The organism is Mycobacterium sp. PS03-16, assembly GCF_004570325.1.
Lineage (GTDB): Bacteria > Actinomycetota > Actinomycetes > Mycobacteriales > Mycobacteriaceae > Mycobacterium.
The window spans coordinates 1-57,671 of record NZ_SPQO01000027.1 but is presented as its reverse complement, the minus strand read 5'-3'; the positions used below and the strand labels follow the sequence as shown (position 1 = coordinate 57,671).

52 protein-coding genes and 1 pseudogene (1 of these 53 running past the window's edge) are annotated in these 57,671 nt (G+C 70.5%); 33 read left to right on the top strand and 20 right to left on the bottom strand.

Annotation, left to right across the window (positions count from 1 at the left end; translation table 11 throughout):
* Together E4P42_RS20220 and E4P42_RS20215 are read left to right on the top strand one after the other, a co-directional pair.
* Positions 1-949: the 3' portion of a diiron oxygenase gene (locus E4P42_RS20220; protein ID WP_135127858.1), read on the top strand. 68 nt of this gene lie to the left of the window's left edge; the window shows 949 of its 1,017 coding nt (coding positions 69-1,017); the start codon falls outside the window, past its left edge; its stop codon occupies positions 947-949.
* Between the two features lie 16 nt (positions 950-965).
* A complete protein-coding gene (locus E4P42_RS20215; RefSeq protein WP_135127857.1) occupies positions 966-2,651 on the top strand; it encodes an FAD-dependent oxidoreductase in 1,686 nt (561 codons plus the stop codon).
* Positions 2,652-2,657: 6 nt separating this feature from the next.
* Here E4P42_RS20215 and E4P42_RS20210 read toward each other — a convergent pair whose 3' ends face one another.
* The 3 genes from E4P42_RS20210 to E4P42_RS20200 form a co-directional block, all read right to left on the bottom strand.
* Complete coding sequence (locus E4P42_RS20210; RefSeq protein ID WP_135127856.1) at positions 2,658-3,113, bottom strand: VOC family protein; 456 nt, start codon at positions 3,111-3,113, stop codon at positions 2,658-2,660.
* Between the two features lie 65 nt (positions 3,114-3,178).
* A complete protein-coding gene (locus E4P42_RS20205; protein WP_135127855.1) occupies positions 3,179-3,796 on the bottom strand; it encodes a maleylpyruvate isomerase family mycothiol-dependent enzyme in 618 nt (205 codons plus the stop codon).
* Complete coding sequence (locus E4P42_RS20200; RefSeq protein WP_135127854.1) at positions 3,793-4,917, bottom strand: citrate synthase 2; 1,125 nt, start codon at positions 4,915-4,917, stop codon at positions 3,793-3,795. The genes E4P42_RS20205 and E4P42_RS20200 overlap by 4 nt, the downstream gene beginning before the upstream one ends.
* A 61-nt stretch (positions 4,918-4,978) precedes the next feature.
* On the opposite strand from E4P42_RS20200, the gene pdxH reads away from it, so the two are divergent.
* The 6 genes from pdxH to E4P42_RS20170 all read left to right on the top strand — a co-directional run bounded on the left by pdxH (position 4,979) and on the right by E4P42_RS20170 (position 10,447).
* The gene (gene pdxH / locus E4P42_RS20195; protein WP_371287056.1) at positions 4,979-5,662 is read left to right on the top strand and encodes a pyridoxamine 5'-phosphate oxidase; all 684 of its coding nucleotides are present in this window, start codon (positions 4,979-4,981) and stop codon (positions 5,660-5,662) included.
* A 112-nt stretch (positions 5,663-5,774) separates the two neighbouring features.
* Positions 5,775-6,419: a TetR family transcriptional regulator gene (locus tag E4P42_RS20190; protein WP_135127852.1), complete on the top strand. Its 645-nt coding sequence runs from the start codon at positions 5,775-5,777 to the stop codon at positions 6,417-6,419.
* 14 nt (positions 6,420-6,433) lie between these two features.
* Entirely contained in the window at positions 6,434-7,087 is a 654-nt protein-coding gene (locus E4P42_RS27225; protein WP_209305825.1) for a TetR family transcriptional regulator, read from the top strand.
* A gap of 110 nt (positions 7,088-7,197) precedes the next feature.
* The gene (locus E4P42_RS20180) at positions 7,198-8,502 is read left to right on the top strand and encodes a citrate synthase (RefSeq protein WP_135127850.1); all 1,305 of its coding nucleotides are present in this window, start codon (positions 7,198-7,200) and stop codon (positions 8,500-8,502) included.
* A 102-nt stretch (positions 8,503-8,604) separates the two neighbouring features.
* Entirely contained in the window at positions 8,605-10,041 is a 1,437-nt protein-coding gene (locus E4P42_RS20175) for an MFS transporter (protein WP_167759558.1), read from the top strand.
* Positions 10,031-10,447 carry a MarR family winged helix-turn-helix transcriptional regulator gene (locus tag E4P42_RS20170; RefSeq protein ID WP_135127848.1) on the top strand — a complete coding sequence of 139 codons (417 nt, stop codon included), beginning with the start codon at positions 10,031-10,033 and terminating at the stop codon, positions 10,445-10,447. Before E4P42_RS20175 ends, E4P42_RS20170 begins: the two co-directional genes overlap by 11 nt.
* A 5-nt stretch (positions 10,448-10,452) precedes the next feature.
* On the opposite strand, the gene E4P42_RS20165 is transcribed toward E4P42_RS20170, so the two are convergent.
* The 3 genes from E4P42_RS20165 to E4P42_RS20155 are packed head-to-tail and all read right to left on the bottom strand — an operon-like array spanning position 10,453 to position 12,621.
* Positions 10,453-10,821, bottom strand: coding sequence for a hypothetical protein (locus E4P42_RS20165; protein WP_371287054.1), 369 nt, complete (start codon positions 10,819-10,821; stop codon positions 10,453-10,455).
* Positions 10,822-10,837: 16 nt separating this feature from the next.
* Positions 10,838-12,376 (bottom strand): NAD(P)/FAD-dependent oxidoreductase, encoded by a 1,539-nt coding sequence (locus E4P42_RS20160; protein ID WP_135127875.1) that lies wholly within the window; start codon positions 12,374-12,376, stop codon positions 10,838-10,840.
* The gene (locus tag E4P42_RS20155; protein WP_135127847.1) at positions 12,373-12,621 is read right to left on the bottom strand and encodes a DUF2630 family protein; all 249 of its coding nucleotides are present in this window, start codon (positions 12,619-12,621) and stop codon (positions 12,373-12,375) included. Before E4P42_RS20155 ends, E4P42_RS20160 begins: the two co-directional genes overlap by 4 nt.
* 37 nt (positions 12,622-12,658) lie before the next feature.
* Between E4P42_RS20155 and E4P42_RS20150 the strand changes: the two genes are divergently transcribed.
* Positions 12,659-13,027, top strand: coding sequence for an FKBP-type peptidyl-prolyl cis-trans isomerase (locus E4P42_RS20150; RefSeq protein ID WP_135127874.1), 369 nt, complete (start codon positions 12,659-12,661; stop codon positions 13,025-13,027).
* A gap of 5 nt (positions 13,028-13,032) precedes the next feature.
* On the opposite strand, the gene E4P42_RS20145 is transcribed toward E4P42_RS20150, so the two are convergent.
* From E4P42_RS20145 to E4P42_RS20135, 3 genes are read right to left on the bottom strand one after another with little or no spacing between them, the layout of a single operon-like run.
* A complete protein-coding gene (locus E4P42_RS20145) occupies positions 13,033-14,382 on the bottom strand; it encodes a HAMP domain-containing sensor histidine kinase (protein ID WP_135127846.1) in 1,350 nt (449 codons plus the stop codon).
* Positions 14,383-14,392: 10 nt separating this feature from the next.
* The gene (gene prrA / locus E4P42_RS20140; RefSeq protein ID WP_209305827.1) at positions 14,393-15,103 is read right to left on the bottom strand and encodes a two-component system response regulator PrrA; all 711 of its coding nucleotides are present in this window, start codon (positions 15,101-15,103) and stop codon (positions 14,393-14,395) included.
* Between the two features lie 17 nt (positions 15,104-15,120).
* Positions 15,121-15,882: a potassium channel family protein gene (locus E4P42_RS20135; RefSeq protein WP_135127844.1), complete on the bottom strand. Its 762-nt coding sequence runs from the start codon at positions 15,880-15,882 to the stop codon at positions 15,121-15,123.
* 90 nt (positions 15,883-15,972) lie between these two features.
* On the opposite strand from E4P42_RS20135, the gene E4P42_RS20130 reads away from it, so the two are divergent.
* The 4 genes and pseudogenes from E4P42_RS20130 to E4P42_RS20115 all read left to right on the top strand — a co-directional run bounded on the left by E4P42_RS20130 (position 15,973) and on the right by E4P42_RS20115 (position 22,733).
* The gene (locus tag E4P42_RS20130; RefSeq protein WP_135127843.1) at positions 15,973-17,868 is read left to right on the top strand and encodes an ABC transporter ATP-binding protein; all 1,896 of its coding nucleotides are present in this window, start codon (positions 15,973-15,975) and stop codon (positions 17,866-17,868) included.
* 36 nt (positions 17,869-17,904) lie between these two features.
* Positions 17,905-19,830, top strand: coding sequence for an ABC transporter ATP-binding protein (locus E4P42_RS20125; protein WP_135127842.1), 1,926 nt, complete (start codon positions 17,905-17,907; stop codon positions 19,828-19,830).
* A complete protein-coding gene (locus E4P42_RS20120) occupies positions 19,827-21,653 on the top strand; it encodes an ABC transporter ATP-binding protein (protein ID WP_135127841.1) in 1,827 nt (608 codons plus the stop codon). Before E4P42_RS20125 ends, E4P42_RS20120 begins: the two co-directional genes overlap by 4 nt.
* 200 nt (positions 21,654-21,853) lie before the next feature.
* Positions 21,854-22,733: pseudogene (locus E4P42_RS20115) on the top strand (hypothetical protein).
* Positions 22,734-22,854: 121 nt separating this feature from the next.
* Here E4P42_RS20115 and E4P42_RS20110 read toward each other — a convergent pair.
* The 3 genes from E4P42_RS20110 to E4P42_RS20100 are packed head-to-tail and all read right to left on the bottom strand — an operon-like array spanning position 22,855 to position 26,281.
* On the bottom strand, positions 22,855-24,231 hold the full coding sequence (locus E4P42_RS20110; RefSeq protein ID WP_135127840.1) for an NAD(P)-binding protein: 1,377 nt from the start codon (positions 24,229-24,231) through the stop codon (positions 22,855-22,857).
* Positions 24,232-25,368 carry an epoxide hydrolase family protein gene (locus tag E4P42_RS20105; RefSeq protein WP_167759556.1) on the bottom strand — a complete coding sequence of 379 codons (1,137 nt, stop codon included), beginning with the start codon at positions 25,366-25,368 and terminating at the stop codon, positions 24,232-24,234.
* 25 nt (positions 25,369-25,393) lie between these two features.
* The gene (locus E4P42_RS20100; protein WP_135127838.1) at positions 25,394-26,281 is read right to left on the bottom strand and encodes a LuxR C-terminal-related transcriptional regulator; all 888 of its coding nucleotides are present in this window, start codon (positions 26,279-26,281) and stop codon (positions 25,394-25,396) included.
* Positions 26,282-26,288: 7 nt separating this feature from the next.
* On the opposite strand from E4P42_RS20100, the gene E4P42_RS20095 reads away from it, so the two are divergent.
* The 3 genes from E4P42_RS20095 (at position 26,289) to E4P42_RS20085 (ending at position 28,511) form a co-directional block, all read left to right on the top strand.
* Positions 26,289-27,989: an AMP-binding protein gene (locus E4P42_RS20095; protein WP_135127837.1), complete on the top strand. Its 1,701-nt coding sequence runs from the start codon at positions 26,289-26,291 to the stop codon at positions 27,987-27,989.
* 61 nt (positions 27,990-28,050) lie between these two features.
* Positions 28,051-28,263 carry a DUF3072 domain-containing protein gene (locus E4P42_RS20090; RefSeq protein WP_135127836.1) on the top strand — a complete coding sequence of 71 codons (213 nt, stop codon included), beginning with the start codon at positions 28,051-28,053 and terminating at the stop codon, positions 28,261-28,263.
* Positions 28,263-28,511, top strand: a complete 249-nt coding sequence (locus tag E4P42_RS20085) for a hypothetical protein (protein WP_135127835.1) — start codon at positions 28,263-28,265, stop codon at positions 28,509-28,511. The genes E4P42_RS20090 and E4P42_RS20085 overlap by 1 nt, the downstream gene beginning before the upstream one ends.
* A gap of 4 nt (positions 28,512-28,515) precedes the next feature.
* Here E4P42_RS20085 and E4P42_RS20080 read toward each other — a convergent pair whose 3' ends face one another.
* Complete coding sequence (locus tag E4P42_RS20080; RefSeq protein ID WP_135127834.1) at positions 28,516-29,985, bottom strand: carboxyl transferase domain-containing protein; 1,470 nt, start codon at positions 29,983-29,985, stop codon at positions 28,516-28,518.
* 26 nt (positions 29,986-30,011) lie between these two features.
* Here E4P42_RS20080 and E4P42_RS20075 point away from each other — a divergent pair, with 26 nt between their 5' ends.
* Genes E4P42_RS20075 through E4P42_RS20050 form a run of 6 tightly spaced genes read left to right on the top strand, consistent with a single transcriptional unit; the run spans position 30,012 to position 36,658 of the window.
* On the top strand, positions 30,012-30,746 hold the full coding sequence (locus E4P42_RS20075) for an enoyl-CoA hydratase (RefSeq protein ID WP_135127833.1): 735 nt from the start codon (positions 30,012-30,014) through the stop codon (positions 30,744-30,746).
* A 1-nt stretch (position 30,747) separates the two neighbouring features.
* Positions 30,748-31,863, top strand: coding sequence for an MBL fold metallo-hydrolase (locus E4P42_RS20070; RefSeq protein WP_135127832.1), 1,116 nt, complete (start codon positions 30,748-30,750; stop codon positions 31,861-31,863).
* 9 nt (positions 31,864-31,872) lie between these two features.
* Positions 31,873-33,483, top strand: a complete 1,611-nt coding sequence (locus tag E4P42_RS20065; RefSeq protein ID WP_135127831.1) for a serine hydrolase — start codon at positions 31,873-31,875, stop codon at positions 33,481-33,483.
* Positions 33,484-33,493: 10 nt separating this feature from the next.
* A complete protein-coding gene (locus tag E4P42_RS20060) occupies positions 33,494-35,875 on the top strand; it encodes a cation-translocating P-type ATPase (protein ID WP_135127830.1) in 2,382 nt (793 codons plus the stop codon).
* Positions 35,876-35,884: 9 nt separating this feature from the next.
* Positions 35,885-36,217 (top strand): antitoxin, encoded by a 333-nt coding sequence (locus E4P42_RS20055; RefSeq protein ID WP_135127829.1) that lies wholly within the window; start codon positions 35,885-35,887, stop codon positions 36,215-36,217.
* A 3-nt stretch (positions 36,218-36,220) separates the two neighbouring features.
* Positions 36,221-36,658: an SRPBCC family protein gene (locus E4P42_RS20050; protein ID WP_135127828.1), complete on the top strand. Its 438-nt coding sequence runs from the start codon at positions 36,221-36,223 to the stop codon at positions 36,656-36,658.
* Between the two features lie 80 nt (positions 36,659-36,738).
* Here E4P42_RS20050 and E4P42_RS20045 read toward each other — a convergent pair whose 3' ends face one another.
* From E4P42_RS20045 to E4P42_RS20020, 6 genes are read right to left on the bottom strand one after another with little or no spacing between them, the layout of a single operon-like run.
* Positions 36,739-37,383, bottom strand: a complete 645-nt coding sequence (locus E4P42_RS20045; protein WP_135127827.1) for an NAD(P)H-binding protein — start codon at positions 37,381-37,383, stop codon at positions 36,739-36,741.
* Positions 37,384-37,413: 30 nt separating this feature from the next.
* Entirely contained in the window at positions 37,414-38,889 is a 1,476-nt protein-coding gene (locus E4P42_RS20040; protein ID WP_135127873.1) for a long-chain fatty acid--CoA ligase, read from the bottom strand.
* Positions 38,886-39,659: an SDR family NAD(P)-dependent oxidoreductase gene (locus tag E4P42_RS20035; RefSeq protein ID WP_135127826.1), complete on the bottom strand. Its 774-nt coding sequence runs from the start codon at positions 39,657-39,659 to the stop codon at positions 38,886-38,888. The genes E4P42_RS20040 and E4P42_RS20035 overlap by 4 nt, the downstream gene beginning before the upstream one ends.
* Positions 39,656-41,155, bottom strand: coding sequence for an AMP-binding protein (locus E4P42_RS20030; protein WP_135127825.1), 1,500 nt, complete (start codon positions 41,153-41,155; stop codon positions 39,656-39,658). Before E4P42_RS20030 ends, E4P42_RS20035 begins: the two co-directional genes overlap by 4 nt.
* Positions 41,156-41,159: 4 nt before the next feature.
* A complete protein-coding gene (locus tag E4P42_RS20025) occupies positions 41,160-41,897 on the bottom strand; it encodes a GntR family transcriptional regulator (RefSeq protein WP_135127824.1) in 738 nt (245 codons plus the stop codon).
* Positions 41,894-43,513 (bottom strand): SMP-30/gluconolactonase/LRE family protein, encoded by a 1,620-nt coding sequence (locus tag E4P42_RS20020; RefSeq protein WP_135127823.1) that lies wholly within the window; start codon positions 43,511-43,513, stop codon positions 41,894-41,896. Before E4P42_RS20020 ends, E4P42_RS20025 begins: the two co-directional genes overlap by 4 nt.
* Before the next feature lie 143 nt (positions 43,514-43,656).
* Here E4P42_RS20020 and E4P42_RS20015 point away from each other — a divergent pair, with 143 nt between their 5' ends.
* From E4P42_RS20015 to E4P42_RS19965, 11 genes are all read left to right on the top strand, one after another.
* Entirely contained in the window at positions 43,657-44,502 is an 846-nt protein-coding gene (locus E4P42_RS20015; protein ID WP_135127822.1) for an SDR family NAD(P)-dependent oxidoreductase, read from the top strand.
* Between the two features lie 12 nt (positions 44,503-44,514).
* Complete coding sequence (locus E4P42_RS20010) at positions 44,515-45,930, top strand: SRPBCC family protein (RefSeq protein WP_135127821.1); 1,416 nt, start codon at positions 44,515-44,517, stop codon at positions 45,928-45,930.
* A 65-nt stretch (positions 45,931-45,995) separates the two neighbouring features.
* Positions 45,996-47,831 carry an NAD(P)/FAD-dependent oxidoreductase gene (locus E4P42_RS20005; protein ID WP_135127820.1) on the top strand — a complete coding sequence of 612 codons (1,836 nt, stop codon included), beginning with the start codon at positions 45,996-45,998 and terminating at the stop codon, positions 47,829-47,831.
* Positions 47,832-48,749, top strand: coding sequence for an SDR family NAD(P)-dependent oxidoreductase (locus E4P42_RS20000; protein ID WP_135127819.1), 918 nt, complete (start codon positions 47,832-47,834; stop codon positions 48,747-48,749). It abuts the gene before it with no gap.
* Entirely contained in the window at positions 48,742-49,944 is a 1,203-nt protein-coding gene (locus tag E4P42_RS19995) for a CaiB/BaiF CoA-transferase family protein (RefSeq protein ID WP_135127818.1), read from the top strand. The genes E4P42_RS20000 and E4P42_RS19995 overlap by 8 nt, the downstream gene beginning before the upstream one ends.
* Entirely contained in the window at positions 49,945-51,117 is a 1,173-nt protein-coding gene (locus E4P42_RS19990) for an acyl-CoA dehydrogenase family protein (protein WP_135127817.1), read from the top strand. It abuts the gene before it with no gap.
* Positions 51,114-52,028, top strand: coding sequence for an acyl-CoA dehydrogenase family protein (locus E4P42_RS19985; RefSeq protein WP_135127816.1), 915 nt, complete (start codon positions 51,114-51,116; stop codon positions 52,026-52,028). The genes E4P42_RS19990 and E4P42_RS19985 overlap by 4 nt, the downstream gene beginning before the upstream one ends.
* Positions 52,025-53,242 carry an acyl-CoA dehydrogenase family protein gene (locus E4P42_RS19980; protein ID WP_135127815.1) on the top strand — a complete coding sequence of 406 codons (1,218 nt, stop codon included), beginning with the start codon at positions 52,025-52,027 and terminating at the stop codon, positions 53,240-53,242. The genes E4P42_RS19985 and E4P42_RS19980 overlap by 4 nt, the downstream gene beginning before the upstream one ends.
* Positions 53,242-54,192 carry an acyl-CoA dehydrogenase family protein gene (locus tag E4P42_RS19975; RefSeq protein WP_135127814.1) on the top strand — a complete coding sequence of 317 codons (951 nt, stop codon included), beginning with the start codon at positions 53,242-53,244 and terminating at the stop codon, positions 54,190-54,192. The genes E4P42_RS19980 and E4P42_RS19975 overlap by 1 nt, the downstream gene beginning before the upstream one ends.
* A gap of 13 nt (positions 54,193-54,205) precedes the next feature.
* Entirely contained in the window at positions 54,206-55,918 is a 1,713-nt protein-coding gene (locus tag E4P42_RS19970; RefSeq protein WP_135127813.1) for a thiamine pyrophosphate-binding protein, read from the top strand.
* 28 nt (positions 55,919-55,946) lie between these two features.
* Entirely contained in the window at positions 55,947-57,368 is a 1,422-nt protein-coding gene (locus tag E4P42_RS19965) for an aldehyde dehydrogenase family protein (protein WP_135127812.1), read from the top strand.
* Between the two features lie 81 nt (positions 57,369-57,449).
* Here the strand turns inward: E4P42_RS19965 and E4P42_RS27220 are convergent.
* Positions 57,450-57,671, bottom strand: a 222-nt coding sequence (locus E4P42_RS27220; protein WP_209305824.1) for a hypothetical protein, incomplete at its 5' end; no start/stop codon positions are given.

Here is a 57,671-nt window from a genome sequence, read left to right as displayed (position 1 = left end):
CGACACGCTGACCACACTGTCCGAGGGGTCGGTGCGGCGCAATTTCAGCCCCTACACCGACATCGACTGGGACTCGCCGGAGTTTGCGGTGATCGACGGCGACGAGCGCTGGATCCTCCCGTCGACCGACCCGATCGGCCGGCACCCCTGGTACCGGTCGCAGCCGAGGGAACGGCAGATCGAGATCGGCATGTGGCGGCAGGCCAACGTCGCGAAGGTGGGCCTGCAGTTCGAGATCATCCTGATCCGCGGCCTGACCAACTACGCGTTCTGGGTGCCCAACGGGTCACCGGAGTACCGCTACTGCATGCACGAGTCGGTCGAAGAGTGCAACCACACCATGATGTTCCAGGAGATGGTGAACCGCATCGGCGCCGACGTGCCCGGCATGCCGCGGATGCTGCGCTGGTTGTCCCCGTTCATCCCGCTGGTCGCCGGGCCGCTGCCCATCCCGTTCTTCTTCGGGGTGCTCGCCGGCGAGGAGCCCATCGACCACACCCAGAAGAACGTGCTGCGCGAGGGCAAGTCCATCCACCCGATCATGGAGCGGGTGATGGCGATCCACGTCGCCGAGGAGGCCCGGCACATCTCCTTCGCCCACGAGTACCTCCGCAAGCGGCTGCCGCACCTGCCGCGCCGGCAGCGCTTCTTCCTGTCGCTGTACGTGCCGCTGGTGATGCGGGTGCTGTGCCAGGCGATCATCGTCCCGCCGAAGTCGTTCTGGCGGGAGTTCGACATCCCGCGTGAGGTCCGCAAGGAGCTGTTCTTCCGCGCCCCCGAGTCGCGCCAGTTCCTGCGCGACATGTTCGGCGATGTACGCATGCTGTGCCGCGAGACCGGCCTGATGAATCCGCTGGCAAAGCTCATGTGGCGGATCTGCAAGATCGACGGCCGGCCCAGCCGCTACCGCAGCGAACCGCACCGCGAGCACGTCGCGACCGCCGCCTAGCAAAGGACGCACGCCGGTGCCCCATGTGATCACCCAGTCGTGCTGTAGCGACGGGTCCTGTGTCTATGCCTGTCCGGTGAACTGCATCCACCCGTCGCCGGACGAGCCGGGCTTCGCCACCGCCGAGATGCTCTACATCGACCCGGCGGCGTGTGTGGACTGCGGCGCGTGCGTCAGTGCATGCCCGGTCGGCGCCATCGCGCCCGACTCGAAACTCACCGACAGTCAGCTGCCGTTCGTCGCGCTCAACGCGGCGTTCTACCCCGAGCGGCGGCCGGACGAGAAGGTGCCGCCGACGTCGAAGCTGGCGCCGGTGCTCGACGCCCCGGTGGTGCGGTCGCGGCCCGGCGGACCGCTGCGGGTGGCGATCGTGGGCTCCGGCCCGGCCGCGATGTACGCCGCCGACGAACTGCTCACCCAGCGCGACGTGCGGGTCACCATGCTCGAGCGGCTGCCCACCCCGTACGGGCTGGTGCGCGCCGGTGTGGCGCCCGATCACCAGAACACCAAGCGGGTCACTGATCTGTTCGACCGGATCGCGGGGCGGCGCTCCCTGCAGATGTACCTCAACGTCGAGGTCGGAACCCACATCAGCCACGACGAACTGTTGGCACACCACCACGCGGTGCTCTACGCCGTCGGCGCCCCCAACGACCGCCGCCTCGATATCGACGGCATGGGTCTGGCCGGTACCGGTACCGCCACCGAGTTCGTCGCCTGGTTCAACGGCCACCCCGACCACGCCGGCCTGCCGGTCGATCTGTCCTCCGAGCGAGCGGTCGTCATCGGCAACGGCAACGTCGCGCTCGACGTGGCGCGCATCCTCACCACGGACCCGGATGTGCTGGCGCGCACCGACATCGCCGATCACGCCCTCGCTGTGCTGCGCACGTCACGGATCGCCGAGGTGGTCATCGCGGCGCGCCGCGGCCCGGCGCAGTCGGCCTTCACGCTGCCCGAGCTGATCGGCCTCACCTCGGCCTGCGACGTGGTGCTCGATGCGGCCGACCACGCTCGCGTCGCCGCCGACCTGGCTGCAGAGACCGACCCGCTGACCCGCAACAAACTCGAGATCCTGGCCGAACTCGGCGACGCCGAGGCGCCGATCACCCGTCCGCGGATCCGGCTGGCCTACCAGCTCACCCCGGCGCGCGTGGTCGGCGACGGCCGCGCGGAGGGCATCGAGTTCGCCCGTACCGGCACCGAGGAGGTGTACCGGCTCGACGCCGGGCTGGTGCTGACCTCGATCGGCTACCGCGGTAGACCCATCGCGGGGTTGCCGTTCGACGACGCCACCGCCACCGTGCCGCACGACGGCGGCCGCGTGGTCGACCCGGAGAGCGGCCGGCCGGTGCGCGGTAGTTACGTCGCCGGCTGGATCAAACGCGGCCCCACCGGGTTCATCGGCACCAACAAGTCGTGTGCGGCCGAGACCGTGCACACGCTGGCGGCCGACTACAACGCCGGTGCCCTGCCCGATCCGACCGGCCGGCCCGCCGACCTCGACCGGCTGCTGCGCACCCGGCGTCCCGGTGTGGTGGATGCCGCCGGCTGGCAGGCCATCGACGCGGCGGAGATCGCCCGCGGCGGGGACGACCGCCCGCGGGTCAAGTTCACCGCGGTCGACGACATGCTCGCCGCCGCCGCGAACGCGCCGGCACCCACACCGGCGCGCCGCCTGCTCGCCGGGCTGCTCCGGTAGCGACGACTACTGGGCCGGCTGGTCCATGGCGGACTGCAGTTCCTCCATGCTGACCTCACGCACCGGCGTGGCCATCGACCACAGGTGGCCGAACGGGTCGCGCAGGACGCCGTAGCGGTCACCCCAGAACTGCTCTTCGACGGGCATCACCGCGGTCGCGCCGGCGTCCAGCGCCTGCTGGAAGCGGGCGTCGACGTCGGTGACCTGCAGGTGGATGGTGACGGGTGAGCCGCCGAGCGCGGTCGGGGTGGACGGCTTGCCGTCGTTGTACTCCGGGAAGTCGTCGTTGAGCATCACCATCGAGCCGTCGATGCTGACGGCGGCGTGCACCAGCTTGCCGTCGGGGCCGGGCAGCCGCACCATCTCGACGGCGCCGAAGGCCTTGACGTAGAAGTCGATTGCCGCCGCGGCGTTGTCGACGACGAGCATCGGGGAGATGAACGGGGTCACTTCGGGGGCCATGAGAGCTCCTTCACGAGTCGGGGTGGACACCCATCTTGACTCCCGCCACCGACAGAATTCATCGCTCAGACGATCGAGAACGAGGAAGGCAACGCGGATCGGCCGGTCAGCGCCAGCAGCACCGTATCGCCCTGCCCCGCCAGTGCCGCGACCTCGGCCGCCAGTCGCACCGCATCGGCCAGCGCCTCGGCCGGCGGGGAGAACGCCACCCCCGCGGCGCGGGCGATGTCGAGTCCGTGCACGGTCAGCTCGAAGGTGCGCGTCGGGAGATAGGCGTGCAGCCGGATGCCCTGTCCGCCGATCACCTCGATCAGCGGGTCACCCGCCGCGGCGACGTCGGCCAGCGCCTGTTCGGCCAGCCGCGCCACCGCCGACGCCGGCTCGGCACCCAGATCCCGGCCGGCCTGCCGGCCGCGTTCGGCCACCGCCGCCGGGTCGATGCCCAGCGCGGCCGGCGTCACCTTCAGGTAGTACTCGGCCGCGCTGGTGATGTCCTCGCGGGCGGCCGTGGTCTGCAGATAGGTGCTGACCGTGATCAGCGAGCGCGCGGTATGGCCCACCAGCGCGCGCAGATCCCACTCACCGAGCCCGGGGCCGGTCCACGCGGTGTCCGGAAGCGCGCGGACCAGCTCGGTGAACGCCGTCGCCGCGGCGGCGAACGTTTCGCCCGGATCGCCGCTCATGCCGGGATGACGCGGTCCCAGCCCTCGACCGACTCGGGGCTGCGCGGTCCGGGCCCGACGTAGACGGCCGACGGCCGCACCAGCTTGCCGAGGCGTTTCTGCTCGAGGATGTGGGCGCACCAGCCGGCGGTGCGTCCGCAGGTGAACATCGCCGGCATCATCGCCGACGGCACCTGCGCGAAGTCGAGGATGACCGCCGCCCAGAACTCGACGTTGGTCTCGATCGCCCGGTCGGGGCGGCGCTCCCGGAGCTCGCCGAGCGCGGCCTGCTCCAGCGCCGCGGCCACCTCGAACCGCGGCGCCTCCAGACGCTTGGCGGTCGCCCGCAGCACCCGGGCGCGGGGGTCCTCGGCGCGGTACACGCGGTGCCCGAACCCCATCAACTTGTCCTTGCGGTCGAGTACGCCGCGGACCACCGCGCGGGCGTCGCCGGTGCGCTCGGCCTCCTCGAGCATCGGCAGCACCCGGGCGGGCGCGCCGCCGTGCAGCGGCCCGCTCATCGCGCCGACCGCCCCGGACAGGGCGGCGGCGACGTCAGCGCCGGTGGAGGCGATCACCCGGGCGGTGAACGTCGAGGCGTTCATGCCGTGCTCGGCCGCCGACACCCAGTACGCATCGATCGCCTCGACGTGCCTGGGGTCGGGGTCACCCTGCCACCGGGTCATGAAACGTGCCGTCACGGTGGGGCATTCGTCGATCAGGCGCTGGGGGATGGCCGGCTGGTGGATGCCGCGCGCGGACTGCGCGACGTAGGACAGCGCCATCACCGAGGCGCGGGCCAACTGGGCGCGCGCGGTGTCGTCGTCGATGTCGAGCATGGGCCGGTAACCCCAGATCGGGGCCAGCATGGCCAGGCCGGCCTGCACGTCGACGCGCACGTCGCCGCTGTGGATCGGCAGCGGGAACGGTTCGGCCGGGACCAGGCCGTCGCCGAAGCGACCGTCGACCAGCAGCCCCCACACGTCACCGAACGTCACCCGCCGCTCGACCAGATCCTCGATGTCCACGCCGCGATACCGCAGCGCCCCACCGTCTTTGTCCGGCTCGGCGATCTCGGTGGTGAAGGCCACCACGCCTTCCAGACCCTGGACGAAGTTCTCCGGCACCGCTGCCTCGGTCATGGCCAGATTGTCGCACCCGGGCGGCCGCCGGGCCGTACCGGCCGGTAACCGGAATGCGAACATGCGGCGTAGCGTTGGCGCGGTGACCCAGGCCGACGATCAGCAACTGGCGAGGATGCGCGTGGAGTACGGATCGGTGGAGAAGGACGGCAGCGCCGACCTGGACGCGGACTGGCTCGCCGGCGGCTGGGTCGCGTTGCTCCGCAGCTGGTTGGCCGACGCGCAGGCCGCGGGGATCAGCGAACCCAACGCGATGGTACTCGGCACCGTCGACGCCGCGGGCCGGCCGGTCACCCGCACCGTGCTGTGCAAGGGCATCGACGACGCCGGCATCACGTTCTTCACCAACTACGACTCGGCCAAGGGCGACGAGCTGGCCGCCACGCCGTACGCGTCGGCGACGTTCCCGTGGTTCGCGCTGGGCCGGCAGGTGCACGTGCGCGGTGCGGTGACGAAGGTGCCCGCCGAGTTCACCGCGGATTACTGGGCCAAACGCCCGCGCGGATCGCAGCTCGGTGCGTGGGCGTCGGCGCAGTCGCGCCCGATCGCCTCCCGCGCGGCGCTGCTCGACCAGCTCACCGAGGTGACCCGGCGCTTCGCCGATCAGGACGAGGTGCCGGTGCCGCCCAACTGGGGCGGGTACCTGATCGCCGCCGAGGTGGTCGAGTTCTGGCAGGGCCGGGAGAACCGCGTGCACAACCGAATTCGGCTGTGCGACGGCCGCGTCGAGCGGCTGCAGCCGTAGGCCGGCGCGTCGCCCGAATGCGTCCGGTGGCGGCGAAATCGGCGAACCGGCATCTTGCACCCGATGTCAAAATCGCCAGCGCGTCGTCGGCGGCCCGCGTTAGCATCCAGCTGTGGCTGAAGTCGACGGCGCACCGGTCCTCGGCTTGCGTGAACGCAAGAAACAGCGAACGCGCACAACCTTGATCAACGTTGCGGTCGATCTGTGCGACCGCAACGGCTTCGACAACACCACGGTCGAGCAGATCGCCGCCGCCGCCGATGTCTCCGCCCGCACGTTCAGCCGCTACTTCGCCTCCAAGGAAGCCGTCCTGCTCACGCTGCTCGACGATTTCACCGATGCGGTGGCGCGCGTCCTCGCCACGGTGCCCGCCGACGTCCCGCCGCTGCAGGCGCTGCGCGACGCGCAGGTGCGCGTGCTGCGCCGGGTCGCCGCGCAGGACGATCCGGAGCTCACGCCTGACCGGATCACGATGATGCTGCGCATCCTCAACGCCAACGAGGCACTGCGGCTGGCGGCCGCCGAATTCCAGTTCCCGGCGGTGGCATCCGTGCTCGCCGGCCGGATGGGGGTGGACCGGGAAGACCGGTCGGTGCGGATCGCGGTGGCGGTGTCGGCCAGCGTGGTCGCCACGGCGTGCTACGACCTCGTCGGCGACGTCGACGGCCGGCCGCTCGGGCCGCATCTGATGGCCGACCGCATCGAGGAGTCGTTCCGCACGTTCGCGGCCGTCACCTCCGGAACCGCGCGGTGGTGATGCCGGTGGTGTCGATGGTTCCCCCCGCGGCCGATGGCGCCGGCCGCCGGCCAGGGTTGCGCGAGCGCAAGAAACAGCGCACCCGCGCCACATTGATCGACGCCGCGGTGACGCTGTGCCTGCAGCAGGGCTACGAGGCCACCACGGTCGACCAGATCGCCGCGCTCGCCGACGTCTCGCCGCGCACCTTCTGCCGCTACTTCGCCACCAAGGACGCCGTGCTGCTCACCCTGCTCGACGGGTTCGTCGATGCGGTGAGCGCCCGCCTGGCGACCATCCCGCCCGAGGTGCCGGCCCTGCAGGCGCTCAAGGACGCCCACGTCGGTGTGCTGCGCGAGGTGTCGGCCGGCAACGTGGCCGGCCTGAGCACCGAGCGCATCGCGGTGATGCTGCAGATCATCAACTCGACACCGGGGCTCAAGGCCGCGGCGTCGGGCTTCCCCGACGCGGCCTCGCTGGCCCCGCTCTCGGCGCGGCTGGGCGTGCCCGCCGAGGACCGCCGGCTGCGTCTGATCTCCGCGGTCTGGTCGGCGGTCATCGTCACCGCGTGCGGTGATCTGGTGACCGACTGCGACGGCGCGCGGCTCGGTCCCGACCTGATGGCAGACCGGATCGACGAGGCGTGGCGGAGTTTCGCGACCCTGACCGAGAACCTGACCTGCGGGTGAACCGCGGTGGCTGATCAGTGCGGTGCACCCCACGCACGCACGGCAGCCACCATGGGACTACCTTTTGTAGGGCAAGGGTCTGCACCTGGAGCGACGATGAAGGGATTCCCGTGGCCGAAAATTCGTCCAGTGCGACAGAGCACGCCAAGCTGAGCTACCCCGGCGGCGAGCTCGACCTGGATATCGTCAAGGCCACCGAGGGCTCCGACGGCATCGCGCTCGGTTCGCTGCTGGCCAAGACCGGCTACACCACGTTCGACGGCGGGTTCGTCAACACGTCGTCGACCAAGAGCGCGATCACCTACATCGACGGTGACGCGGGCATCCTGCGCTACCGCGGCTATCCGATCGAGCAGCTGGCCGAGAAGTCGACGTTCATCGAGGTCAGCTACCTGCTGATCTACGGTGAGCTGCCGACCGCCGACGAGTTGGAGCGGTTCACCACCCAGATCCAGCGGCACACCCTGCTGCACGAGGACCTCAAGCGGTTCTTCGACGGCTTCCCGCGCAACGCGCACCCGATGCCGGTGCTGTCCAGCGCGGTGAACGCGCTGAGCGCGTACTACCAGGATTCGCTGGATCCGTTCGATCCCAAGCAGGTCGAGCTGTCCACGATCCGGCTGCTGGCCAAGCTGCCGACCATCGCCGCCTACGCGTACAAGAAGTCCGAGGGGCAGCCGTTCCTCTACCCGGACAACTCGCTGACCCTCGTCGAGAACTTCCTGCGGATGACGTTCGGGTTCCCGGCGGAGCCCTACGAGGTGGACCCGGAGATCGTGCGGGCCCTCGACATGCTGTTCATCCTGCACGCCGACCACGAGCAGAACTGCTCGACGTCGACGGTGCGCCTGGTCGGCTCGTCACAGGCCAACCTGTTCACCTCGATCTCCGGCGGGATCAACGCGCTGTGGGGCCCGCTGCACGGCGGTGCCAACCAGGCGGTGCTGGAGATGCTGTCGAAGATCCGCGACGGCGACGACGACGTCGCGACCTTCGTCAAGAAGGTCAAGAACCGCGAAGACAACGTCAAGCTCATGGGCTTCGGTCACCGGGTGTACAAGAACTACGATCCCCGCGCTCGCATCGTCAAAGAGCAGGCCGACAAGATCCTCGGCAAGATCGGCGTGCAGGATCCGCTGCTCGACATCGCCAAGGAGCTCGAGGAGATCGCGCTGACCGACGACTTCTTCGTCGAGCGCAAGCTCTACCCGAACGTCGACTACTACACCGGCGTGATCTACCGGGCGATGGGCTTCCCGACGCGGATGTTCACGGTGCTGTTCGCGCTGGGCCGGCTGCCCGGCTGGATCGCGCACTGGCGGGAGATGCACGGGGAGCCGAACAAGATCGGCCGCCCCCGGCAGATCTACACCGGTTACACCGAGCGCGACTACGCCGCCCTCGACGACCGCTGACCGGCGATCCCGCGCGCGTCATTGCGACGAGCGTCACCGGATCGCCCCTTGCCAGCCCGACAGTTGTAGTTTCACAATTGTTGTGTGATTGACACTGTCGGCATGAGCCCGCGGCGCAAGGCCATCATCCTGGTCTCGTGCTGCCTGAGCCTGCTGATCGTGTCGATGGACGCCACCATCGTCAACGTCGCGATCCCGGCCATCCGGCAGGACCTGCACGCCTCGCCGTCGCAGCTGCAGTGGGTGATCGACGTCTACACGCTGGTGCTGGCGTCGCTGCTGATGCTCTCGGGCGCCACCGGCGACCGGTTCGGCCGGCGCCGGGTGTTTCAGCTCGGGCTGACCGTCTTCGCCTTCGGCTCGCTGCTGTGCAGCCTGGCGCCCAACATCGAGACGCTGATCGTGGCGCGCCTGCTGCAGGCGATCGGCGGCTCGATGATGAATCCGGTCGCCCTGTCCATCATCTCGCAGGTCTTCACCGGCCGCGTCGAGCGCGCCCGCGCGCTCGGGCTGTGGGGCGCGGTGGTCGGCATCTCGATGGCGGCCGGCCCGATCGTCGGCGGCCTGCTCATCGAACTGGTCTCCTGGCGCGCGGTGTTCTGGATCAACCTGCCGATCTGCGCGGCGGCGATCCTGCTGACCGCGGTCTTCGTGCCGGAGACCAAGTCGTCGACCATGCGCAACATCGACCCCGTCGGTCAGGCGCTGGCCGTGCTGTTCCTGTTCGGTGTGGTGTTCACGCTGATCGAAGGCCCCGGGCTCGGGTGGACCACCCCACCCACGCTGATCGCGGCGGTGGTCGCGGTCCTCGCGTTGATCGCGTTCCTGCGCTACGAGGCGCGTCGGCAGGACCCGTTCGTCGACCTGCGCTTCTTCCGCAGCATCCCGTTCAGCGCGGCGACGGTCACCGCGGTGTCCGCGTTCGCCGCCTGGGGCGCGTTCCTGTTCATGATGTCGCTGTACCTGCAGGGCGAGCGCGGTTACTCGGCAATGGAGACCGGGCTGATCTACCTGCCGATCGCGATCGGCGCGCTGCTGTTCTCCCCGCTGTCGGGCCGGTTGGTCGGGCGGTTCGGCGCCCGCCCGTCGCTGCTGGCCGCCGGTGTGCTGATCACCACCGCATCGGTGCTGCTGTCGTTCCTGACGGCCACCACGCCGGTGTGGGCGCTGCTGGTGGTGTTCGCCGTGTACGGCATCGGCTTCTCGATGGTCAACGCACCGATCACCAACGCCGCGGTGAGCGGGATGCCGCTGGACCGGGCCGGCGCGGCCTCGGCGGTCACGTCCACCAGCCGCCAGATCGGCGTCAGCATCGGTGTGGCGCTGTGCGGTTCGGTGGCGGGCGGTGCGCTGGCCGGGACGGCGACCGACTTCGCCGCCGCCGCGCGGCCACTGTGGTTCGTGTGCATCGGGCTCGGCGTGGTGATCACCGCGCTCGGCTTCTACTCGACGTCGCCGCGCGCGGTGCGGTCGGCCGACCGGTTGGCGCCGCTGATCGCCGGCGACACCGCCACCGCGGGAGCCGCCCGTGCCGCGTAACCCGAGGGCCGACCAGGTGTGGCGCGCGCTGTCGGCGATGGTCATCGACAACCGCGACAGCTGGAAGCGGGCGGTGGTGGAGGAGTCCGGGCTGCCGTTCAGCCGCATCCGGGTGCTGCGCCGGCTGGCCCGTCAGCCGATGACGGTCAAGGAGGTGGCTCGGGCCGCGACCATGGACGCCCCCGCGGCCACCGTGGCCGTCAACGACCTCGAGCAGCGCGGGCTGGTGGTCCGCGAGACCGACCCCGCCAACCGGCGGTGCAAGACGGTGTCGTTGACCGACGCCGGCCGGGCGATGCTGGCGGCCATCGAGGCGATCGACGATCCGGCCCCGCCGGTGTTCGACGCGCTCGACGACGCCGATCTCGACGCGCTGCGGGCCGTACTGGACAAGCTCCGGAGTTGACGGCCTCAGACCCGGGTCAGCGTCACGTTGTAGAGGCGCACCCCGGCGTCGGTGGGTGAGACGTCGACGAACGTCGGCACGTCTCGGATCGCGTCGCCCTTGGCGATGATGTTGCCGCCCACTTCGATAGCGCACGGGAATGCGCTGCAACGCAACCAGAATCCCGGAGCGCTCTGATAGGGCGGCATGCTCGGCGCCTGGTCGACGCGGTAGCGGCCGGGGATGATGAAGGCGGTGGCCCAGCCCTGGGCGGCCTGCTCGTTCACGCCGAACAGCCCGTTACTGCCGTAGCTGGGGGTGGCCGCGGCGGTGGGGGCCAGCGCGACACCGGCCAGCACGGTGGCGGCCGCGGTCGCCGCGACTCCTGCGTTCACGGGTCTGAGCGTACGCTCAGCCCTCCAGAACAGCCATGGCCGCGTTGTGCCCGCCGATCCCGGACACGCCGCCGCCGCGCCGGGAACCCGCACCGCACAGCAGGATCCGCTCGTGGCGGGTGGCCACGCCCCACCGCTGCGCGGGTGTGTCCAGTGGCTCGCCGGCCTCGGCGAACGGCCACTGCAGCGCACCGTGGAAGATGTGGCCCGCGGTCATGCCGAGGCCGCGTTCCAGGTCGGCGGTGGTCTTGGTCTCGATGCACAGCCGGCCGGCGGCGTCCTCCATCACGACGTCCTGAATCGGTTCGGCCAGAACCGAATTCAGCGAGCTGAGCACTGCCGAGGTCAGGGTGTTGCGCATCCGGTCGTCGTCGTGGCCTGCCATCAGCGTGTGCGGGGTGTGCAACCCGAACACCGTCAGCGTCTGCGCACCGGCCGCGCGCAGCCCGTCGGACAGGATCGACGGATCGGTCAGGGAGTGGCAGTAGATCTCGCACGGCAGCGGAGCGGGCACCTCACCGGCGGCGGCCTGGTCGTAGGCGATGTCGAGCTGGCTCAGCGTCTGGTTGATGTGGAACGTCCCGCCGAACGCGTGCTCGACCGGCACCGACTCGTCGCGCAGTCGCGGCAGCCGGCGCAGCATCAGGTTGACCTTAACCTGGGAGCCGGGCGCGGTCGCCGGGGGCGGATCGCCGACCAGCCGGGCCAGCACGGCGGGGGTGACGTTGGCCAGGACATGGCGGGCGCCGAGCGTGTGCGTGCGGCCACCCGCCCGGTAGGTCACCTCGCCGTCGGGGGTGACGCTCTGCACGTCGGCGCCGGTGGTGATCTCGGCGCCGTGCCCGGCGGCCGCGGCGGCCAGGGCACCGCTGACCGCGCCCATCCCGCCGACCGGCACCTGCCACTCTCCGGTGCCGCCGCCGATCAGGTGGTAGAGCAGGCACACGTTCTGCAGCAGCGCCGGATCGTCGGTGCGGGCGAATGTGCCGATCAGCGCATCGGTCGCCAGCACGCCCCGTACGAGGTCGGAGCCCACCGCGTCGCAGATCGCCCCGGCGATGGGGCGCTCGGTCAGCGCCGACCACGCCTGCTCGTCCCCGACGTGGCGCCGGGCCTGATCGCGGGTCATCAGCGGCGCGGTCAGCGTCGGCCACAGCCGTTCGGCGACGGCGGCGAAGCGGCGGTAGAAGTCGGCGAAGCCGTCCCGGTCGTCGGCCGCGCCGACCGCCTCGAACGTGCTCGTCGGCCCGATCAGCAGGCCGGTGCGGCCGCCGGTCGCCGGATCCGGCGTGTAGGAGGAGTAGCGCCGCCGGGTCAGCCGGATGCGCGCGCCGAGGTCGTCGACGATGCGCCGTGGCAGCAGGCTGACCAGGTAGGAGTACCGCGAGAGCCGTGCGTCCACACCGTCGAACGCGTGCGCCGACACCGCAGCGCCGCCCACGTGGTCGAGCCGTTCGAGGACCCGTACGCGGCGGCCGGCGCGCGCCAGATAGGCGGCGGCGACCAGCCCGTTGTGGCCGCCTCCGACGATGAGCGCGTCGTAGGCGGCGCTCAGTTCAGGTAGCCCTCGACCTCGTCGGCCGGCCGCACCTGCGCCTCCCGCGGGTCCTGACCGCTCTCCCGCAGCGCCCGGCGTTGACGGAGCAGATCCCAGCACTGGTCGAGCGCGACCTCGACCGCCTTGAGTCGCTGGTGTTCTTCGCTCTCGTCGATTTCCCGGTGCTGCAGGGCGTCGCGCAGCTTCTGCTCCTCGGCGACGAGCTTGTTCACCTGTTCGAGAATGTCTTGGTCCTGTGCCACCGGTCCAGTCTGCCCGACTACCGTGGGTGTGGTGAGTGTGAACCCAGGACAGAAGCCCGAGATCGACTTTCCCGACGGTCCGGCGCCGTCCGAACTGCTCATCGAGGACCTCGTCGTCGGCGAGGGGCCGGAGGCCGTGCCCGGCGCCAACGTCGAGGTGCACTACGTCGGCGTCGAGTACGACACCGGCGAGGAGTTCGACAGCTCATGGAACCGCGGGCAGTCGATCGAGTTCCCGCTGCAGGGGCTGATCCAGGGGTGGCAGGACGGGATCCCCGGCATGCGCGTCGGCGGCCGGCGCAAGCTGACCATCCCGCCCGCGCAGGCCTACGGCCCGGCCGGCGGAGGACACCGCCTGTCCGGCAAGACGCTGATCTTCGTCATCGACCTGCTCTCGACCCGCTGAGAGATCTAGCGCGGGGCCGGGCCCGGTAGCCGCAGCAGCAGCCGCGCACCGCCCAGCGGGCTGGCCTCCAGCGTCGCGGTGCCGCCGTGCAGTTCGGCCTGCTGGGCCACCAGCGCCAGCCCGAGACCCGAGCCGGAATGCGACGCCGTCGACCCGCGGGAGAACCGCTCGAACACCCGCGTGCGTTCCTGCTCGGGCACTCCGACTCCGTCGTCGTCGATCGCGATCTCCACACCCTCGCGGGAGCTGACCGCCGACAGCTGCACGCGTGACGCGCCACCGTGTTTGACGGCGTTGGCGATCGCGTTGTCGACGGCCAGCCGCAGGCCGGCGGGCAGCCCGACGATGATCACCGTCGGGGAGGGTGCCAGCGAGACGTCGAGGTCCGGATAGACCCGCATCGCGTCGTGCGCGGCGCGGTCGAGCAGTTCGGTGATGTCGACCGGCACGTGGTCGTCGGACGTCGACAGTTCGCCCTGGGCCAGGCGCTCCAGGGCGCCCAGCGTCGCCTCGATGCGCGACTGGGTCCGGATGACGTCGTTGACCACCTCCTTGCGCTGCTCGTCGGCCAGGTCGAGGGTGGCCAGCACCTCCAGGTTGGTGCGCATCGCGGTCAGCGGCGTGCGCAGTTCGTGCGCCGAGACCGACGCGAAGTCACGCGCCGAGGCCAATGCCTGTTTGGTGCGGTCCTGTTCCGACCAGATCCGCTCGAGCATGCCCTTGACGGCCTCGGCGATCTCGACGGCCTCCGAGGCGCCGCGCACCTCGACGTCGGGCGCCTCGTCGCCGGCGTCGATCGACCGGGTCTGCTGGGCCAGCCGTTTGAGCGGCCGCACCGCGAGCGCGGCCAGCACCCAGCCGAACACCGACGCGGCGCCGACCGCGAACACGCAGATGATGATCACCCGGCGGTGCAGGTTGTTGGTGTCGGCGATGGTGGCGTCGTAGGTGGCGCCGACGGCCACCGACATCGGCTCGGGGAACTGGATGTCGACCGTGCGGACCCGGTAGCGCACCCCGTCGACGTAGGTGTCGGCGTAGCCGACCGGCAGTTGCGGCAGCACCACCTCGGAGTTCGACGTCACCGGCCGGCCCGGCTTGCGCACGGTGATGACGGCGTCCTGGTTGTTCGGCGACTTCGGGATGGTGTCCAGGCCGCGCGGCAGGAACGGGATCGCGAACCCCGCCGCCTCGTCGAGCCGGCGGTCCAGCCGTTCCTTGCGGTCGTTGGTGATGCCGATCCACACCACCGTGCCCACGATGATCACCACGATCGCCGCGCCGATCGCCGTCGCGAACGCCACCCTGGTCCGCAGCGACGGGGTGCGGCGGAAGATGCGCGACAGGGGGCTCACAGCGGACCGCCTACTGGGTGCGCAGCACGAAGCCCACACCGCGCACGGTGTGCAGCAGCCGCGGCGCGCCGCCGGCCTCGAGCTTGCGGCGCAGGTACCCGATGAACACGTCGACGACGTTGGTGTCGGCGGCGAAGTCGTAACCCCAGACCAGCTCGAGCAGCTGGGCGCGCGACAGTACCGCGGTCTTGTGCTCGGCCAGCACGGCCAGCAGGTCGAACTCGCGTTTGGTCAGGTCGACGTCGGCGCCGTTGACCCGGGCGCGCCGGCCGGGGATGTCGACCTCGAGCGGGCCCACCTGAATGGTCTCCGAGGAGAACGTCGCCGACGAGCCGCGGCGGCGCAGCAGCGCCTTGACCCGGGCGACGAGTTCCTGCAGCACGAACGGTTTGACCAGGTAGTCGTCGGCGCCGGCCTCCAGGCCGGCCACCCGGTCGTCGACGCTGCTGCGCGCGGACAGCACGCAGACCGGCACGTCGTTGTCCATGGCGCGCAGCGCGGTGACCACGCTGACGCCGTCGAGCACCGGCATGTTGATGTCGAGCACGATCGCGTCGGGACGGGTCTCGGTCGCGCTGCGCAGCGCCTCGGCGCCGTCGACGGCGGTCGACACGTCGAACCCGGACAGCCGCAGACCGCGTTCCAGCGACGCGAGCACGTCGGGGTCGTCGTCCACCACCAGCACCCGGGGGGATCCCACACCACTGTCCATGCCCGCAATCTTGCCCGATGAGGAGGTCAGGCTGGGGGAGGCTGCCCGTCGCAATCGCGCCGGCCGTCGCGGAGGTGGGCGACCTCACCGCGCAGTGCGGAGATCTCGGCGAGCAGCGCGTCGATGTGCCCGGTGGTGACGGTGCGGCCCTCGGTGTCCTCGTCGGCGACGCGCTGCACGATCCACGACGCCAGCGTCGCGGTGATCGAACCGACCAGGCTGATCCCACCGATCATGAGCAGCACCGCGATCACCCGTCCGGTTGTGGTCACCGGGGTCAGATCGCCGTACCCGACGGTGGTGATCGTGGTGATCGACCACCACAGCGCCCGGCCGAAGTCGGTGATGTGGGCGTCGGGGGCGTAGCGCTCGCTCTCCAGCACGGCCAGCGACGCGACGAACACCAGCAGGATCGCGCCGGAGACCGTGTACATGACCACCCGGCCGCGGATCGCATTGCCGACCGCGCGCTGCATCACCGCGATCAGCGTCACCAGCCGCAGCAGCCGCAGCGGCCGGAACATCGGCAGCACCACGATCGCGAGGTCGAACAGGTGCCGGTAGAACCACTGCCACCGGTTCCGGGCCAAACTCAACCGGATGACGTAGTCGACCGCGAAGATGGACCAGCTCACCGCCGTGATCGCGCCGACGGCGAAGTCGGCGGCGCCCTTCGGTTGGGCCAGCACGTCGATGGCGTACGCGCCGAGGAACAGCAGCGCCACGGCCGCCAGCGGCCATTCGGTGCGCCGCTCCCACGAATCCAGCGTGGTGCGCGGTTCGGTCACGATCGATCAACTTACCCAGGTCACAGTTTGCTGAACCGCCGCCGCGGGAACAATTGACCTCGACATTTGTTGAGGTTCTACGGTGAATTCATGAGTATCGAGACGGTCGCCCGGCAGACCCTGTACCGGCAGGCGCATGCCCGCGGCGGGGATCTGCGGTCCCTGGCCGACCGTGCGCTGCTGCGCCGGATCTGGCGCTTCGCGGGCCGTCACCACCGCCGGCTGGCGGCGTTCGTCGCGGTCAGCGTCGTCAGTGCGACGCTCGCGGTGGCCACGCCCGTGCTGGCCGGCCGGGTGGTCGACGAGATCACCTCCGGCGGCGCGCCTGACGTGGTGATCGGTCTGGCGGCCGTGATCGCGGCGGTGGCGCTCGCCGAGGCCGCGGTGTCTCTGCTGACGCGGTGGTTGTCGTCGACCATCGGCGAGGGTCTGATCCTCGACCTGCGCACCGCCGTGTTCGACCACGTGCAGAAGATGCCGGTGGCGTTCTTCACCAGGACCCGCACCGGCGCGCTGGTCAGCCGGCTGGGCAACGACGTGCTCGGCGCGCAGCGCGCGTTCTCCGACACCCTGTCCGGGGTCGTCGCCAACCTCGTCACGCTGACGTTGACGCTGGCCGTGATGCTGGCGATCTCCTGGCAGATCACGGTGGTCGCGCTGGTGCTGGTGCCGCTGTTCGTGGTTCCCGCGCGGCGGATCGGCGCGCGGATGGCCCACCTGTCCCGGGAAGCGGCCATCCACAACGCGACCATGAACACCCAGATGACCGAGCGGTTCTCCGCGCCCGGCGCCACGCTGGTCAAGCTGTTCGGCCGGCCCGCGCACGAATCGCACGAGTTCGCGGTGCGCGCCGGCCGGGTCCGCGACATCGGGGTGCGTTCGGCGATGCTGCAGTCGACGTTCATGAACTCGCTGACGCTGATGTCGGCGCTGGCGCTGGCGCTGGTGTACGGGCTCGGCGGGGTGCTGGCGATCGGCGGGCACCTGCAGGCCGGCTCGATCGTGTCGCTGGCGCTGCTGCTGACCCGGCTCTACGCGCCGCTGACCGCGCTGGCCAACGCGCGGGTGGAGATCGCCAGCGCGCTGGTGTCGTTCGAGCGGGTCTTCGAGGTGCTCGACCTGCTGCCGCTCATCCGGGAGAAGCCCGACGCGGTGCCGATGCCCGACGGTCCGGTGGCTGTGGAGTTCGATCAGGTGCGCTTCGCCTACCCGTCGGCCGACAAGGTGTCGCTGGCCTCGCTCGAAGAGGTCGCGGTGCTCTCGGAGGCCGATGTACGCGGCGGCGAGGAGGTGCTGCACGGAATCTCGTTCACCGCCGAACCGGGACAGATGGTGGCGCTGGTCGGGTCGTCGGGCGCGGGGAAGTCGACGATCGCGTCGCTGCTGTCCCGGCTGTACGACGTCGACAGTGGCGCGGTCCGGCTGGCCGGCACCGACGTGCGCGACGTGACGTTCGCCTCGCTGCGCGACACCATCGGGATGGTCACCCAGGACGGCCACCTGTTCCACGAGTCGATCCGCGCCAACCTCACATTGGCCGCGCCGGACGCGACGGACGACGACCTGTGGGACGCGCTGCGGCGGGCGCGGCTGGCCGACGTGGTGGCCGCGATGCCCGACGGGCTCGACACGGTTGTCGGTGAGCGTGGCTACCGTCTGTCGGGCGGGCAGCGGCAGCGGCTGACCATCGCCCGCCTGCTGTTGGGGAGGTCGCGCGTGGTGGTGCTCGACGAGGCGACGGCGTCGCTGGACTCGGCGTCGGAGGCGGCCGTGCAGCAGGCGCTCGGCGAGGCGCTGGCCGGCCGCACCTCGCTGGTGATCGCGCACCGGCTCTCCACGGTGCGGGCGGCCGATCTGATCCTGGTGGTCGAGGACGGCCGCATCGTCGAACGCGGCACCCACCAGCAGCTGCTGAGCCGGCGCGGCCGCTACACCGAGCTCTACGAGACCCAGTTCGGCCCTCAGGAATCCGGGGCGGCGGCGTGACGTTATTGGCTTGCCGCCAACGGGAAGATTGACTAAGTGAACGAATCCGACTCTCGCGCCCTGCGTTCGGCGCCCGCGATCGCTTCGGCGCGGGCGCGGCCCCGCGCTGGGTCGGATCTGTGGCGGCTGCTGCCGTACCTGATGCCGTACCGGATGCGCTGGATCTCGATGATCGTGGTCGCGATCGCCAGCCTCGGCGCCACGATCTCCATCCCGCTGATGACCAAGGCCGTCATCGACGGTCCGGTGCGCCACCAGGACCAGCAGGGGTTGTGGCTGCTCGGCGCGGCGGCGATGGGCGTCGGCATCACCGAGGCGGTGCTGTGGTTCATCCGGCGCTGGCTGGTCTCGCGCGCGACCATGGGCGTCGAGGCCGATATCCGCAAGGACCTCTACGCGCGGTTGCAGATCCTGCCGATGAGCTTCCACGGCCGCTGGCAGTCCGGGCAGTTGCTGTCGCGGGTGATGAACGACCTGTCGACCATCCGTCGGTTCATGTCGTTCGGACTGGTGTTCCTGATCCTCAACGGCCTGCAGATCGTCGTCGTCACCGCGATCCTGCTGTCGATGTACTGGCCGCTGGGCGTGGTCGTGCTGGTGTCGATCGTCCCGATCACGTTGACCGTGCTGCACTTCCAGCGCGAGTACACGCGGCTGTCGCGGCTGGCCCAGGACCAGTCCGGCCACGTCGCCACCCACGTCGAGGAGTCGGCGCTGGGGCTGCGGGTGGTGAAGTCGTTCGGCCGGGAGGACTACGTCTACGACCGGTTCGACCGGCAACTCACCGATCTCTACGACACCCAGGTCGCCCGGGTGTCCGTGTCGGCGAAGTTCTGGACGCTGCTCGAGGTGATCCCGAACCTGACGCTGATCGTGGTGCTCGGGTTCGGCGCGTACGCCGCCGGCCACGGCTACGTCACGCTGGGCACGCTGGTCGCGTTCATCACGATGATGCTGTCGCTGGTGTGGCCGATCGCGTCGCTGGGCTTTCTGCTGTCGATGACGCAGGAGTCGTTCACCGCGGCCAACCGCATCGCCGAGATCTTCGACGCCCCGCGCGAGATCACCGACGGCCCGCGCACCGAGACCCCGCGCGGCGGCCGGCTCGAACTCGTCGACGTGGGCTTCCGGTTTCCCGACAGCGAGACCTGGGCCCTGCGCGGTGTGAACCTGGCCGTGGAGCCGGGGGAGACGGTCGCGCTGGTCGGCGCCACCGGATCGGGGAAGTCGGTGCTGGCGGCGCTGCTGTCGCGGCTCTACGACGTGACCGAGGGCTCGATCCGCATCGACGGCGTCGACATCCGGGACCTGTCGCTGCCCGCGCTGCGGGAGGCGGTCGCGACGGCATTCGAGGACCCCACGCTGTTCTCGATGTCGGTCGCGGAGAACCTCCGGCTCGGCCGTCCGGACGCGACGGACGCGCAGATGGCCGAAGCCATCGAGGTGGCTGCCGCGCAGTTCGTCCACGACCTGCCGTTCGGCCTGGACACCCGCATCGGGGAGCAGGGCATGAGCCTGTCCGGCGGGCAGCGGCAGCGGTTGTCGCTGGCCCGGGCGATCCTCGCCGCCCCGAAGATCCTGGTGCTCGACGACACGATGTCGGCGCTGGACGTGCACACCGAGGCGGTCGTCGAGGAGGCGCTGCGCCGCGTGCTGCACCACGTGACCGGCATCGTCGTCGCCCACCGGGCGTCGACGGTGCTGCTGGCCGACAAGGTGGCGCTGCTCGATTCGGGTTCCATCACCCACGTGGGCACCCACGCCCAGCTGCTGGCCGGCGTCCCGCAGTACCGGTATCTGCTGGCCGCCGACGACGAACTCGACGACCGCGCCGAATCCGTGCCCGCATGGGCAGAAGACGACGAGCGCGAACGGCTCGAACACGCCTACCGGGAGCGTGAGGCCGCCGACGAGGCGTGTACCGAGCCGCCGTTCGCGATGACCGAGGCGGAGCGGCGATGACCGCGGAGGCCGAATGGCGCGGGCGTCTCAACGAGACCCGGGACGACGACCTGCCGATCGACGAGAGCCTGCCCCGTCGCCGTGAGGCGCGGGCCCTGCTGGGCTCGCTGCTGCGGCCGTACCGGTTGACGGTGTTCCTCCTCGCGCTCGTCGTGGTGGTGGAGAACGCCGCCCGGCTGTCGGTGCCGCTGCTCGTGCAGCGCGGCATCGACCACGGCATCCCGCCGCTGCTCGACGGCGGCCCGGCGCGGGAGCTGATGCTGATCGTCGGCGCGCTGTGCGCGGTGGTGCTGGTGCAGGCGGGCAGCCGGATGTTCTTTCTGCGCCGGTCGGGCCGCGTCGGGCAGAAGGTGCTGCTCGAGTTGCGCCGCCGCGTGTTCCGGCATTTCCAGCGCCTCGACATCGCGTTCCACGACCGCTATACGTCGGGCCGGGTGGTGAGCCGCTCGACCAACGACGTCGAGGCGATCCAGGACATGTTGGAGACCGGCTTCGACAGCCTGATCACCGCGGTGCTCACGCTGGTCGGCACGGCCATCCTGCTGGTGACGCTCGACGTGAAGCTCGGGCTGATGTGCCTGGCGGCGTTCCCGATCCTGGTGGCGCTGGTGTGGTGGTTCCGCACCGAGTCGGCGAAGACGTACCGCAAGGTGCGGGAGAGCGCCGCGCTGGTGATCGTGCAGTTCGTCGAGACGATGACCGGCATCAAGGCCGTGCAGGCCTACCGCCGCGAACCGCGTAACCAGGAGATCTTCGAAGACATCGCCGACCAGTACCGCGAGATCAACGAGCGGACGTTCCGGCTGCTGGCGATCTTCATGCCCGGGGTGAAGCTGGTCGGCAACATCACCACCGGGGTGGTGCTTCTCTACGGTGGCTACCGGGTGCTGCAGGGCGAGATGACGATCGGCACGCTGACCGCGTTCCTGCTCTACCTGCGGATGTTCTTCGAACCGATGCAGGAGATCTCGCAGTTCTTCAACACCTTCCAGTCGGCGTCCTCAGCGCTGGAGAAGCTGGCCGGCGTGCTGGCCGAGAAGCCGGGCATCGCCGACCCCGCCGACCCGGTGCGGCTGGAGTCGGTGCGCGGCGAGATCGCTTTCCACGACGTCACGTTCGGCTACTCGCCGGACCGGCCGGTGCTGCCGCATCTCGAGCTGGAGGTGCCGGCGGGGCAGACCATCGCGCTGGTCGGCACCACCGGTGCGGGCAAGACGACGATCGCCAAGCTGATCGCCCGGTTCTACGACCCGATATCGGGTGCGGTGACGCTCGACGGGACGGATCTGCGCCGGCTGTCGCAGAGCGAGTTGCGCCGCCATGTGGTGATGGTGACGCAGGAGAACTTCATGTTCGAAGGCACCATCGCCGACAACATCCGGTTCGGCAAGCCCGAGGCGAGCGACGAGGAGGTGCGCGCGGCGGCGGCCGCCGTCGGTGCCGACCGGTTCATCGACGGACTGCCCGAGGGATTCGACACCGACGTCGCCAAACGCGGTGGCCGGTTGTCGGCGGGGCAGCGGCAGCTGATCGCGTTCGCGCGGGCGTTCCTCGCCGACCCGGCGGTGCTGATCCTCGACGAGGCGACGTCGTCGCTGGACATTCCGAGCGAGCGGATGGTCCAGCGGGCGCTGGAGACGGTGCTGGCCGACCGGACCGCGCTGGTCATCGCCCACCGGCTGTCGACGCTTTCGATCGCCGACCGGGTGCTGGTCCTCGAACACGGCCGCATCGTCGAGGACGGGTCGCCGGCGGAACTGATCGGCCGCGACGGCGGCCGCTACGCCGCGCTGCACGAGGCGTGGGAGAAGTCGCTGGCGTGAGGCTTCGATGCGTCGCGACGCGCCGCACGCTCGTCACCTCGTGCCGAGACTGAAGCCACGCCGGCCTTCACTCGCACTTTCGCTGCGCCAGTTCAGTCTCGCGGGCCGTCGCCGCTGATCCTGGTTCATCGAGTGCCGAGACTGAAGCCACGCCGGCCTTCACTCGCACTTTCGCTGCGCGGGTTCAGTCTCGCGGCCGGATGTCGGTGGCCAGTGCCAGCATCCGGCCATGGGGAGGATCTTCATCGGTACGGAGGCACTGGCCAGCGGCGCGGTGACGCGTCACGAGCTGTCGCGCTGGCATCGTCGCATCTACCCGGACGTGTACATCGCCAAGGACATGGTGTTGACGCTGAAGGACCGCATTCACGGCGGATGGCTGTGGTCGGGACGACGCGCTGTCATCGGCGGCCTATCCGCGGCGGCGATGCTGGGGGCGCCGTGGATTGCCGACGACGTTCCCGTCGAGCTGATCTGGAAGAACGAGCATCCGCCGGCCGGGCTCGTCGTCCGTAACGACACGTTGGCCCGTGACGAGGTGGAGCATTTCGGCCGGCTGCCGGTGACGACCTGTGCGCGAACGGCTTTCGACCTCGGGCGGCGCCTCGGCCGGGATGAGGCGGTCGCCCGGTTGGATGCCCTGACCTGGGCCCGCCGCTCCCTGTCCGCCGATGACGTCTGGTCGCTGGTGGACCGCTATCCATCGGCCCGTGGGGTGAAGGCGTTGAGAACCGCCTGCCATTGGTCGACGGGGGCGCCGCTTCGCCGAAGGAGACATGGCTTCGACTCTTACTGATAGATAACGGGTTTCCCAAGCCCGAGACGCAGATACCGGTGTACGACGAGCGCGGCCTGATCGGCGTCGCTGACATGGGGTGGCGTCATCTGCAGATCGCCGTCGAGTACGACGGTGAGTATCACCAGACGAATCGCCGACGGTACGTCATGGACCAGCGCAAACAACGTCGCCTGGAAGCCATCGGCTGGATTCTGGTGCGCGTGATCGCCGAGGACGGCGAGGCCGACATCGTCGCACGCGTGGCCGAGGCCTGGCGGCGGCGTGGAGTGACGCGAGACTGAAACTGCGCAGGCCGCTTCTCGCACTTTGGCTGCGTGGATTCAGTCTCGCGACGACGGTACCTGGCGAGGTGACCCCGCGGGCCGGGCGACGACGGGACCCCGCGAACGCAGCACCACCTTCTCACGCCCCGGCGAGCAGCGCCTCGATCTTGTCGTCGATCGCGGGCAGCTGCGACCTCATCATCGAGACCACCCGCTCCATCGCCCGCGGGCTGATCCCGGCCGAGAGGTGGTGCAGAGCGTTGAGTCGCGAGGCGTCCACCCAGGCCATCATCTCCGGGTCGGCGAACCACGCCAACTGATTGCGGTTGAAGATCAACATCATGCGCAGCCAATCGGCCGGCTCGTACGGATAGGGCACCGGTCGGCACAGCGAATTCCGGGTCTCGTCGTCGTTGTAGGCGGCCTCCACGTGCCCGATCACCGCCGCACTGAACGCGGGCTGGCAGGTGCGCACGGTCTGCAGCGTGATGTGGTCGCCGCTGAAGACCGTCGTCGGCGGTTTGCGACCCAAACCGTCTGCGGTGCAATCGATGTACACGGCGGACTCGGGGACGTCGACGGTCCCGTCGTCCAGCGTGATCCGCCCGGGCTCGACCGACTGCACCCGCCCCAGCCGCACGACGTCTCCGATGCGCCGCAACTCCACCAGCTCCGTTTGCGACAGGATCGCGCACCGGTACATCGTCGGGTCGACGGAGGTGTCGACGCGCTGCAGGCAGCCCTTCTCTTCCAGCCGCACGAACAGATCGGCCAGCGACTCCGCCTCCCGCACCGCGGCGAGCTGACTGGAGTAGTCCGCCAGCGCACGCTTGGCGAACTGCTTACCCGGCTGGATCGCCGCCCGGTCGAGCACCCACGACTCGCGCGGTTTGATCCACGTGAGTCCCCCCGGCGCGACGCCGTGCCGTAGCAGCCATAGGCACGCGTCCATCGCGGTCTTACCCGCACCGACGATGACGTAGTGCTCCCGCCCCTCGCGCAGGCGCGGCAGGTCGTTGGGCGGCACACAGTCGACACCGGGTGCCACCGCGTAGGACGGCGTGCGCATCGACGGCACGATGATCTCGACGTGGCTGGTGACGACACGGCTGGCGTTGATCGGGATCTCGTCACCGGTGTAGGTGCGGATCCGGCCGTCGCCCAGGTACTCGCTCATCGGCAGGTAGGTCACCCGTCGCGACGGCAGCAGCTGTTGGCGCATCACCCCGTCGTAGTACGCACACACCTCGGCGCCGCCGGCCAGTTCGTAGAACCCCGCGTTGAAGCCGTGCTCGTCGATGGCGCCGCTGCCCAGTTCCCGCGAGTTGACGCCGTAGTACGCCGACGGCTGGTGCAGCCGCACATAGGGATACGCGGTCGTCCAGTGTCCGCCCGGCGCGTGGTTGCGGTCGACGATCACAACGGTCGCATCGGACTCGGCGATCAGCGCGTCGGCGAACGCCATCCCCATGGCGCCCGCCCCCACCACGAGGTAGTCGGCCTGCAGGGACCGCACTCAGCGCACCGTCGCGAAGAACGCGGTGACGTCGTCGACGAACAGTTCGGGCTGTTCGAACGCGGCGAAGTGCCCGCCGCGCGGCATGTCGGTCCAGCGGGTGATGCGGTAGTGCGGTTCGCACCAGGACCGAGGTGGCCGGCCGATCTCCTTCGGGAACGACGCGATCCCGGTCGGCAGCGTGACCGGGTCCCCGCCGCCGAACCCGCTCGCGGCGCTCTCCCAGTACAGCCGCGCCGAGGACGCCGCCGAACCGGTGGCCCAGTACAACATCACGTTGTCGAGCATTTCGTCCTTGGTCAGCACGTTCTCCGGGTGACCGTCGCAGTCGGTCCACGACCAGAACTTCTCGACGATCCAGGCCAGCTGACCGACCGGCGAGTCGACCAGCCCGTAGCCCACCGTCTGCGGCCGGGTGGCCTGCTGTTTGAAGTAGCCGGAATCCCAGTGGCGGTAGTACTCCATGCTGGCCAGCGCGGCGCGCTCCTCCTCGCTGGGGTCGGTCAGCTCCTTGGGCGGCCCGCCGATCGGCATGTTGACGTGGATGCCGACGCATCCGCTCATGTCGCCGCCGGAGCGGCTCCGGCGCCCGGCGTTGCGGCCGATCTGCGTGGTGACCGCCCCGCCCCAGTCACCGCCCTGCGCGCCGTAGCGGTCATAGCCGAGCCGCACCATCAGCTCGTCCCACGCCGCGGCGATGCGGCCGATGCCCCACCCGGTGGAGGTCGGCTTCCCGGAGAAGCCGTAGCCGGGCAGCGACGGGCACACCACGTCGTAACCCGCCTCGGCCAGCGGTTCGATCACCTTGCTGAACTCGACGATCGAGCCGGGCCACCCGTGGGTGATGATCAGCGGAAAGGCGTCCGCGTGCGGGGACCGGTGATGGATGAAGTGGATGTCGAGGCCGTCGATCTCGGTGGTGAACTGGTCGAACCGGTTGAGCCTCGCCTCGCGGGCCCGCCAGTCGTACGCGGACGCCCAGTAGTCGGCGAGTTCGCGGGTGTAGGCCAGCGGGATGCCCTGGCTCCAGTCGTCGACGCATTCGGGTTCCGGCCACCGGGTGCGCGCCAACCGGGAGGTCAGGTCGGCGAGGTCGGCGTCGGGCACGGAGATGCGGAACGGCGTGAGCGCGGACACGTCTGCGATCCTCGCACGCCCGGGTTCAGGGCAGCAGGCGCAGCAGCCGGGCCTTCGACACCGACTCGTGGCGACCGCGGGTGCCCAGCTTGGCGGCCGCGCTGCGCAGGTAGCTCTTCACCGTCTCGGCGCCCAGCGAAAGCCGTTGCGCCGCTTCGGCATTGCTGCAGCCGAGCGCGACCTGGGCCAGCACGTCGAGTTCGCGCCGGGTCAGCGGGGAGTCGGCCGCAGCGGGGGCGTCGTCCAGCGCGCGGGCCAGCCGGTCGGCCAGCGAGCGCAGCCGCGCGCCCTGCGGCGACCGGGCGGCCAGGGCGCGCAGCTCGGCGTGCACGTCACGGATGTCCTCGACGCCGGGGACGCCGCCGGTGTTGGCCGCCTGCGCGTCGCGCAGCCGCAGCCGGCGGTCCACCTCGTCGCGCACCCGTAGTTCGACGGCGAGGCGGTGCGCGGCGGCGACCATCAGGTCCGCGGTTCGGTCGGCGATCGGCGCGGCCGACCGGTGCGCGCCGTAGAGCACCGCGCGCGCCCGCCCCCCGACGACCACCGGCACGGCCAGCACCGACTGGATGCCCTCGCCGAGCACGGGTCCGTCGTAGTCGTGGGTGATGGTGACGGCGCGCCGGTAGTCGGCCACCGACAGTGGCCGGCCCGCGATCAGCGTGGCGCCGCCCAGGCCGGACCGGGGACGGACCGCGAGCCCGCGCAGCCCGGCGGTGCGGGTGCCGATGAACTCGCTGAGCACCAGGGTGTCGTCGTGCACCTCGCCGCCGAACGCGACCGGCAGTGCGGTCGTGGCCGCCACGGTCCGCAGCTCTGCGCGCAGCGCGTCGGCGTCGCGTGGTCGCAGCAGCGACGGACCCACGGGAACACCCTCCTTCGGGGGTAGCGCACGGCCGGTTGTGATGTGGAGCATATCGGGCATGGCGAGCAACACCGATGTCTACCGCAACGCCCGCGACCAGCTCGTCGAGGCGATCGGCGACTACGACCGGGCGGTCGAGACCTTCACGTGGCCGCGGCTGACCGGCACCTTCAACTGGGCGACCGACTGGTTCGACGTGATCGCCCGCGACCCGGCCACCGCCGACCGGCTCGCGCTGTGGATCGTCGAGGAGGACGGTGACGAGGAGCGCGTGACGTTCGCCCAGATGGCCGACCGCTCCGACCGGGTGGCGACGTGGCTGCAGCGGCGCGGCGTCGGCAAGGGCGACCGGGTGATCCTCATGCTCGGCAATCAGGTCGAGCTGTGGGAAGCGATGCTCGCGATCGCCAAGCTGGGTGCGGTCATCATGCCGACGACCGGCGCGCTGGGTCCCGCCGACCTCGCCGACCGCATCACCCGCGGCGGCGCCGCGGTGGTGATCGCCAACGCCGCCGACACCGCGAAGTTCGACGACGTGGCCGGGGACTTCACCCGCATCGTGGTCGGCGGCGCGGTCGCGGGCTGGCACAGCTACGCCGACGCCTACGACGTCGTGTCGGCCGGTCCATTCAGCGCCCGCACCACGGTCGACGACACCATGCTGGTCTACTTCACCTCCGGCACCACCAGCCGGCCCAAGCTGGTCGAGCACTCGCAGGTGAGCTACCCGGTGGGGCATCTGTCGACGATGGCGTGGATCGGGGTGCGGCCGGGCGACGTGCACCTGGCCATCAGCTCGCCGGGCTGGGCCAAGCATGCGTGGAGCTGCTTCTTCGCGCCGTGGATCGCCGAGGCGACGATCTTCGTCTACAACTACCGCCGCTTCGACGCGGCCGCGCTGCTGCACCAGCTCGACCGCGCCGGGGTGAACACGTTCTGCGCGCCGCCGACGGTGTGGCGGATGCTGATCCAGGCCGACCTCGGCGCGCGCCCGAGCGGGCTGCGAGAGGTGCTCGGCGCCGGTGAGCCGCTCAACCCGGACGTGATCGCGCGGGTGGAGAAGGCGTGGGGGCTGACGATCCGCGACGGGTTCGGCCAGACCGAGACCACGCTGCAGATCGGCAACACCCCGGGCCAGCCGGTGAAGGCGGGCTCGATGGGGCGGCCGATGCCGGGTGTGCCGGTGGTGCTGATCGACCCGCTGACCGGGCAGCCCGCCGACGAGGGCGAGATCTGCCTGGACCTGAGCCGGCGGCCGGTGAACCTGATGACCGGCTACCTCGGCGACGCGGAGCGCAACGCCGCGGTGACCGAGGGCGGGGTCTACCACACCGGCGACGTCGCGCGGCGCGACGCCGACGGCTACATCACCTACATCGGCCGCACCGACGACGTGTTCAAGTCGTCGGACTACAAGGTGTCCCCGTTCGAGCTGGAGAGCGTGCTGATCGAACACCCGGCGGTGGTGGAGGCCGCGGTCGTGCCCCAGCCCGACGACACGCGGCTGTCGGTGCCGAAGGCCTACATCGCGCTGGCCGACGGCTGGGCGCCGACTGCGGACACCGCGAAGGCGATCATGGAGTACGCCCGCGACCATCTCGCGCCGTACCTCAAGGTCCGTCGCATCGAGTTCTACGAGTTGCCCAAGACGATCAGCGGCAAGATCCGCCGGGTGGAACTGCGCCGCCGGGAGGATGACGCCCACGGCGCCGGCAGCCCGATCGCGACCGAGTACCGCTATGAGGATCTGGTGCCGTGACGCATCGCACGAATGTTCGACCGCGCGCATAGATGGGGTGCGGAGCGGGCATAGGGAGGTCATGAGTGAGAACCCCGGGGTTGCACCGCAGGAGAACCCGCAGAAAGACCCGTCGGACTGGGCCACCGGCGACGAGCCGATGACCGGCCCGCAGCGCAGCTACCTCAACACGCTGGCGCAGGAGGCCGGCGAGGAGGCCCCCGAGAACCTGACCAAGGCGCAGGCCTCGGAGATGATCGACCGGCTGCAGGATCAGACCGGACGGGGGCAGTGATGACGATCGACGCCGACCATGTGCGCCGCCTGCTCGACACCGACGGGGAGGCGACTCTCGTGCTGATCGAGGGCCGTGCCGAGGTGGTCACCGAGGGGGAGCTGCGGTCGGACCGCTATCAGGGCGCGCTCGAGGTGATCTCGCGCGACGAACTGGTCAAGCGGACCGGCGGGGCGACGCTGTCCGACCGCGAACTCGAGGAGCAGGCGGCCGCGCTGAACACCGCGGTCGACGAACTCGGGGGCTAGACGCTCAGTCCGGCAGCCCGATGCGGCGGTAGCGCTCCAGCCGGCGCGGCAGCCGGGCGTCGGCGGGCATGTCCCGCAGCGCGTGCAGTTCGTGGGCGATGGTGGCCGACATCCGGCGGGTGAACTCTAGCGGTTCGTCGGCCGCGTCGGGACGTTCGCCGACGACCGCGTCGACGATGCCGTGGCGCAGCAGATCGGCCGACCGCACGCCCTGCGCCGCGGCCAGTTCGGGGGCGTGGTCGAGGTCGCGGTGGACGATCGCGCTGGCGCCCTCGGGCGGCAGCGGTGCCAGCCAGCCGTGCAGCGCGGCCAGCACGCGGTCGGCCGGCACCATCGCCAGCGCGGGACCGCCGGAGCCCTGGCCCAGCAGCACCGAGACCGTCGGAGTGTCGAGCGTGACCAGTTCGGCCAGGCAGCACGCGATCTCTCCGGCGAGTCCGCCCTGTTCGGCGTCCACGGTCAGCGCGGGCCCGGCGGTGTCGATGACCAGCACCAGCGGCAGCCGCAGCCCGGCGGCCAGCGCCATGCCGCGGCGGGCCTCGCGGAGTGCCGCGGGCCCGATCAGGCCGCCGCCCACCCGCTGCTGGCCGACCACCACCGCGGGCTGACCGCCGAACCGGGCCAGCGCCAGCAGCGTGGCCGAGTGGCTGCCGGTCGCCGAGAGCAGCACCCGGTGCGTGGTGCCGTGCCGCAGGAGGTACCCGACGCCGGGCCGGTCCGGGCGGCGCGACGCCTCGACCGACTCCCACGCCGGCACGTCGGGGACCGGTTCGGCGGGCGGGAGTGCCGGCGGTTCGGTGGGCGGGTCGGTGACCACCTCGAGGGTCCGGTGCAGCGTGGCGCGCAGCAGTTCCAGCGGCACCACCGCGTCGATGACGCCGTGTCGGTGCAGGTTCTCCGCGGTCTGCACCCCGGCCGGGAACGGCTCGCCGTAGAGGTGCTCGTAGACCCGTGGCCCGAGGAACCCGATCAGCGCGCCCGGTTCGGCGGCGGTGACGTGCCCGAGCGACCCCCACGACGCGAACACGCCACCGGTGGTCGGGTGCCGCAGGTACACCAGGTACGGCAGGTGGGCGCGGCGGTGCAGTTCGACCGCCGCGGCGATCTTGACCATCTGCAGGAACGCGACGGTGCCCTCCTGCATGCGGGTGCCGCCCGAACTCGGCGACGCCAGCAGCGGCAGCCGCTCGGCGGTGGCCCGCTGCACGGCCGCGGTGAGCCGTTCGGCCGCCGCGACGCCGATCGATCCGGCCAGGAAGTCGAACTCGCACGCCAGCACCGCCACCCGGCGGCCGAACACGGTGCCCTCACCGGTGACCACCGATTCGTCGAGCCCCGTCTTCTCGGCTGCGGCGGCCAGGTCGCGCCGGTAGGCGGCGTCAGCGCCGACATCCAGCGGAGGCCCGTCCCAGCTGCGGAACGACCCCTCGTCCAGCACGGCGTCGCGTAGGGCTAGGGCACCGATCCGGCTCACCTCACGAGGCTATATAGGCTGGCGCCATGATTGGTGTGACCCGCGACGGCCACGTTCTCACCCTGGAGATGCAGCGGGCCGAACGACGCAATGCGCTCAACGTCGAGCTCGTCGACGCCCTGAAGGACGCGATCGAGAAGGCCGCCACCGAAGACGTCCGCGCCATCGTGCTCACCGGAGCGGGCCACGTGTTCAGCTCGGGCGCCGACCTGTCCGGCGGTCAGGGCGTCGCCGACGAACTCCCCGACAAGGCGCGGGCGCTGAACTTCGCGATCGACAAGGCGCCGGTCCCGGTGATCGGCGCGATCAACGGCCCGGCGATCGGCGCCGGGGTGATCCTGTCGATGATCTGCGACCTGCGGGTCGTGGCGCCCGAGGCCTACTTCCAGTTCCCCGTCGCGAAATACGGGATCGCGCTGGACAACTGGAGCATCCGCCGGCTCACCTCGCTGGTCGGCGCCGGCCGCGCGCGCGGCATGCTGATGGCCGCCGAACGGCTGACCGCCGACGTCGCGCTGCAGACCGGGATGGCCAACCGCATCGGCACGCCGGCCGACGCGCAGGCCTGGGCGCAGGAGATCGCCGGATTCGCGCCGCTGGCGCTGCAGCACGCCAAACGGGTGCTCAACGATGACGGCGCCTACGAGGATCCGTGGCCGGAGCACCAGGCGCTGTTCGACCGCGCGTGGGCCAGCCAGGACATCATCGAGGCGCAGGTCGCGCGCATCGAGAAGCGCCCGCCGAGGTTCCAGGGGGCCTGAGGTGATCCAGGCGGCGCTGCGGTTCGGATTCGGGACGGCCTCCCTGCTGGCCGGCGGCTGGGTGCTGCGCGCGCTGCAGGGCACGCCGGCGTCGCTGGGCGCGACGCCCGCCGAGATCAACGCGGTGGCCGCCCGCTCACCGCAGTTCCGGGACGGGGCGTTCGTCAACCTGGAACCGTCGGCGACGATGAGCCTGGACGCCGAACAGCGCCGGATGCTGATGCGCGAGCTCGTCATCGGCAACGACCGCGGCCGACCGGGCCGGCCGATCCCGGTGCTGACCCCCGCACCGGCCGGCGCGCCTGCCGATCTGGCTGCCTCCTGGCAGGGCCACTCCACCGTGCTGGTGGAGGTGGACGGCTACCGGGTCCTGACCGATCCGATCTGGAGCAGGCGGTGCTCGCCGTCGCGCACGGTCGGACCGGAGCGGATGCATGACATGCCGGTGCCGCTGGAGGGGCTGCCCGCCGTCGACGCGGTGCTGATCAGCCACGACCACTACGACCACCTCGACATGGACACGATCCTGGGCCTGGCCCGCACCCAGTGGGCGCCGTTCTGCGTCCCGCTCGGGGTCGGCGCCCACCTGCGCAAGTGGGGCATCCCCGAGGCACGGATCGTCGAACTGGACTGGAACGAGAGCCACCGCCTCGGGGACCTGACACTGACCTGCACTCCGGCCCGGCACTTCTCCGGGCGGTTGTTCACCCGCAACACCACGCTGTGGTCGTCGTGGGCGATCACCGGTCCCCGCCACCGCGTGTTCTTCGGCGGCGACACCGGCTACACGGACAGCTTCAGCCGGATCGGTGCGGAGCACGGGCCGTTCGACCTGACCCTGATGCCGATCGGCGCCTACCATCCGGCGTGGCCGGACATCCACATGAACCCCGAGGAGGCGGTGCGCGCCCACCTCGACATGACCGACCGGGGCGCGGGCACACTGCTGCCGATCCACTGGGCGACGTTCCGGCTGGCGCCGCACCCGTGGTCCGAACCGGTGGAGCGGCTGCTGGCCGCCGCGGACGCCGAAGGCGTGGCCGCGGTGGTGCCCAAACCCGGGCAGCGCGCCGACCGGGAGACGTCACACACGATCGACCCGTGGTGGCAGCTCTGAGCGGCTAGCGTGCAGGCTGTGACACGCCGACTGCTGCCGCTCGTCGCGCTCACCGCGACACTCACCCTGGTCGCGGGCTGCGACGCCGCACCGGAGGAGGCGCCGCAATCCTCGCCGGCCGCGCAGCCCTCCGGCGCGCCGACGCTGTCCGACGTGCCGCCCCCACTGGTGCCCGCGATGCCCCTGCCCGAGGGAGCGGTCGACAACGCGGTGGCGAAGCTCGACGGCATGGTCGAGGACCTGATGGCCGAGACCGGCATCCCCGGTATGGCGGTGGCCGTGGTGCACGGCGGAAAAACCGTCTACGCCAAGGGATTCGGCGTCACCGACGTCCGGACGGGCGCCAAGGTCGACCCGAACACGGTGTTCCAGCTGGCGTCGCTGTCCAAACCGCTGGGCGCCACCGTCGTCGCGCACCAGGTGAGCCGCGACGCGATCGACTGGGACACCCCGGTGGTGTCGAAGCTGCCGTGGTTCGCGCTGTCGGATCCGGCGGTCACCCAGATGGTGACGGTCGGCGACCTCTACTCGCACCGGTCCGGCCTACCGGACCACGCCGGCGACTTCCTCGAAGACCTCGGCTACGACCGCCGCTACATCCTGGAGCGTTTGCGCACACTGCCGCTAGCCCCGTTCCGGACGTCGTACGCGTACACCAACTACGGGCTCACCGCAGCGGCGGAGGCCGTCGCCACGAGCGCGCGTAAGCCGTGGGAGACGTTGGCCGAGGAGGTGCTCTACCGGCCGCTGGGGATGTCGTCGACCAGCTCGCGGTTCGCCGACTACGAGGCCCGTCCCGACCGCGCCGTCGGCCACATCCACGTCGACGGAAAGTACGAACCGCTCTATGTCCGCAACGCGGACAACCAGAGCCCGGCCGGAGGCGTGAGTTCGTCGGTCAACGACCTGACGAAGTGGCTCACGATGGTGCTCGCCGACGGCACCTTCGCGGGCACCGAGATCGTCGCGCCCGACGCGCTGCTGCCCGCGCTGACCCCGCAGGTGGTGTCCAGCCGGGGAGCCGAGCCCGCGATGCGCAGCGGCTTCTACGGCTTCGGCTTCAACGTCGGCACCACCTCGGCGGCCCGCACCGAGATGAGCCACTCCGGCGCCTTCGAACTGGGTTCGGGCACCAACTTCCTCATGCTGCCGTCGGCGGACGTGGCGATCGTCGCGCTGACCAACGCCACCCCGACCGGGGTGCCCGAAGCGCTGACGGCGCAGTTCGCCGACCTGGTGCAGTTCGGTGAGGTGCGGGAGGACTGGTTCGCGCTGTACCACAAGGCGTTCGCCGAGATGGAGCAGCCGGTCGGGGCGCTGGTCGGTGAGCAGCGCCCGGTCAACCCGGCCCCGCCCGAGCCGCTGCCCGGACTGGTCGGCACCTACACCAACGACTTCTGGGGGCCGGCGGAGGTCACCGAGGCCGGCGGGACGCTCGGATTGAAGGTCGGGCCGCGCGGCGACGTGTGGCCGCTGACGCACTGGGACGGCAACGTGTTCACGTTCAGCTTCGTCTCGGAGAACTCACCGCCCGGCTCGATCTCCAAGGCGACGTTCGACGGCGACCGGCTCACGCTGGAGTACTTCGACGAGGAGCACAACGGGGTCTTCGTCAAGTGAGCGCAGGCACGTGAGCACCGCTCTGGCCGCCGGGCTCTCCGACGACGAGGTGGCCCGGCGCGTCGCCGAGGGCAAGACCAACGACGTCCCCAGCCGGGCCGCGCGCACCACGCGAGAGATCATCCGCGCCAACGTCTTCACGCGGATCAACGCGATCCTCGGCGTGCTGCTGATCATCGTGCTGTCCACCGGGTCGGTGATCAACGGCGCGTTCGGCCTGCTCATCATCGCCAACAGCGCGATCGGCATCATCCAGGAACTGCGGGCCAAACAGACGCTGGACCGGCTGGCCATCGTCGGACAGGCCAAACCGCTGGTGCGCCGGCGATCCGGGACGCGTGCGCTGCTGCCCAGCGAGGTGGTGCTCGACGACGTCATCGAACTCGGGCCCGGCGATCAGATCGTGGTCGACGGCGAGATCGTCGAGGAGACCAACCTCGAGGTCGACGAATCCCTGCTCACCGGGGAGGCCGATCCGATCGCCAAGGACGCCGGCGATGCGGTGATGTCGGGCAGCTTCGTGGTCGCCGGTTCCGGGGCGTACCGGGCCACCCGCGTCGGCCGCGCGGCTTACGCCGCCCAGCTCGCCGAGGAGGCCAGCAAGTTCACGCTGGTGAAATCCGAACTGCGCAGCGGGATCAACCGGATCCTGCAGTTCATCACCTACCTGCTGGTGCCGGCCGGGCTGCTGACCATCTACACCCAGCTGTTCACCACCGACACCGGCTGGCAGCGCGCGGTGCTCGCCATGGTCGGCGCACTGGTGCCGATGGTCCCCGAGGGGCTGGTGCTGATGACCTCGATCGCATTCGCGGTCGGCGTCGTCCGGCTGGGCCGGCGGCAGTGCCTGGTCAACGAACTGCCCGCCATCGAGGGGCTGGCCCGCGTCGACGTGGTGTGCGCCGACAAGACCGGCACGTTGACCGAGAACGGGATGCGGGTCAGCGACCTGGAACCGGTGTCGGCCGCGGACGTGGCGCAGGTGCTGGCGCAGTTGGCCGCCGACGACGCCCGGCCCAATGCCAGCATGCTGGCCATCGCCGAGGCCTATCCGCACGCCCCGGGCTGGACCGCCACCGCGTCGGCGCCCTTCAAGTCGGCGACCAAGTGGAGCGGCGCCTCCTACGGCGATCATGGCAACTGGGTGATCGGCGCACCCGACGTGCTGCTCGATCCGGCGTCACCGGTGGCCGAACACGCCGAGCAGATCGGCGCCAGGGGGCTGCGGGTGCTGCTGATCGGCTCCTGCGACATGCCCGTCGACCATCCGCAGGCGCCGGGCGCGGTGACGCCGGTCGCGCTCGTGGTGCTCGAACAGCGGGTGCGTCCCGACGCCCGCGACACCCTCGACTACTTCGCCTCCCAGCACGTCTCGGTCAAGGTGATCTCCGGCGACAACGCGGTTTCGGTCGGCGCGGTGGCCGGATCGCTGGGCCTGTCGGGGGAAACGATGGACGCGCGCCACCTGCCGGACCGGCCCGACGCGCTGGCCGACACGCTCGAGGAGTACACCACGTTCGGCCGGGTCCGCCCGGACCAGAAGCGGGCGATGGTGCACGCCCTGCAGGCGCGCGGCCACACCGTCGCGATGACCGGTGACGGCGTCAACGACGTGCTCGCGCTCAAGGACGCCGACATCGGCGTCGCGATGGGGTCGGGCAGTTCGGCGTCCCGCGCGGTCGCGCAGATCGTGTTGCTGGACAACAGGTTCGCCACGCTGCCCTACGTCGTCGGCGAGGGCCGCCGGGTGATCGGCAACATCGAGCGGGTCTCGAACCTGTTCCTGACCAAGACCGTCTACTCGGTGCTGCTGGCGGTGCTCGTCGGATTGGCCGGGCTGACCTCGGAGATCTTCGGTACCGATCCGCTGCTGTTCCCGTTCCAGCCCATCCACGTCACCATCGCGGCGTGGTTCACCATCGGCATCCCGGCCTTCGTGCTGTCGCTCGCCCCGAACAACGAACGCGCCCATCCCGGATTCGTCCGCCGGGTGATGACGGCGGCGCTGCCGTCGGGTCTGGTGGTCGGGGCGGCGACGTTCGTCTCCTACCTGCTGGCCTATCAGGGCCGCGCCGCCACCGAGTCCGAGCAGACCCAGGCGTCCACCGCGGCGCTGATCACGCTGCTGGTCACCGCGCTGTGGGTGCTGGCCGTGGTGGCGCGCCCGTACGAGTGGTGGCGGGTGGCGCTGGTCGCGGCCTCCGCGCTGGCCTACGTCGTGATATTCGCCATTCCGTGGGCCCAGGACCTGTTCATCCTGGACCCGACGAACGTCGCGGTCACCGCGACGGCCTTGATGATCGGCCTGGCCGGGGCGGTCGCGATCGAGGTGCTGTGGTGGGTGCAGGGGGCGGTGCTCGGCGAACGGCGGCGGCTGTGGCGTGACCGGTAGGCTGGTCGCATGGCTCTTTTCGACAAGGTGAAGCAGTGGGTGTCGAAGAACCCCGACAAGGCCGGCAGCGCGATCGAGAAGGCCGGTGACTTCTTCGACCAGAAGACCAAGGGCAAGTACACCGACAAGGTGAACAAGGCGCAGAGCGCCGCGCAGAACTACGTCAACAAGAACAACCCGCAGGGTGGCTACCGCCCGCAGCAGGGGCAGGGCTACCCTCCGGCCCCGCCGCAGCAGGGGCAGGGCTACCCGCCGCCGCAGCAGAACCAGGGCTACCCGCCGGCGCCGCCGCAGCAGGGTCCCGGCTACACCCCGCCGCAGCCGCCCCAGCCGCCGCGCTGAGCCATGGCGAAACTGTCCGTCTCCGTTGATGTCCCCATGCCGCCGGAGAAGGCGTGGGAGTGCGCGTCGGACCTGTCGCGCTACAAGGAGTGGCTGAGCATCCACCGGGTGTGGCGCTCCAAGCTGCCCGAGACGCTGGACAAGGGCACCGAAATCGACTCGATCGTCGAGGTCAAGGGCATGCTCAACCGCGTGCACTGGACCATCGTCCATTTCAAGCCACCGCAGGCCATGACCCTCAACGGTGACGGCAGGGGCGGGGTGAAGGTCAAGCTCATCGGCAAGGTGAAGCCGGCCGGCGACGGTTCGACGGTCACCTTCGACGTGCACCTCGGCGGTCCGGCGCTGTTCGGGCCGATCGGCATGGTCGTGGCCTCCGCGCTGCGCTCCGACATCCAGGAATCGCTGAACCGCTTCAAGGCGGTCTTCGCCCCGGCGTGATCGGTCACGGGTGCGCCGAGATCAGGCTTTGCGCACACTTTCCGCGGCGCAGCGTGTCGCAGCTCTGATCTCGGGCACGATCAGAGCGCCTGATCGATCGGGGTGTCACCCTCGATGAGCTCGAATGTCCGTCCGCCGGTGCCGGGCGTGTCGAGCACCGCGATCAGCACCGCCGCGACATCCTCGCGCGGGATCTTGCCGCGGCCAGTGGAGTCGGCGATGCGCACCGTCCCGGTGGCGGCGTCGTCGGTGAGCTGGCCGGGGCGCACGATCGTCGCGTCCAGCCCGCTGCGAGCCCGGATGTTCTCGTCGGCGGCGGCTTTCGCCCGCAGGTAGGCGGCGAACACCTCGTCGGTGTCCTCGGGCGGCTCACCGTCGGCGCCCATCGCCGAGATCATCACGTAGCGGCGCACCCCCGCCGCCTCGGCGGCGTCGGCCAGCAGGATCGCGGCGTCACGGTCCACGGTCTCCTTGCGCGCGGCGCCGCTGCCCGGCCCGGCGCCCGCGGCGAACACCACCGCATCGGCGTCCTTGAGCACGGCGGCGACGTCGTCGACCGATGCCTGCTCCAGGTCCAGCACGACCGGTTCGGCCCCGATCGCCTCGAGGTCGGCGCGGTGGTCGGGGTTGCGGATCAGGCCGGCGACCGAGTCGCCGCGGTCGGAGAGGAGCCGTTCGAGGTTCATGGCGATCTTGCCGTGTCCACCGGCGATGACTACCCGCATGGCTCCGCGCATACCCCGTGCGCCGGGCGGCTACGCCAACCGGGCCCGCAGTTCGCGTTTGAGCACCTTGCCGTAGCTGTTCTTCGGCAGCTCGTCGAGGAACTCGTAGCGCTTGGGCCGCTTGAACCGGGCGATGCGGTCGAGCAGGTGCCGGTCGAGGTCGGCCGGGTCGGCGTCGCCGACGATGAACGCGACCACGATCTCGCCCCACTCCTCGTCGGGTGCGCCCACCACGCACGCCTCCGACACGCCGGGGTGCTCGATGAGCACCTCCTCGACCTCGCGCGGGTAGATGTTGCTGCCGCCGCTGATCACGACGTCCTTCGAGCGGTCACGCAGGGTCAGGTAGCCACGGTCGTCGAAGCAGCCCATGTCGCCGGTGTGCAGCCAGCCGGCGACCAGTGTCGCCGCGGTCGCCTCCGGGTTCTTCCAGTAGCCGGACATCACGACGTCACCGCGGCAGGCGATCTCGCCGATCTCACCGGTCGGCGCCGGGTTGCCGTCCGGGCGCAGCACCGCGACGTCGACGCCCGAGCGGGCATATCCGACCGAGCCGAGCACCGCGTCGTCGGCCCACCTGTCACCGTCGAGGTGGTCGCGCCGGCGCAGCCCGGTGATCGTCATCGGCGCCTCGCCCTGCCCGTAGAGCTGCACGAACACCGGACCGAACGCCGCCATCGCCTGCTTGAGGCTGTCGACGTACATCGGGCCGCCGCCGTAGACGATGGTCTCGAGGTTGCGCGGACGCGCCCGACCGGTCGCGACCAGCCGCTGCACCATGGTCGGCGCGAGGAATGCGCTGCACCCGGGATGGTGCTCGCACAGGTCGAGGAACTCGTCGGGCTCGAACGCGGCCGACTCCGGGATCACCTGCCGGGCGCCGCGCAGCACGTATGGCGGGATGTAGAGGCCGGAGCCGTGCGACATCGGGGCGCCGTGCACCAGGCTGCAATCCTGGTCGGGCGCAGCGAAATCCGCGAGGTGCGACACCGTCATCGCCATCAGGTTGCGGTGCGAGAGCATCGCGCCCTTCGACCGGCCCGTCGTGCCGCTGGTGTAGAACAGCCACGCCAGCGCCGCCGGATCGGTGTCCGGCGGCCTCGCGGGTGCACCGGAGAACCACTGCCCGTACCCGTCTTCGCCGATGACCTCGACCGGCACGCCCGCGTCCAGCGCGGCGGCGATACGCGGGGACGCGAACACCGCGGCGGCTTCGGCGTCGTCGAGGATCTGGCGCGTCTCGCGCGGGTGCAGTTTGTAGTTGACCGGCGCGACGACGCAGTCGGCGGCCCAGATCCCGAACATGAGCTCGACGATCTCGGGGCGGTTCTCCGAAGCGACCGCGATGCGCGCCCCCGGGCCCGCCGTCGACCGCAGCGCCGTGGCCAGCCGCAGCGCCCGCTCGCGCAGTTCTCGCCACGTCCACACCTGCCGCGCACCGAGGTACACCGCGCCGCGGTCACCGAACCGCGCGGCGGCCTGGTCGAGCAGGCAGAACAGGTTCACCTCCGGACCCACTCGGAAGTCAGCGCGAAGTCGGACAGGTACTTGGTGGAGCTCCAGCCGCCGTCGACGACGATGGTCTGGCCGTTGATGAAACTGCCGCCGTCCGAACACAGGAACGCCACGGTGCTCGCCAGGTCCTCGACGGTGCCGAGGCGCGGATACGGCGTCATCTCGGTGTTGATCTTGCGGAACCGCTCGTCGTCCAGGCGGTGCGCCACCATCGGGGTCAACGTGACCCCGGGCGCGACCGCGTTGCACCGGATGCCCTGCGGTCCGTACTGGCAGGCGATGTGGGTGGTGAGCGCGGTCAGGCCGCCCTTGGCCGCGGAGTACGCCCCGCCGCGCAGTCCGCCGACGACGGCGAACGTGGAGGTGATGTTGATGATCGCCGAGCCGGGTCCCATGTGCGGGATCACCTCGCGGGCCAACCGGAACGGTGCCCGCAGCATCAGCCCGAGGAAGTAGTCCAGGCTGTCGTCGTCGGTCTCGTGCAACGGCTTCGGGCTGCCCACCCCGGCGTTGTTGATCAGGAAGTCGACCTGCCCCCAGCGGTCGAGGGCGGCCGCGACGATCCGCCGTGGCGCGTCGTCGGCGGTCAGGTCCACGGCCAGCGTCGCGATCCGCTCGGGATCCCCGACGGCCGAACGCAAGTCGGCGAGCCGGGCGTCGTCGCGGCCGGTGCCCAGCACCGCCGTTCCGGTAGCGGCCAGCGCGGTCGCACAGCCGAACCCGATCCCGCTGCTCGCGCCGGTGACGATCGCGACCTTCATTCGACCAGTCCCTCCATCAACTCTTCGCGGATACGGTGCTTGAGCACTTTGCCTGCGTCGTTGCGGGGCAGACGGTCCCGGACCACGACCCGCTCGGGGATCTTGAACGACGCCACGCCGCGGTCGCGCAGCAGCCGCGCCAGGTCGGCGACGTCCGGGGCGTCGGCGCCGGCGGGCACGATGACCGCGCACGCCCGCTCCCCGGTGCGGGTGTCCGGCACGCCGACCACGGCGATCTCCGCGATGCCGAGCTCCCCGACGAGCAGGTCCTCGACCTCCTTGGGGGCGATGTTCTCGCCGTTGCGGATGATGAGGTCCTTGACCCGCCCGGTCACCACCAGATGCTCACCGTCCCACCGGGCCAGGTCTCCGGTGCGGAAGTAGCCGTCGTCGTCGAACGCGTCGTGGGCGTCCTCGGGATGCCGGTATCCGATCAGCATCTGCGGCCCCCGCACCCGGATCTCCCCCTCGACGAGGCGGACGTCGGCGATCCCGGGCCGCCCGTCGGTGTCGGCGGCGCGGTCCGGGTCGCCCAGCGCCCCGACCGTGGTGACCGGCACCTCGGTGGAGCCGTACACGCGGCTCACCGCCGCCCGCTCGAAGTGGTCGGTCGCGCGGCGGATGAGGCCGGGCGGCACCGACGCGCCACCGCAGATGAACACCTTCAGATCGGGCAGCCGGGTGCCGGCGCGGTCCGCCGCGGCGAGCAGCTGCTCGAGAAAAGGGGTGGCGCCGGCCATGTGGGTGCACCGGTGCGCGGTCATCAGCGCGACGGCGTCGTCGGCGTCCCACCGGTCCATCAGCACCGCCGAGGAGCCGAGGAGCAGCGGGCACTCGAAGGCGTAGATCGACCCGCCGATGTGGGCGATCGGTGACGGAACCAGGAAGGTGTCGCCGGGCTCGACGTACCAGTGCTCCCCGATCTGGGCGATCAGCGCCCCGAGCGAGTCATGGCTGTGCAGCACGCCTTTGGGGCGTCCGGTGGTGCCGGAGGTGTACATGACCATGCGCACCGCCGCAGGGTCGAGCGTCGGCAGCCCGGCCGCGGCGCCGCGGTCGAGCAGCGCGTCGAACGCGGTGTGGCGACCCGGGCCGCCGCGCACCACCACCACTTCGGTCTGCGTGCCGCGCGTGACGCGGTCCAGCATCGCGGGATAGTCATGGCCGCGGAAGTCCGCGGGAATCACGATCATCCGGCTCGCCGCGTCACCGAGGATGAACCGCAGTTCGTGGTCGCGCAGCGACGGCAGGATCGGGTTCACGACCATCCCGGCCAGCGTGGCGCCCAGGTAGACCACCGCGGCCTCGTACCAGTTGGGCAGCATGAACGACACCACGCTGCCCGCCGGCATCCGGTCGCGCAGCGCGCCCGCGAACCCTGTGGCCAGGTCGTGCAGCGTGCGGCAGTCCAGGCGGTGCGCGCCGTCGACGATCAGGACGCGCTCGGGGCTGCGGTGCGCGGCCTCGCCCAGTGCGTCGGCCAGCGTGCCGGGCATCGCGCTACTCCCGCACCCGGCGCATCGTCATCGCGTGCCGGTACCGCGCACCGGGGTGCGTATTGACCGTGACCTGGGCGATCTCACCGTCGGACGTGGTGTAGGTGCGCTGCATCTCCAGCGCCGGGCTGCCGCTCGCGACGCCGAGTCGGCCCGCCACCTCGGCGTCGAGCACCACCGCCGAGATCTCCTGGTGCACCTCGACCACGCTGACGCCGTAGATGTCCTCGATCAGCGGGAAGATCGGCCCGGTGTGGCGGGGCAGCAGCCGTCCCACCCCGGCGAAGGCGCGGTTGATGTAGTACTCGGTGCGGCAGATCGGCGTCGACGCCGCGTCGGCCTGCCGGTAGCCGTGCACGTTCAGCCATTCCGACCCCACCGCGAGGCGGGTCCGCGCGGCCATCGCCGCGTCGACGGTCACCGTGGCGGTCTGTTCGATCGTGAACTGCGCTCCGGCGGCGAAGGCCAGGAGATCGTCGATCGACATGACGTCCTGGGCGTAGGTGTTGCCGGCCGGCCGCGGCACCACCATCGTGCCGGCCCGCGGCCGCGAGGCCACCAGGTTGTCGTCGCGCAGCCGGCGTAGCGCCTCGCGAACGGTGAAGCGGCTCACGGCGAATCGCTCGCACAGCTCGTGTTCGGTGGGCAGCTGCGAGCCGATCGGGTACACGCCGTCGACGATCTCCTTGCGCAGCGTGCGGGCGACCTGCAGATAGCGCGGCGCGGCCGGCGAGACGGTCATCCGTCGCTCCGCACGCGGCGCACCGCCAGCACGCTGCCGTCACCGTCCGCCGAGACGTACAGGGTGCCGTCCGGTCCGGCGGCGATCCCGGCGAACGGCCCCTGCGGCCCGGAGAACGGCGGCATCCCGCGCAGCGGTTTGGGTGCCACCCCCGGCGGCGCCCCGACCGGCAGCGCGGACGCGATCGTCTGTCGCGCAGCGGTGTTCAGGTCGACGGCGACGATCTCCTTGACGCCCGCGTCGACGACGAACAGTGTGTCGCCGGAGGCCAGCAGTCCCTGCGGCCGCTGCAGCCCGTCGACCACGGTGTCGGCGCCGGATCCGGTCAGCCGCACCACCCGACCCGCACCGGATTCCGCGATCAGTGGCATACCGTCGTCGGCGATGGCCACACCGACCGGATCGTGCAATCCGGTCGCCAGTACCTCGACGTCGCCGCCCCGCACCGACAGCACACGTCCCGTGCCGAGTTCGGCGACCACCGCCGCACCGTCGGCGGTCAGCGCCACGCCGTAGAGCTGATCGAGACCGTCGGCGAGCACCTCGGATTCACCGGCCGCCGGCCGGTAGCGCGTGACCTGACCGCCCGAGGTGGTGACGACGAACTCGCCGGGGCCGCTGGGCGCCACACCGCGCAGGAAGCCGGGATATCCGGGGGTGAACAGCATGCCGACGGTCTGCAACCCGCCATCGGGTTGGCGCGCATAGAAGTACGTGCCGTCGGCGATGTAGAGCCGGCCGTCAGCGCCGACCGCCAGGTCCAGCGGCCAGTTCAACCCGCCGGGCAGCGCGGTGCGGATCGCGCCGTCGGCCAGGATCTCGGTGATCTCACCGGTGAAGTTCGAGACGAACAGCCGTCCGTCGAGGAACGTCAGGTTGTCCAGGCCGGGGGTGAGCTGCGCCAGGACGCTGTGGCTACCGCTGCGCGGGTCGATCCGCAGCACCTGCCCGGACGCCACCTGGGTGGAGACCAGGCAGCCGTCGGCAGCGAACTTCACCGCATCGGGCACCCCGAGACCCTCGGCCACCCGCTGCGGTTCGGATGAGCCGTCGGGGTCGACCCGCCAGATCTCGTTGGCCGTCATCAGCGGGTAATAGAGGAGCCCGTCGGGACCGACCTCCATCGCGTTGGGCGACGGCAGGTTCTCGGCCACGACGCGCACGATGCCGCCGTCGCGGTCGAGTTCCATCAGCCGTCCGCCCTCCCGGCACTCGCCGACGAACAGCCGGCCACGGTGAACCGTGATGCCGTTGGCGCAGGGCAGGTCGTCGCGCAGCACGCGGGTACGGCCGTTCGCCTCGCGGACGCTGACCCGGCCGTCCATCACCTCGGTCGCGTACAGCTCGCCGTGCGCCCCGAACGCCACATCGTCGGGCGCGACGATGTCCGCGCCCTTGGGGCTGACCGTGTCGACCGCGCCGGTCACCACGTCGAACGCGCTGATCTGGCTGCCGGTGACCTGCGCGACGTAGACCCGGCCGTCCGGGCCGGTGCGCAGCCCGTTCGCGCCGAACAGCCGGCTCGGCGGGGTGAGCCGGTCGATCCGCCAGCCCGGCGCAGCGGCCGGGTGGGCGCCCGGGTAGCGGGTCAGCTGCAGCTCTGTCGCGGACGCCATGGAAGCGGACGTTAGCAAGGCATGTTGGTCCAGACAATAGGCAAACGTTGTCTTGAAAGCGGCCTTGACGGCCGGATAACCGCTGCGGAATAGTGTTCTCCGTTGACAAGAGCAACACTTTTCGTCCAGACAAATAGGACCTGATGCAGGATCTGCTGAAGCTGACCGGACGCGTCGTCGTCGTCTCCGGCGCGGGTGGTGGCGGGATCGGCACCACGGTGACCGAACGTGCCGCGCAGGCCGGCGCCACCGTCGTCGCGGTCAGCCGCAACCAGGACAACCTCGACCAGCACGTCGGCCCCCTCATCGACAAGGGCCTGTCGATCGTCACCGTGACCGCGGACGCCGCGACCGACGAGGGCATCGCCCGGGTGCTCGACGCGGTGCGCGCCACCGACGGCGCCCTCTACGGTCTGGTCAACATCGCCGGCGGCGCGGCGCCCGCGACGTGGATGCCGTGCACCCGGGTGACGCGGGAGGACTGGCGCGCGCTGTTCGCGGCCAACCTCGAGACCGCGTTCTTCATGAGCCAGGCCGTCGCGGCCGAGATGCGCTCGACGGGCACGCCGGGGTCGATCGTCTCGGTCTCCTCGATCAGCGGGATGAACACCGCCCCGTTCCACATCGCCTACGGCACCGCCAAAGCCGCGATCGTCGCGATGACCCGCACCATGGCGGTCGAACTCGCGCTGGACGGCATCCGCGTGAACGCGGTCGCGCCCGGCGTCACCGAGACCGCGGCCTCGGCGACCTATGTCGACGACGATCCCGACCGCGACCGCACCGCGATCGCCATGGGTCGCCGCGGCACACCGGGGGAGCAGGCCAACGCGATCCTGTTCCTGCTGTCGGAGATGTCGAGCTACATCACCGGTCAGACGCTGCTGGTCGACGGCGGCCTCGACCTCAAGTGGACCCACCTGGGCGCCGACAACACCTCGCTGTTCCTCAAGGACGAGAACTTCCGCAAAGCGATAAGTCGGCCGTGAAAGGACGATGACGTGACCCACACCGAATCCGACCTCGACGCCGCGATCGAGGTCGACGCCGAACCGGACGATTCGACGGGGACGATCGCCGAGGAGCTGTCGGACCCGATGACGATCCCGGTCGAGGCGTACATCTCCGAGGAGTACGCCCGCGCCGAACGGGACAAGCTGTGGCGCAAGGTGTGGCAGCAGGTCGGCCGGGTCGAGGAGCTGCCCGAGGTCGGGAGCTACCTCACCTACGACATCCTCGACGACTCGATCATCATTGTTCGAACCGGAGTCAACGAGTTTCGGGCGCACCACAACGTCTGCATGCACCGCGGGCGCCGGTTGATCGACCCCCCGGACGGGGCGAAGAATGCCGTCGGCCGCGCGCGCAAATCGTTCGTCTGCGGATTCCACGGCTGGACATACGGTCTCGACGGGACGTGTACCCACATCCGCGAACAGGACGACTGGCAGGGCAGGCTCACCCCGCGCAACACCCACCTGGCGCCCGTGCAGGTCGACACCTGGGGCGGCTGGGTGTTCGTCAACATGGACCCCGACTGCGAGCCGCTGGCCGACTACCTGCTGCCGTCGAACAAGATCCTCGACCCGTTCGGCCTGGAGAACATGCGCTACAAGTGGCGCAAGTGGCTGTACTTTGACTGCAACTGGAAAGTCGCGATGGAGGCCTTCAACGAGACCTACCACGTGTTCACCACCCACCCGGAGTTCAACCGGTTCGGCGAGTTCAAGGGCTGGGCCAAGGCGCAGGGCAGGCACAGCAACATCGGCTATGAGGCGCCGAAGGACATGGAGGCGACGAAGTCGAAGATCCGGCTGGGCACCGGTGCGGACCCGCGCGTCTCGACCGCGGAGATGCAGGTCTACACCATGGAGGAGACCAACGCCACCACGACGAAAACGCTTGTGGAGGCGGCCAAGCGGCTGGTCGACGAGCTGCCCGAGGGCACCCCGGCCGACAAGGTGCTCGAACACTGGCTGTCGTCGGCCCGGCGCGACGACGAAGCCCGCGGGGTCATCTGGCCGACCATCCCCCCGGACATCCTGGGCCAGAGCGGGACGGCGTGGCAGCTCTTCCCGAACTTCCAGATCGGCCAGGGCCTGACCAGCGCGCTGTGCTACAGCGCCCGCCCGCACCCGAGCTACGACCCGAACAAGTGCATCTTCGAGGTTGCGGTGTTCGAGCTGTATCCGAAAGGCGAGGAACCGCAGACGGAGTGGGCGTACACGCCGAAGGACTCGCCGAACTGGCTGTCGGTGCTGCCGCAGGACTTCTCGAACATGGCCGCGGTCCAGCAGGGCATGAAGTCGGCGGGCTTTCCGGGCACGCTGCCCAACCCCTACCGCGAACGCAGCACCGTCAACCTGCATTACCAACTGTCGAAGTACATGGGCGCCGGCGAGCCCCGCACTTTGTGATTTCGGTGTAGCCGGTCGCGTCCGCGCGCGACGAAGTACACCGAAATCGCCCGACAAGGAGGCCGATGAACACCTGCCCGCCCACCACCACCGACGTCGCCGTCGACATCGACGCGCTGCGGGAGCGCTACGCCCAGGAGCGCGCCAAACGCCTGCGCCCCGACGGGTCGAAGCAGTACGTCGAGCTCGCGGACGACTTCGCCGGCTATTACGAGGTGGACCCCTACACACCGGTCGCACCGCGCGATCCGATCACCGAGGACATCGACGTGGCGGTGCTGGGCGGCGGCTTCGGCGGGCTGCTCTCGGCCGCTGCGCTCAAGAAGGCCGGTGTCGACGACGTCCGGATCATCGAGCTGGGCGGTGACTTCGGCGGCGTCTGGTACTGGAACCGGTACCCCGGCATCCAGTGCGACAACGAGTCCTATTGCTACATCCCGCTGCTCGAAGAGCTCGACTACATCCCCAGCAAGAAGTTCGCCGACGGCCAGGAGATCTACGAGCACTGTCGGCGCATCGGGAAACACTTCGGCCTCTACGACGCGGCGATCTTCTCCACCCAGGTGCGCGAGATACGCTGGGACGACGAGGTGAAACGGTGGCGCATCGCCACCAACCGCGGCGACGACATCCGCGCCCGCTTCGTGGTGCTCGCCTCGGGACCGTTCCACCGGCCGAAGCTGCCGGGCATCCCCGGGATGAAGGACTTCACCGGCCACAGCTTCCACTCGTCGCGCTGGGATTACGACTACACCGGCGGCGACGCGAGCGGCGGGATGGACCGGCTCGCCGACAAGCGCGTCGCGATCATCGGCACCGGCGCCACCAGCGTGCAGGTGGTCCCGCACCTGGCGCGCGACGCCGCACACCTCTACGTCGTGCAGCGCACCCCGTCGTCGATCGACGTGCGCAACAACACGCCCACCGACCCGGAATGGGTCAAGACGCTGCAGCCCGGCTGGCAGGCCGAGCGGCAGCGCAACTTCCACTCCTGGACGTTCGAGGGAATGGCGCCCGGCCAGCCGGACCTGGTGTGCGACTTCTGGACCGAGCTGGGCCGCAACACCGCCGCCCGCGTGCTCGCCCTCGAGGACCCGTCCACGCTGACGCCCGAGCAGTTCATGGCGATCCGCGAGGAGGAGGACTACAAGATCATGGAGCGGCTGCGCCGCCGCATCGCCGAGATCGTCGAGGACCCCGACACCGCCGAGGCGCTCAAACCGTACTACCGGTTCCTGTGCAAGCGGCCGCTGTCCAACGACGACTACCTGCCGGTGTTCAACCAGCCCAACGTGACGCTGGTCGACGTGTCGGATTCCCAAGGCGTCGAACGGATCACCGAGAAGGGGTTCGTCGCGGGCGGCCGGGAGTACGAGGTCGACTGCATCATCTACGCCAGCGGGTTCGAGATCACCACCGAGATCAGCAGGCGCTACTCGATCGACGCGATAGACGGCCGCGACGGGCTGTCCCTCTACGACCACTGGCGCGACGGCTACCAGACCCTGCACGGCATGACCAGCAGGGGCTTCCCGAACCAGTTCTTCACCGGCTTCACCCAGGTCGGCATCTCGGCCAACATCGCGGCCAACTACGAACTGCAGGGCGAGCACATCGCCTACATCATCGCCGAGGCGCTGCGCCGCGGCGCCACCACCGTCGAGCCGTCGCAGGACGCCCAGGACGCGTGGTGCCGGACCATCCGCGACAACGCCGTCGACAACTCGGCGTTCGACGCGTCCTGCACGCCGGGCTACTACAACAACGAGGGCGGCGGCGGGGGCGAGGGCATCCGGTCACACCTCGGCGAACCGTACGGTCCCGGTTTCTACGCCTTCGGGGACCTGCTGCGGGATTGGCGGGAGCAGGGCGATCTCGACGGACTGGTGCTGGGCACCTAGATGAGCCTGCGATTCGACGACCGCGTCGCCGTCGTCACCGGCGGTGGCAGAGGTCTGGGCCGCGCATACGCGCTGCTGCTCGCGCAGCGCGGGGCGAAGGTCGTGGTCAACGATGTCGGCGGCAGCCTGACCGGGGAGGGCGCCGACGCCGGCCCCGCCGAGGCGGTGGTGCGCGAGATCACCGCGGCCGGAGGGCAGGCGGTGGCCAGCACCGAATCGGTCACCACCGCCGACGGCGGCCGCGCCATCGTCGAGACCGCACTGGGCGCGTTCGGCCGCCTCGACATCCTGATCCACAACGCCGGCACCGTGCGCCGAGCGTCGTTGCGGGACATCAGCGCTGCGGACTTCGACGCCGTCGTCGACGTCCACCTACGGGGTGCGTTCCACGTGGTGCGGCCGGCGTTCCCGCTGATGTGCGACGCGGGCTACGGCCGTATCGTGCTGACCTCGTCGATCGGCGGACTGTACGGCAACCACCAGGTGGTGAACTACGCGGTCGCGAAGGCGGGCGTGATCGGGCTGTCCCACGTCGCGGCGCTCGAGGGCGCCGCCCACGGGGTACGCAGCAACGTGATCGTGCCTGCCGCCGTCACCCGGATGGCCGAGGGCATCGACACGTCGGCCTATCCGCCGATGGGCCCGGAGCTGGTCGCACCCGCGGTCGGCTACCTGGCGCACGAAACGTGCGCTGTCACCGGGGAGATCCTGATCGCGCTGGCCGGTCGGGTGGCGAGCGCCGTCGTCGCGGAGACGCCGGGGGTGTTCCGGCCGTCGTGGTCGATCGAGGACGTCGCCGCGAACCTCGACGCGATCCGGGACCGGTCGGCGCCGGTGGTGTTCCCCGTCGTCCCCGGCGGGCACAACGACCACATCCGCTACAGCTTTGCGATGGCCGCGGAAGCCAGCCATGCCTGACGGACCACTGGTCGGGGTGCGCGTCGTCGACCTCACCGCGATGGTGATGGGCCCGTACTGCACCCAGATCATGGCCGACATGGGCGCCGACGTCATCAAGGTGGAGCCGCCCGAGGGCGACAACACGCGCTACATCTCGGTCGGCCCGGCGCCCGGCATGAGCGGGGTGTTCGTCAACGTGAACCGCGGAAAGCGCAGCGTGGTATTGGATCTGCGCGGCGAGGACGGCAAAGCCGCGCTGCGCGCGATGATCGCGGGCGCCGACGTGTTCATCCACTCCATGCGCGCCAAGGCGATCGCCCGGCTGGGCTTCGGCTACGACGACGTCGCCGCGCTCAACCCGGCGATCGTCTACACCAACTGCTACGGCTACGGACGCCGCGGCCCCGACCGTGACCTGCCCGCCTACGACGACACCATCCAGGCCGAATGCGGGCTGCCCGCCGTGCAGGAGCAACTCACCGGCGAGGCCAACTACGTCGGCACGATCATGGCGGACAAGGTTGCCGGGCTGACCGCGCTCTACGCCACGATGATGGCGCTGTTCCACCGCGAGCGCACCGGCGAGGGCCAGGAGGTCGAGGTCGGCATGTTCGAGACCATGGCCTCGTTCATGCTGGTAGAACACGCCAACGGCGCGATGTTCGACCCGCCGCTGGGGCCGGCGGTGTATCCGCGCACCGTCGCGCCCAACCGCAGGCCGTACGAGACCAAGGACGGTCACATCGCGGCTCTGATCTACAACGACAAGCACTGGAAGGCGTTCGTGGATGCGGTGCAACCGCTGTGGAACGACGCGGTGTACGCGACGCTGGAGCGGCGGGCCCAGCAGATCGACACCGTCTACGGGTTGGTGGCCGAGACGCTGAAGGAACGCACGACCGACGAATGGCTCGCGCTGTTCCGCGAACTGGAGATCCCCGCCGCGCCGATCTCCACGCCCGACGCGCTGTTCGACCACCCGCACCTGGCCGCCGTCGGCCTGTTCGAGACCGTCGACACCCCGCACGGGCCGGTGCGCTTCCCCGGGGTGCCGACCTGGTTCTCGCGCACCCCCGGCCACGTCCGCGGCCCCGCCCCGACGCTGGGCGCCGACACCGACGCCGTGCTCGCCGAGACTACGGTTGATGACGGGAACCCGGCGAGATCCGTCACCAACCGTAGTGTCGGCGCGCCGGGATCGGCGGGCCGGTAGATGGGCCTGGACTTCGACATGGGACCCCGGGCCGCGCAGCTACGCACCGACCTGCGCGACCTGATCACCACCCATGTGCCCGAACGCTTCCCGGGAGCATTCACCGACGATCCGGCCGACCTGCAGACCGCGCAGCGGTTCTGCCGCCTGCTCGCCGAGCGCGAACTGCTGTGCCTGGCGTGGCCGAAAGAATTCGGCGGCGGGGGGGCGTCGGTGTGGGAGCAGACCGTGGTGCGCGAGGAGATGTGGGCCCACCACGAACCGCGCGGCGCCCAGTACATGGGCGTCAACTGGGTCGGCCCGATCATCATGCGGCACGGCACGCCGGCGCAGCAGGCCACGCACCTGCCGCCCATCGCCCGCGGCGAGGTGATCTGGTGTCAGGGCTTCTCCGAACCGGAGGCCGGCTCCGATCTGGCGTCGCTGCGCACCTTCGCCAGGCGTGACGGTGACGGCTGGCTGGTGCGCGGGCAGAAGATCTGGACGTCCTACGCCACCATGGCGCAGTGGTGCTTCCTGCTGGCGCGCACCTCGAAGGTGGGAACGGACGCAACCCGGAAGAAACAACAGGGCCTGACCATCTTCCTGGTGCCGATGGACGATCCGGCGATCACCGTGCGGCCGATCCGGGCCATGTTGGGGCCACACCATCTCAACGAGGTGTTCTTCGACGATCTGCGGGTCACCGGAGCCGACGTGCTCGGCGTCGTCGACCACGGCTGGTCGATCGTGCAGGACGTGATGTCCTTCGAGCGCGTCGGCATCGCCCGGTACGCCCGGTGTGAGCGACTGCTCGCCGCCGCACCCGCGGTGCTGGGCGACCGCTGGGAAGAGCTACCGGATGAGTTGCGCAGCAGGTGGATCCGCATGCTCACGCACTGCCGCCGCGCCCGGCTGCTGGCGTACCGGGTCGTCGACCTGCAGAGCAGTGGTCGCATCCGGCCCGGCGACGCCGCCGCCTACCGCATCGCGGTCACGAAGCTGGACCAGGACAGCGCGGAAGTGTTGTCGGACATCGCGGCCGAGGTGGCACACGACGACCCGCGCGCCGGGTGGTTCCTCGGCGAGGTGGAGGACCACTGGCGCTACTCTCAGGCCTCGACCGTCTCGTCGGGCAGCATCGAGATGCAGCGGATCCTGCTGAGCCGCGCGATGTTGGCGGGCACGTCGTGAACCTCGAATTATCCGACGACGCCCAGGAATACGGGCGTGAGGCCCTGCGCGCCTTCGAGGCCGCAGGCGGTGACGCGCTGGTGCAGCAGGCCGAGGACAAACCGGGTGACCGAGAGGCGCTGGTCGGCCCCGTGCTCGACGGGCTCGGTGCGTGGGACCTCGACCCGCGCACCGACGCCGACGGGCTGGAAGCGGCGGCCGCGCTGTGCCGCAGCGCCGGGTACTGGGCGCTGCCCTATCCGGTCGCCGAACGGCTGGCCGCGCCGACGGGCCTCGACACCGACGGCCTGCTGGTGATCGCGGGCCCGCGTCCCGCGGCGGCGGTCGGGGGCGTCGAGAAGCGGTGGACCACCGTCACGCTCGACGGGGTGCGCGGCACCGCGACCGCCGACGGGTGCGGCCCCGGCTTCGTCGCCGACCTGGCGGTGCGACACCTCGACGACGACGGCGCTGCCGACGTCGCGCTCGCGCTGGCGCTGCCGTGCTGGACGCTGCTCGGCATGCTCGATCGCGCGCTCGCGCTGACCGTCGCCCATGTGCGCCTGCGCACGCAGTTCGGGCAGACGCTGTCGTCGTTCCAGGGGGTGCAGTTCCAACTCACCGACGCCGAGGTCGAGCGCAGCGGCGTCGACATCCTCGCCAAGTACGCGCTGTGGAGCATCGCGTCCGGCCGTCCGGAAGCCCTCGACGACGCCCTGGCACTGCGGATGTCGGCGCTCGAGGCCGCGGAGGTGGTGTTGCGGGTGTGCCATCAGCTGCACGGAGCGGTCGGCTTCTGCGACGAAACCACGCTGTCGTGGCTCTCGCGCTACAGCCAGCCCTTGCGCCGGCTGCCGCTCGGTCTGTCCGCCACCCGCGATCAGCTGACCCGCCGTGCGGGCAGCGCCGGACTGACGGGGCTCTACGCATGAGCGCAGAACGTGAGCTTGTGCGCGACAATCCGGCCGATTCCCGTGCACAAGCTCACGCTCGGCAGGAGTTCCGCGAGCAGGTGCGGGAGTGGTGCGCGGCGCACGTGCCGACGGACTGGCGCACGCACCAAGCCGGCGCGTCCGACGAGGAATTCGTCGCGTTCCAGAAGGCGTGGTTCGCCGAACTGCAGCACGCCGGCTTCGCCGTGCCGCACTGGCCGCGGGAGTGGGGCGGCGGCATGTCAGTGGCCGATCAGGTGGTGCTGTACTCCGAACTCGCCGCCCACGACGCGCCCCGGCTGGTACTGGCCTTCGTCGGCATCCACCACGCCGCGTCCACGCTGCTGGTCGCGGGCACCGACGCGCAACGCCGAAAGCATCTGCCTGCGATCCTGGACGGTGAGATCTGGGTGCAGGGGTTCAGCGAACCCGAAGCCGGGTCCGACCTCGCCGCCCTGCGCACCACCGCCCGGCGGGAGGGGGACCGCTACGTCCTCAACGGCCAGAAGCTCTGGGCCAGCGGCGGGCTGCACGCCGACCGGTGCCTGCTGCTGGCCCGTACCGACCCCACGGCCCCGAAACGCAAGGGTATCTCGTACTTCCTGCTCGACATGGCCACACCGGGAGTCGAGGTGCGCCCGATCCGCAATGCGATCGGCGAATCGCACTTCTGCGAGATCTTCCTCGACGACGTCGTGGTGCCCGCCTCCGATCTCGTCGGCGCGGAGAACGCCGGCTGGCAGGTGGCGCAGGCGACACTGGGCGCCGAGCGGGGTATGACGATGCTCGAACTCGCCGAACGGCTCGGCAATGTGGGCCTGCGCCGGTTGATCGAGTCGGCGCCCGTCGACGACCCGGTGGTGGCCGACCGCCTGGCCCGGCTGGAGACCGAGATCGCCGGCCTGCGTGGGCTGTGCCGCGCGTTGGTCGAGGACGTCGAGAACGGCACGGCCGGCCCCGCCGACGCGTCGATCGTCAAGCTGTACTACAGCGAACTGCTGCAGCGGCTCACCGATTTCGGCGCCGAGACCGCGGGGCTGGCGGCGCACACCGCGGTGGCCAAGCCGATGTCGAGTGGGTGGGAGTCCGGGGCCTGGGTGCTCGACTTCATCGGCTCGTGGGAGTGGACGATCCCCGGCGGCGCCAGCGAGATCCAGCGCACCATCATCGGCGAGCGCGGCCTCGGGCTGCCGCGGGAACCGAGCAGCGTCTGATGAGCGATCTCACCGAGTTCCACGACGAGCTGCGGTCGGTGGCCGGCGATCTGCTCGCCAAGGAGCGCGCGGTCGACTGGCCCGTGCTGGTGGACGCCGGCTGGGTGGGTGTGGAGGTGCCCGAGGAGTTCGGCGGGGCGGGCGCCTCGTTCGCCGAGACCGCGGTCGTCTGCGAGGAGATCGGCCGCGCCGCGAGCGCCACCGGCTACCTGGGTGGTGCGGTGCTCGCCGTCGGCGCCCTGAACGCGCTGCGACGCAGCGACACTCGCGACCGGCTGTTGCGCGACGTGGCCGCGGGCGCGGCGCGCGTGGCCGTCGCCATGGAGCCCTACGACTTCGTGCCCGACGCCGACGGCGCCGATCATCTCCTGTTCGTCGCCGACGACGGTGTCCGACTGGCCGCCGCGACCGTCACCCCGCAACCGGTGGTCGACGAGACGCGCCGCCTGGCCCGGGTGGCACCCGGCACCGTCACCGAGACACTGCCGTTCGCCGATCCGCAGGCCGCGGCGGGACTGCGTCACCGCGCCGCGGCGGCCGTCGCCTGCGACAGCCTCGGACTGGCCGAGGCGATGCTCGCGGCCACCGTCTCCTACGTCACGACGCGCCACCAGTTCGGCCGGCCGATCGGCTCGTTCCAGGCGGTCAAACACGCCTGCGCCGACATGGCGGTACAGGTCGCGGTGTCGCGGCGGCTCGTCGCGGCCGCCGTCGACGCCGTGGCCGACGACCCCGCACAGGCCGCCGTCGCGGTCGCGATGGCGAAATCGCACGTCTGCAGCGCCGCGGTCCACATCGCGGGCAAGGCGATGCAACTGCACGGCGGCATCGGCTACACGTGGGAGAGCGGCATCCACGTCTACCTCAAACGCGCCACGCTCAACCGGTCACTGTTCGGCTCCCCGGCGGTGCACCGCGCTCACCTCGCCCGACGCTATCGCTCACGCTGACAAGGAGTTTCACATGGGTGTCCCCGTCTACCGACGCATCCTCGACCTGTTCGAGGCCGAGGGGGTCAACACGTTGTTCGGCATCCCCGACCCCAACTTCGTGCACATGTTCGCCGAGGCCGACGCGCGCGGCTGGTCGGTGGTGGCGCCGCACCACGAGCTGAGCGCGGGCTTCATGGCCGAGGCGGTCTCCCGGATGACCGGCGGGCCCGGGCTGTGCATCGGCACGCTCGGCCCGGGCATGGCCAACATCGCGGGCGCGATCCAGTGCGCCAAGGTGGAGAACTCGCCGGTGATCTTCCTCGGCGGCCAGCGCGCCCGCATCACGGAACGCCGCGTGCGCCGCGGCCGCATCCAATTCGTCCGCCAGGAGCCGCTGTTCGCGCCGTCGGTGAAGTACAGCGCCTCGATCGAATACCCGGACCAGACCGACGAGATCATCCACGAGGCCATCCGTCGCGCGATGTCCGGCACCCCGGGCCCGTCGTACGTCGAGTTCCCGTCCCACGTGATCCTCGAGGAGCTCGACCTCCCAGAGGTATTGCCGCCGCACCGATACCGGCTGGTCGATCAGGGCGCGGGGGAGCGGGAGGTCGCCGAGGCCGCGAGGCTGATCCGCGAGGCCGAGAACCCGATCCTGCTCGTCGGCCACGCCGTGCACACGTCCCGCACGCAGCAGCAGGTCAAGGAGCTGGCCGAGCTGATGGCCTGCCCGGTGATCCAGACCTCCGGCGGCACGTCGTTCATCCCGGGGCTGGAAGACCGCACCTTCCCCTACCTGTTCTCGCCGGCCGCCAACCAGGCCGTCGAGGAATCGGACCTGTGCGTCGCGCTGGGCACCGAACTCGGCGAGCCCATGCACTACGGCCGCACCCAGCACTGGGCAGGCAACGACGCCCACCGCAAGTGGGTGTACGTCGAGCAGGACCCGGCGGCCATCGGGGTCAACCGCACCTTCGACGTGCCGCTGGTCGGGGATCTGCGCGGCGTCGTGCCGCAACTCGTCGCGGCGCTCCGGGACACCCCGCGCACCCCGTCACCCAACCTGGAGACCCTGGTCAGGTCCGACGCCGAGGAACTCGCCCAACTCGCCGAGAGCGCGCCGTCGGGACGGTCACCGATCCACCCGGCGCGCTACGTCGTCGAGGCGACCAAGGCGTTCAAGGAACTCGACGACGGCATCATGGTCCGCGACGGCGGCGCCACGGTGATCTTTCAGTGGACGTACTCGCAGTCCAAACCGCGCGACGTGATCTGGAACCAGAACTTCGGCCACCTCGGCACCGGGCTGCCGTACGCCATCGGCGCCTCGGTCGCCGAGGGCGGCAAGCGCCCCGTGATGCTTTTGACAAGTGATTCGGCATTCCTGTTCCACATCGCCGAACTGGAGACCGCCGCCCGGCTGAACCTGCCGCTGGTGTGCGTGGTCGGCGTCGACCACCAGTGGGGGCTGGAGGTCGGCGTCTACAAGCGGACCTTCGCCCAGCCGTCCCCGCAGCCCGGCGTGCACTGGAGCAAGGACGTCCGGATGGACAAGGTGGCCGAGGGCTTCGGTTGCCACGGTGAGTTCGTCGAGAAGGAGGACGAGATCGGTCCGGCGATCGCCCGCGCCTACGCGAGCGGGAAGGTCGGTGTGGTGCACGTGTGCATCGACCCGAAAGCCAACTCCGAAGAGATGCCGAAGTATGACCGATTCCGGACCTGGTATGCAGAAGGCACCCAGTAGGCGACCGGTTTAGGGAAGAGTTGATGTTATGCGTGAATACCTGAAGTTCTACATCGACGGCCAGTGGGTCGATCCGCTGCGACCCAATACCCTCGACGTCGACGACCCGACCACCGAGGAGACCTCCGGGCGCATCGCCCTCGGGTCGTCGGCCGACGTCGACGTGGCCGTGCAGGCGGCGCGCCGCGCGTTCGGGACGTGGTCGCAGACCAGCAGGCAGGATCGCCTCGACGTGCTCGGCGCGATCATGGCCGAGTACCAGAAACGGGCGGGCGACCTGGCCGACGCGGTCAGCGAGGAGATGGGCGCACCGGCGTCGCTCGCCTCGGGTCCGCAGGTCAACCTCGGAATGGGGCACCTGGCCACCGCCATCGACGTGCTGAAGAACTTCGCGTTCGAAGAGGAACACGGCTCGACGCTGGTGCTCAAGGAACCGGTCGGGGTGTGCGGGCTGATCACGCCCTGGAACTGGCCGCTCAACCAGATCGCCTGCAAGGTGTTCCCCGCCCTGGCCACCGGCTGCACCATGGTGCTCAAACCCTCGGAGGTCGCCCCGTACTCCGCGCAGATCTTCACCGAGATCATTGACGCCGCAGGCGTTCCCGCCGGGGTGTACAACTTGGTCTACGGTGACGGCCCCGGCGTCGGCGCCCCGCTGTCCAGCCACCCCGACATCGACATGGTGTCGTTCACCGGATCGACCCGCGCCGGCATCGAGGTCGCGCGCAACGCCGCGCCGACCGTCAAGCGGGTGACCCAGGAACTCGGCGGCAAGAGCCCCAACATCGTGCTCGACGACGACGACTTCGCCAAGAGCGTTACCGCAGGCGTGTCGGTGATGATGATGAACAGCGGGCAGAGCTGCAACGCGCCGTCGCGAATGCTGGTGCCGAACTCGCGCATGGATGAGGCCGCCGCGATCGCTCGCGACGTCGCGGGTGCGGTCAAGGTCGGCGACCCGGATGACCAGAACGCGATCGGTCCGGTCGCCTCTAAGGCGCAGTTCGACAAGATCCAGGGGCTGATCCAGAAGGGGATCGACGAGGGCGCCACCGTCGTGGTCGGCGGGTGTGGCCGGCCCGACGGGCTCGAGCGCGGCTACTACGTCAAGCCGACGGTGTTCACCGGCGTCACCAACGACATGACGATCGCCCGGGAGGAGATCTTCGGGCCGGTGCTGTGCATCCTCGGCTACGACGACCTCGACCAGGCTCTCGAGATCGCCAATGACACGGATTACGGTCTGGCGGGCTATGTTTCGGGTGCCGACCTGGACCGGGCCCGGGCGGTGGCGCGACGGATCCGGGCCGGCTCCGTCGCGATCAACCACGGCTTCGACATGAACGCCCCGTTCGGCGGCTACAAGCGCAGCGGCAACGGCCGCGAGTGGGGCCAGTTCGCGTTCGACGAGTTCCTCGAGATCAAGGCCGCGCTGGGCTACGCCGGCTGAGGTGCGCCGAGACTACGGTTGTTGACGGAAATCTCGCCGATTTCGCGCAACAACCGTAGTCTCGGCGTTCACTGGACCGGGTCAGTCGGCCGCGGCAGCCCCGTCGCCGCCGTCACCACCGGCCCCGCCGGCGCCGCCCTGGGTGCCGTTGTTGTTGTCACCGGGGTCGGTGCCGCTGCCACCCGAGCCGGGCACGCCGCCGCCGCTGCCGGGTCCGCCGTCACCGCCGTCACCACCGGTGCCGCCGTCGCCGCCCGTGCCGCCCGCGCCGGTGAAGCCACCGGTGCCGCCGGTGCCGAGATC

Coding starts and splice junctions, on each gene's coding strand:
- E4P42_RS20210 (WP_135127856.1), bottom strand. CDS start 3,113: ATGGCCCCCGAAGTGACCCCGTTCATCTCCCCGATGCTCGTCGTCGAC.
- E4P42_RS20205 (WP_135127855.1), bottom strand. CDS start 3,796: ATGAGCGGCGATCCGGGCGAAACGTTCGCCGCCGCGGCGACGGCGTTC.
- E4P42_RS20200 (WP_135127854.1), bottom strand. CDS start 4,917: ATGACCGAGGCAGCGGTGCCGGAGAACTTCGTCCAGGGTCTGGAAGGC.
- pdxH (WP_371287056.1), top strand. CDS start 4,979: ATGCGGCGTAGCGTTGGCGCGGTGACCCAGGCCGACGATCAGCAACTG.
- E4P42_RS27225 (WP_209305825.1), top strand. CDS start 6,434: ATGGTTCCCCCCGCGGCCGATGGCGCCGGCCGCCGGCCAGGGTTGCGC.
- E4P42_RS20175 (WP_167759558.1), top strand. CDS start 8,605: ATGAGCCCGCGGCGCAAGGCCATCATCCTGGTCTCGTGCTGCCTGAGC.
- E4P42_RS20130 (WP_135127843.1), top strand. CDS start 15,973: ATGAGTATCGAGACGGTCGCCCGGCAGACCCTGTACCGGCAGGCGCAT.
- E4P42_RS20120 (WP_135127841.1), top strand. CDS start 19,827: ATGACCGCGGAGGCCGAATGGCGCGGGCGTCTCAACGAGACCCGGGAC.
- E4P42_RS20100 (WP_135127838.1), bottom strand. CDS start 26,281: ATGCTCCACATCACAACCGGCCGTGCGCTACCCCCGAAGGAGGGTGTT.
- E4P42_RS20095 (WP_135127837.1), top strand. CDS start 26,289: ATGGCGAGCAACACCGATGTCTACCGCAACGCCCGCGACCAGCTCGTC.
- E4P42_RS20090 (WP_135127836.1), top strand. CDS start 28,051: ATGAGTGAGAACCCCGGGGTTGCACCGCAGGAGAACCCGCAGAAAGAC.
- E4P42_RS20085 (WP_135127835.1), top strand. CDS start 28,263: ATGACGATCGACGCCGACCATGTGCGCCGCCTGCTCGACACCGACGGG.
- E4P42_RS20075 (WP_135127833.1), top strand. CDS start 30,012: ATGATTGGTGTGACCCGCGACGGCCACGTTCTCACCCTGGAGATGCAG.
- E4P42_RS20055 (WP_135127829.1), top strand. CDS start 35,885: ATGGCTCTTTTCGACAAGGTGAAGCAGTGGGTGTCGAAGAACCCCGAC.
- E4P42_RS20050 (WP_135127828.1), top strand. CDS start 36,221: ATGGCGAAACTGTCCGTCTCCGTTGATGTCCCCATGCCGCCGGAGAAG.
- E4P42_RS20045 (WP_135127827.1), bottom strand. CDS start 37,383: ATGCGGGTAGTCATCGCCGGTGGACACGGCAAGATCGCCATGAACCTC.
- E4P42_RS20035 (WP_135127826.1), bottom strand. CDS start 39,659: ATGAAGGTCGCGATCGTCACCGGCGCGAGCAGCGGGATCGGGTTCGGC.
- E4P42_RS20030 (WP_135127825.1), bottom strand. CDS start 41,155: ATGCCCGGCACGCTGGCCGACGCACTGGGCGAGGCCGCGCACCGCAGC.
- E4P42_RS20025 (WP_135127824.1), bottom strand. CDS start 41,897: ATGACCGTCTCGCCGGCCGCGCCGCGCTATCTGCAGGTCGCCCGCACG.
- E4P42_RS20020 (WP_135127823.1), bottom strand. CDS start 43,513: ATGGCGTCCGCGACAGAGCTGCAGCTGACCCGCTACCCGGGCGCCCAC.
- E4P42_RS20015 (WP_135127822.1), top strand. CDS start 43,657: ATGCAGGATCTGCTGAAGCTGACCGGACGCGTCGTCGTCGTCTCCGGC.
- E4P42_RS20005 (WP_135127820.1), top strand. CDS start 45,996: ATGAACACCTGCCCGCCCACCACCACCGACGTCGCCGTCGACATCGAC.
- E4P42_RS20000 (WP_135127819.1), top strand. CDS start 47,832: ATGAGCCTGCGATTCGACGACCGCGTCGCCGTCGTCACCGGCGGTGGC.
- E4P42_RS19995 (WP_135127818.1), top strand. CDS start 48,742: ATGCCTGACGGACCACTGGTCGGGGTGCGCGTCGTCGACCTCACCGCG.
- E4P42_RS19990 (WP_135127817.1), top strand. CDS start 49,945: ATGGGCCTGGACTTCGACATGGGACCCCGGGCCGCGCAGCTACGCACC.
- E4P42_RS19980 (WP_135127815.1), top strand. CDS start 52,025: ATGAGCGCAGAACGTGAGCTTGTGCGCGACAATCCGGCCGATTCCCGT.
- E4P42_RS19975 (WP_135127814.1), top strand. CDS start 53,242: ATGAGCGATCTCACCGAGTTCCACGACGAGCTGCGGTCGGTGGCCGGC.
- E4P42_RS19970 (WP_135127813.1), top strand. CDS start 54,206: ATGGGTGTCCCCGTCTACCGACGCATCCTCGACCTGTTCGAGGCCGAG.
- E4P42_RS19965 (WP_135127812.1), top strand. CDS start 55,947: ATGCGTGAATACCTGAAGTTCTACATCGACGGCCAGTGGGTCGATCCG.